Source organism: Paenibacillus sp. J31R120 (genome assembly GCF_056269225.1).
Genome location: NZ_JBWDNN010000004.1, coordinates 403,701 through 461,371, shown reverse-complemented (window position 1 = coordinate 461,371; position 57,671 = coordinate 403,701). Strand labels below are relative to the sequence as shown.

Here is a 57,671-nt window from a genome sequence, read left to right as displayed (position 1 = left end):
CCTTGCCGATCCAGCCGGACCGCTCCATCATCCAGTTCAGCGTCCAGCCGTGGATAGGAGGCTTACAGCAATTCCATAGCGCATACTTGTCATTGATAAAGTCAGGCAGCGCTCCGCTTTCATCCTGCGCATCAAAGAAAATCATAAATTGATCCCAGGCCAGCTCAGGCTGATGACGGATTAGCGCCATGGCGTTGAAGCAGTGATCCCAGCTCCATATATTCGTCATCCAGTTCTTCGACATATACATAGCTGGTCTCGTCAACATGCCACGCTTCGGCACGACGCAGGACCAGGTAATGTAAGCTGCCAGCTTGCGTGCCTCGCTCCACTTGCCGTCTGACGGCAGCGTGCGGCTAAGCCATTCCCGGTACTCGTTCCCCACTTCCCGCTTGCAAGCCTCCAGCATCCGAGTTACCCGGATCGGCGGACGCACTGTCCAGAATTGCTCCAGCTTCACTTCAGCCAGTCCGCTCTCCGCATCCCTGCGAAGCTCGACAATGACATGGCTGCACTTCGTCCCCGACCATGGCGCGTCCACCGCCAGTTCGCCCGAGACGCTCTCCAGCATGAAGCGCGACTCTGTCGAGAAATGATTCACTTCCCAGCGTCCGTCCTTCATCGGCGAAGCGTAATCATAGCCTCCGCATACAAGCGTCAACCGGATGTTGACCCCGCAAGAGAAAAGCTGCATCGTTAGCTCGCCCGTCACACAGCATTCCGCATACCCATCCGCTGCCAGCAGCCGCACGCTTTCTGGCGATGCAATCACCTGACTGATGACTGCTTCACCCTCATGGATAAGCTCCAGCTTAAATACCGCTCCATGGCTGTTATCCCCGCCATGCACCGTGCGAATATAGATACCTTCCTCCAAGTCTCCCTGCTTCTTCAATGGAGATACAACAAGAAACGACCCGTAGCGGCTATAAGGCACTTGATGAAGATCATAAGTAAACATGGTCGGCAATTCCCCCTCGCATCAATGCAAATCTACTTTAAGTGTAGAGGAATTCGGTTCGTTAGCAGACTTGCATCAGTCGCTTATTGCTCTTCATTTTGTTCGGCCTGAGCTCCAAAAGCGCTTACATTCGTTCTTTTGTTGGTCAGGATTCTTCTTTTTGTCTTGAACAAATGGTTTATGTTAGATCATCCTTCTGCGTATAATAAAGGAGAATTGAAGTATAAATGGGTAAATTAGGATATGAGAGGGAGAGTTGTACAATGTTAATCAAAAAGAAAAGGACATTGTTTTCACTGGCCTTGGTTTTGATCCTTGCAGCAGCAGCTTACTATTATTTTACCATTTATCATTCTGTTCGTGACATATCTACAGCAGCCACTTATAAAGGCTATCCAACGGCAGAAGCATTGTTCTCAGGTGCTGATTTAGTTGTTATTGGAAGTCCGATTAAAAACTTTGATAATCGTGAAGTGCTTATGAAAGAAGGAGCTCCGGGTATTCTTATGTATATTCTCACTTCTACAGAAATTAATGTTGAAAAGGTATTGAAAGGGCCGAAAGAGGATGCTGTTGATCTTAAGGTGATTGAGCCAATCGGTCAAAGACAGACTATTAGAGGTAAAGAAAGAATAGCAATTGAAGGATATACGGCCATGAAAAAAGGCAGTCAATACTTGATATTTTTAAGCAAAAACACTTTTGGTCAATACGGTGTCATTAATATGCAAGCTGGTAAATTCAATCTGGATGGAACAGATCCAAATGATCTTTCAGGAGAAGAATCACATAATAAACAAAGAATATTTACAGAAATAACAACAGAATTTTCTAATGAATTAAAATGAGACGGGGATAAATCTCCACTATTCCTTAACTAATCACGTAGAAAATAAATGTAGCCCGGTCCTATTCGACCGGGCTACATTTATTTTTCATTCTATATTTACACGATCACTTCAGTGTATCCCTCAATCAACTTGCTGCTTATTTAAACACTTTCACACGCTCTTCAAGCGAACCGAATTGCTTCTCGCCTGCCGGAGCAACCGGCTTGCCGAACGGCATCTGAGCAAGCAGCTTCCAGCCGGCAGGAATGTTCCATTCTGCTTTCACCGCTTCGTCAATCAGCGGGTTATAATGCTGAAGGGAAGCGCCGAAGCCTTCAAGCTCCAGCGATGTCCAGATCACGAACTGCAGCATGCCGCTCGATTGATTGGACCATACCGGGAAGTTATCCGCGTAAGCTGCGAATTGTTTTTGCAGGCCTTCCACAACGGTTTGATCCTCGAAGAACAGCACTGTTCCGTAGCCGGCACCAAACGCATTCATCTTCTCTTGCGTTGGAGCGAATTGATCAGCAGGCACGATCGCCTTCAATGTATTGGTAGTGATCTCCCACAGTTTTTTGTGTTGGTCGCCCAGCAGCACGACAACTCTTGCGCTTTGCGAGTTGAACGAAGACGGCGTATACTTCACCGCATGATTGATGACTTCATGGATGCGCTCGTCCGATACGACCCCTTCATTGCTGATGCCATATATAGAGCGTCTTCCCTCAACGGCCGCGTAGAAGTCCATTGCTGCCGCTTCCGAATTTTTATTTCCTGCTCCAAATAAAGTGTCCATAATTCCCATTTTAAGTTCCCTCCGATTGGTTGTTCTTGTTGGTGAGTGACATATTCCTTATCCAATAAAGCTTTATCTATGTGTAACGCACCGGCCCGCTTACGCTTCGCCGACAACGGTGTATCTTTGGTTGAGATGTTTCGGATTTTCGATTTCATCTACTACCGCAATAGCATAGTCGGCATAGCTGATATAGCTGTCGCCCTTGGAATTGACAAGCAGATGATCCTGGCCGGATTCATACGCGCCTGTTCTTCTGCCTTCCGCATGGAAGAACGCCGAGGGACTAAGGAATGTCCATGTCACATCTTGCTGGTTCTGGAGAATCTCCAGGTTTTTGCCCTGATTCTGCGCTGTCGCCAGATAAGCCGCAGGGAAATCCGGCGTCTCGAATACGCGGACCGACTTGGCTTCGTCAACAAACAAGCTGCCTGCTCCTCCTACGACGAACAGGCGCACCGAAGTGCCTTTCAGCGCATCGATAAGCGCATTCCCTGCATCCACATGAAGATGCTCTTGACCGGGCGCAGCGCCAAACGCATTTACGACTATATCGAAAGAAGCCAGATCAGCTTGCTTCAGATCAAATACATCCTTCTCCAGCACGGCTGCGCCCGTTACTTGCACGCTCGCCTTGTTGCGGACAATCGCTGTCACTTCATGGCCTCTGCTAAGAGCTTCCTGTGCGATCAGCTTGCCTGCTTTGCCGCTTGCTCCGACGATACCAATTTTCATTGCTTTATACGCTCCTTTATTCGTTGGATCAGATTGCTGCTACTAATTGTAATGCTATTCCATTCGGGTCCTTCGTCCACAACGATCCCTCTCGCAGCTCCAGTTCTACGCCTAGCCGCTTCGCCCGCTGAACCGTCTCTTCCAGCTCAGTTGCATTCGGCACGATTATCGTAAAATGCTCGATACCCGTACCGTTTGGCTTCACAGGCGGCGCACCGGCTCCAGCCCATACATTAAGTCCCATATGATGATGGTAGCGGCCAGCCCCGATAAAGAGAGCGCCCATCTGCCGCATCAAATCCGCCTCTACCTCGAAGCCGATCGCATCGCAATAAAATTGCTTGGACTTATGAAGATCGCCGACATGGAAGTGGACATGGCCGATGACGGTGCCGTCTGGCAGCCCGTTCCACTCGCTTCCCTTCGCTTCCGCAAGCAAACCTTCCCAATCAATGGGATCTGTCGCCATCTTCACAAAGCCTTGCGCATCATATTCCCATTGTTCCCTCGGACGGTCCCGGTAAATCTCAATACCATTCAAATCCGGGTCAGATATATACAGCGCCTCGCTGACCAAATGATCCGCTTGCCCGATCTTCACGCCTGCATCCATCAATCTGCGAAGCGACAGGCCAAGATCCTTTCGGGTCGGCAGCAAAATTGCAAAATGATACAACCCGCTCGATGAACGGAGCGGCGTAATCGACGCGTTCGGCACTTCTTCCAGCACCAGCAGCACGTTACGGCCGTCGGCAGTCAGCTCTGCTATGCTTTCGGTTCGCGACAACACGCGGAAGCCGACAATATCTTCATAAAACTTGAGCGAGCGCTCCAAATTGCTGACTCGCAATTTGACTTCGCCTAAGCGCGTATCGGCATGCAGCTTGTTAGCCACGCGATCACCACCTTGTTTTTCACTTGTTACTTACTATTTGTAATTAAGTATATAATCAATATATACTTCAGTCAAGTGTTATATTTTCCTCCAAAAGTAGAATGCCCTCTTGCCGTTATTTCAAGCCTGCACACGCAAAAAGGATCAGGGAAACCAACGTCCCCCTGATCCTGCATCTGGCATGATTTAGTTCTGGCTCTGTCCGGTCAGAGAAGCGATCTCGGACAGATTATCGGCAAACCCGATGAATACATGGCCGTCAATGACGATCGTCGGAACAACCTGCTTGCCTGTCAATTCCCATACTTCCCTGCGGTACGCCTCCTCTTCCTCGCACCTCAGCTCCGTATACGACAGCCCGCGCTCTCCAAAATACCGTTTTGCAAAGGCACAATCGCTGCAAGTGGGAATCGTATAGATTTTTATGGAATGGTCCATTGAATATCCCTGCCTTCTGAGTTATATCTTCATACGCTGCAGACGGAGCGCATTCAGTACAACGGATACCGAGCTCAGCGCCATGGCCGCGCCCGCCACCCATGGGGCCAGTAAGCCAATCGCCGCGATCGGGATGCCCAGCGTATTGTAGCCAAGCGCCCAGAACAGATTCTGCTTAATGTTCGACATTGTCTTGCGGCTCATCATGATGGCATCCGGAATGCTTGACAGATCGCCCCTCATCAGCGTCACATCTGCCGCTTCCATCGCCACGTCAGTTCCAGTGCCAACCGCCATGCCGACATCTGCCGTAGCCAGCGCCGGTGCATCATTGATTCCATCGCCGACCATCGCTACCTTTTTGCCCTGTGCCTGCAGCTTCTTCACTTCCTCGGCTTTGCCCTCCGGCAGAACCTCAGCAAGTACATGATCGATGCCGACTTCGGACGCTATCGCTTTGGCGGTCCGTTCATTATCCCCTGTAATCATGACAACCTCAATGCCCATGCTTTTCAGTCTCGCTATTGCAGCTGGCGAGGAATCCTTGATCGTGTCCGCTACTGCAACCATGCCTGCATACTCGCCGTCCACCGCTGCCAGCATCGCAGTTTTGCCTTCCATCTCAAGTGCCGTCATAGCCTTCAATGCGTCTTTCGCTTCTATTTGATAGCGTTCCATCAGCCTTCTTGTACCTACGAGCACGTCCCGGCCATCGATTGTCGCACTTATGCCGAAACCAGGGATGGCTTGGAAGGATTGTGCATCTACAAGCTTGATACCGCGAGCTTCAGCGCCTGCTACAATGGCTTCCGCAAGCGGATGCTCCGAGCCTTTCTCTGCCGATCCTACCAAACGCAGAAGCTCTTCTTCATTCCATGCCGTTACGACATCTGTCAGCTCAGGCTTGCCTTTGGTTACCGTACCTGTCTTATCCAGAACAACCGTATCGATGCGATGAGTACCTTCCAAATGCTCGCCGCCCTTGAAGAGAACGCCCAGCTCTGCCGCACGGCCGGAGCCCGCCATGATCGAGGTTGGAGTCGCCAGTCCAAGCGCACAAGGACATGCGATAACCAGAATCGCAATCGCCTTCTCCAGCGAGCCGCCGAAGTCGCCCGGCGTTACGATAAAGTACCATACCAGAAATGCCACAACAGCTATCGCTACTACAATAGGTACAAAGATGCCGGAGATGACATCCGCAACCCGCTGAATCGGCGCTTTCGAGCCTTGCGCATCTTCCACAACTTTAATAATTTGTGCCAATGCGGTATCTTTGCCGACCTTCGTCGCTGTAATGCGCAGCAAGCCGTTTTTGTTAATGGTGGCGCCAATGACATGGTCGCCTGTATTTTTCGTCACGGGGATACTCTCGCCCGTCAGCATGGATTCATCTACAGCCGAGCTTCCTTCAAGCACCTGGCCGTCTACCGGAATTTTTTCGCCCGGCTTCACAATAACAATGTCGCCTTTTAGTACTTCTTCAATCGCAACGGCGCGTTCTTCACCATCGCGAATGACGAGCGCTGTCTTCGCCTGTAAACCCATCAGCGACTTGATGGCTTCCGAGGTCCGGCCTTTGGCCAGCGTCTCAAACAGCTTGCCAAGTACCACGAGCGTGATCAGAACGGCGCTAGTCTCGAAGTACAGGGACGGGCCGTGTTGCACAGAATGGCCGTGATGCGCGGACGCTCCGTCCGCCCACCACTGAAGCGTCAGGTAGATGCTGTAGAAATAAGCCGCCGATGTTCCCAATGAAATCAGCACATCCATATTCGCGCTTCGGTTGCGAAGCGCCTTATAGGCTCCCCTGTAGAACGGCGCGCCTACATAGAATTGTACTGGCGTAGCCAATACTAACTGGAACCACGGATTCATGAACAAATCCGGTACGTACATCCATGTAGTAAATGAGAAGTGGCCGACCATACTCCAGAGCAGTGGAAGCGAGAGTAGCGCAGACAGGATAAGCGTCAGCTTATGCTTTCTCGTCTCACGGGAACGATGCTCCTGCGTCTCTTTCTCTTCTGCCTTCAGCGCCGCGGCATAACCCAGCTGCTTCACCTTGCTCTGCATATCTTCTACGGAAATCTCCGAAGACGAGAAGCTGACGCTGGCGGTCTCCATTGCGAAGTTGACGCTGGCCTGAGACACGCCCGGCATTTTGTTAAGTCCCTTCTCAATGCGGTTAGCACAAGCCGCGCAGGTCATGCCGGATATATCAAATGTCACTTGATCGTTGCTTGCCGTTAAAGCTTCCTGTTTCATATTGAACACTCCTATGCTTCTTGATCAATTTATAAGTTCATCTATTCCTCACTTCTTCACTCCGCATCAGCTTTCGCTCTCTTATCGGGATGGATGAGGAACCTTTCATTTCCTGTCGACATCATCAGTATACCCCGTACCCCTATATTCGTCAACGAAAAATTACAATACCCCCGTACCGTATTTTATTGTTATTAAAAAACCGACATGCTACTTCGTTTTTAGAATCGTCTTATTTCGCTAAAACTAAAAAACAACCTGGCATACGTGCTAGGCGCAGATTACGTCAATCCTTTTATAGCATGCATAAAAAAGCCTTGAAGTACCTATTTGATCATAGGGCTCAAGGCTTTCACTATAACAAGAGATCGTATTTCGTTTCTATTCCACCGATCGAACCGGCACCCAGCGCCGTTCCTCTGCTGCCTGCATGACAGCCTCCATAACAGACTGTGCGTAATATCCGTCGGCAAAGGTAGGCGCGTCGGCTGATGCTTCCGCTGTACCTTCCTTTCGGTCGATGATGCGGTCGATCCACTTCCATACCTCATTGCGGTCCGTCAGCCGCCAAGGCCTGAAGCTCGTCTCCGAGGACGGTTCGTCTTCATTCCACGCAGGGAGACCATCCTCCTGAAGATCCACTACCGTCTTACCGCCTTCATGCAGCGTATAAGACAAAGCGGAACCTAGATGGCTGACGGCAAATTCGATAATGCCGAGTTGTCCATTCAGATGAATACGAATCGTCTGCCCCTTCGTCCCCTGATGCTCGATCCAGCTCGTACGGAACGTATGCTGCGCACCCTGCAAAGAACGGGCTAAGAAGATGACGGCGTCCGCCGCCGCATCCGGGTTCATATCCCGATGCGCGAACGTGGCATCCGCGCTAACTTCCGATAAGCCGTCTCCGGTTACATATTGTGCCAAATCGATCAAATGAGATCCCAGATCCGCAAGTACGCCGCCTATGCCGCCCTTCGCAATGGAGCCTCTCCAGCCCGGAGGCCCGGCGACGCCATAGTCTCCTGTATATTCAAAATGCCCGGATTGCAGCCGGCCGATTAGACCTTCCTCTACCATTGCCTTTATTCGGCGCACTCCGGGATGTTCCCTGTACGTAAAATTAACGCCATGGATCATTCCGCTTCTCTCCGCGAAACGCATCATCTGCTCCGCTTCCTTCAAGTTAAGCGCCAATGGCTTCTCGCTCATCACGTGGACGGCCCGATTCATGGCCGCTTCCGCGATCGTCACATGCACATCGTTGGGCGTAATGATACATATGCCGTCAAGACCCGCTTGCTCCAGCATCTCCTCATAAGAGCCGAATACATGCGGAATGCCGTATTTGTCCGCCATCCGTCTCGCGCTTCCGCCGCCTTCGCTGCATATGGCATGCAGCTGCGCATTCGGATGCATCTGAACGACCGGCAAATACCACAGGTCTGCAAACCAGCTTGCTCCGACTAATCCTATTTTCACTTGCTCCTGCTCAGCCAACCGCAATCCCTCCTCGATTGATGTTGTCTTGCCGTCAATTCCCGCGCAAGCGCCAGGCCTATCCTGCAACAGTCTATTGCTCAGGTCCCGACTCGCGTCTTGTCTCTATTGTAGTATAGGCTGCGCCTTGTTGCACGGAAATGCCTGTTCCGGATACTTTTTGTACAATAATGACTTTGCGCCAAAGCAGCCCCCCTAAGACAAGACTCAATAAAGCCATAACGATGACACCGGCGATGACAGCCTCTTGAAGCGATCCCCACTCCGCCCATAATCCGAGTACAATCGACGTCAGCATAATGAGAATGGCTTCGATAAAGCCGTTCATACTGCCGAATCGGCCCATCATCCCCACCGGAATGTTATTTTGATAGAATGTCGCAAATCCCGCATTGGCGAAGGCGATAAAAAACGCAAGAATAAAAAATCCGGCTGCCGCCATTCCAAAAGCAGAGGAGGTCGCATACAGCAAATATCCTCCGCTTACGCCAAGCACGCCGAGTCCAATTAATGCCGCTGTCGGCACTCTTCCTGCCACCAACGTATTGACCAAAGCGCCTGCGATAATGCCCGCTCCGGAGACGCTTACCAGCATGCCGTAGCTGCTCTCCGACAGACCCAGCACCGTCAGGGCAAATACCGCCTCCAGCGAATCGACGGCCGAAGCCATGACCATCATAATAGCGCCGAACAGCAGGCATACAGCCGTAATGTATACATGCGAACGATAGAATCTCAGCACCGTTCCCCAGTCCGCCTTAATCACGGACCATTCCAGCTTGCTGCTATCCTCTTGGGCAAATACGCCCTTCTCCAAATTCGGCATGAGCAGCGTAATCAGCCCGGACAAGAACATGGCGGCGGCGTTGATATAGATCGCCATAACCGGAGAGCCTGCAAGAAACAGCAGTCCGGCAATAGCCGGACCGATCAGGAAGGCGCCGGAGCCGATCAGCGCATTCAGCGAGTTGAAGCGCGGTCTTTGGTCTGGCGGAATCAGCATCGTAATATACGTGCCGGAGGCCGGTCCAAATACGGAACCTGCCATTTGGATAAAGAATACCAAAACGTATATATACCAGATGGACGAGTAGAGAGGCAATAAAACGATAAGACCTGCTCTTAGCACATCCAACAGGACCATCAGGCTGCGCTTGTTCGTCCGGTCTATGAGACTGCCCGCCCACAAACTACTGGCCAGCGTAGCTAATGGACGAATCAAATAGAGCACGGACACCGCCAACGCGGACTGCGTCATATCATACACAATCAGATTCAGCGCGATAAAATAGATCCATTCCCCGACATTGGATATGCCGATGCCGAATAATAGAATGAACGGATACTTCCACTTTTCCAACCAAACATTCCTCTTCATAGATGTGGCTCCCTTCACCTCATGATGATCAACAACAAAAAAATCCCACCCCCAAGACTTTTGGTCTTGGGGGCGAGATTGATCATCGCGGTGCCACCCCATATTCGCCAGCCTGTCGCCAAGCCGGCCTCTTCAAGTACGGCATGAAACATGCTTATACTCTAGCCCTGTAACGGGAGCACCCGTCACACCATCCCGGGGCTGGTCGCACCCGTTCCAATGTGCCGCTCGGAGGCTTGGTTCGGCCGTATGTCCGATGACTCCTTCGCAGCTGGCGGAGCTCTCTGTACAGGGACATGGAGGCTTACTCTTCTCGTCATTGCATTTGTGATACTCTACCAGATCGCCCCGCCGGTTGTAAACCACCCATTCACAAAAAATGATCGCAACGCTAACGGACACGCAATCTCGTAGCTTGAATCATGCCTCTCGCCGCCCGCGGGGCCAGCCTTGCAAGCGCAGGCAGCGCACGGGACAGAAAAGCGGAGCTGAGCAGAAATTCTGCGAACCGTCCCCAGCGCAGCGGCCTGCTGAATTCCCGCATAATGGCCTCCTTATATTCACGTTCCCAGCCGTCTAGCGAAAGTTCACCGCGCAAATATCGGTCTGCATAATCCGAGCAAAGCTCAGCGGAGCGCAGCGCCATCGACATGCCGTCCCCGCACAGCGGCGGAATGCGGCAGATGGCATCGCCGATTAGCGGAATGCCGCTCCATGCCACTGGACGCATGCTGATTCGAACAGGCGATACGGCGGCGGCTGTATCAGGCAGCGGAATTAGCGCCTCAATCCTTTCACGTAGAGACGGATGGCGGCGGGCCGCCTCCTCCAGCATCGCGGATACGGAGCGGTGCTTCGAGGGAATGTCGTCTCGATCAAGCAAGGCCGCGATATTCACCTTTCCATCCTCCACCCCGTTAATCCCTGCGTACCCTCCCTGGAAGAAATACAGTTCTACTGCGCTATTCTCCTGTACGCTTAGCGGAGTGGGATCTGCCATCCGGTAATGCATTTTTACACCGACGAGGCCGGATACTTGGGCCGAAAGGCCTGAGCCCCTGTCACGGCTGGTCAGATTGCCCTTGCGTGAACGAGACGGCTGGCTCCCGTCCGGCCGCTCGCTTGCCTGTCCTGCCCCGCCCCAAGCCGCGATAACCGCACGCGCCCGCAGCACTTCTGTCTGGCCTCCGCTTCGCAACGTCAGCGAATAGTGCCCATCCTGCAGCCCCGCCGACAGGACGGTTGCGCCTTCCCGAATCCTTGCGCCCGCCGCCTCAGCCTCCTGATGAAAGGAGGCATCCAGCCTATAGCGGCTTATGCCAAGTGCTGCACCCGGCAGCGGAAGCCGAATGACGCCTCCATTCTCCAGATACAAGCTCGTACGGGTAATCAGACTAGGCGACAACCCTTGTACGGCCTCCAGCAATCCAAGCCGGGCAAGCGTCTCCTGGGATTCCGGCGACAAAAATTCTCCGCATACCTTATGCCGAGGGAATCGCTGCCGGTCCAGCAGGACAGTGTTCCACCCCTTCGAAGCAAGCGACTTCGCTGCCGCGCTGCCTGCCACCCCGGCGCCGAGCACCGCGACATCATAGATCGTTGTCATGGGTCACCACCTCCCATGATGCTTGCCGCCATCCTTTCTAATCATGACCGAATACCGGAACAACGGCCGCCAGACATATTTGAATGCCGATGGACCAAGCGATAACGCCTTTCGCAGCCTCCCCCAGTCTTCTCCCCGGAAGCCTTTGGCAACGGAGAGGGGTCCGTCATGCCGGATATAAGGATTGCGTGAAATAAGCCGGGTCGTCAGCCATACGGACAGCCACGATACGGGATGACGATGGATATCATTAATAACAACGCCAATGCGCGATGCCCGCATCATCTGCCTGACCGCCCGTTCCAGCTCATGTCCGGTGAAATGATGCAGAAATTGAGTGCCCGTCACCACATCCGCCGAATCGGCCTCCAGCTCGAACAGATCGCCTTGGCATACACGCACCCGCGACTCGTTCCAAAAGTACAGGCTTGCCTCCTTCACTGCTTCCTCGGTCGTATCGACAAGCGTCACATTAAGGCGTACCCCCTCCTCCAGCGCCCATTGGAGAAGCTTCCTGTTCACATCTCCCGAGCCGGCCCCGATATCCAGAATCGACAGCTCCTTGGGTGAACCCGCCGCCTTCCACAATCGCTTCACGCCGTATAGGGTCGGGGAAGCTGCGCCGAACAGGCGGTTCAGCCGGCGCAGATGAACCAGCGCTTCTTGCAGCTCCGGTCCGCCCTGTGTCCTATCGTCCATGTATTCGGGCTTCAATTCCCGATTCTGAAGAGCTTTAAGCATAAGCATCAGCCTCTGGAACGCCTTCTAACGAACCTCCCGCCTTGCGAGCTTGCGGAGTTGGCGAATAAGCGATGCGGATCATCTCGGCGGTGACGCCGGGGCCGAAGGCAAGCGCCACGCCCGCCTTGTAGCCGGCCTTCTCTTCGCGGAGCGTTCGCTTCATCTCGCTCAGCACAAACAGAATCGTAGCCGAGGACATATTGCCGTAATTCCGCAGTATCGTTCGGCTGGCGGAGGTCTGGCCATCGCTCAGCGCAAACGTCTCCTGCAAGGTATCGACAATGCCTCTGCCGCCGGGATGGATAGCCCACAGTTCCGGCTTTGGCACACCATCCAGCAGTCGGTCAACTTCGGCCGGAACATGCTCACCGATCAGCCGGGGGATCGATGGCGACAGGTACAGGTCGAACCCATGGTTGCCCACCTCCCAGATCATCTCCCCCGCGCTGCCGGGCAGCAATACTGATCTCTCGTCTCCCAGCAGGAATACGTCCCGGTGATGTACCTCCGGTCTCCCCACTACGCAAGCGGAAGCGCCGTCCCCGAAGAAGGATGCTCCATATAGCGCCTCCCGATCGCTAGAGGGCTGGATATGAAGCGTGCATAGCTCCACGCATACGACCAGCGCCTTCGCACCGCTCTGATTCTCAACAAGCCCTTTGGACAAACAGACCGCCTTCAAGCCCGCCGCGCAGCCGAGGAACGTAAGCGGTATCCGCGCAACGGTCGGACGGAGCCCAAGCTCTCCCATTAACGCGGCGTCGAGTCCCGGCAGAAACTGTCCCGTACAGCTCACGGTAATTAAATGCGTAATGTCCTCTGGATGTGTCCCGCTATCCGCCAGCGCCTTCAATGCCGCCTCTGCCGCAAGCGGAACAGATGACCGCTTGTACACTGCCATGCGCCCGCTTGTCGAAGGCACTTCCGCTTGCCCGTCCGCACTCGGAAAGTACCTGCAGCTTGATGCGGGCTCAAGCAGATTCGGCTCGCAGGTATAGCGGCTCTCGACGCCACATTGTCGGAATATTCGCTTCGCCCACCGGCTGGAATCCGAATGTCCGGCACCTGTCAGCGCCTCCGTCAGCCTGCGAGACGTATCCTCTTGATCCATTCGATAGGGCGGCACCGCCGTCCCCAGTCCCAATATTGCCGTATCCGATTGCTCTATGCTCATTATCGCATCCCTCTTTCCCTCAATATTCAGACTTGTCCCCCTATCTGACCGTCAGACAAGCCGCCTGTTAAGGAAAGTGTATTCGAGCTTGTACGGGATTATGAAGAAAGACGGCAGCCATATAAAGCAGAACCCCTTTCTGAATAAGATTTGGAGCCAAGGAAACGCAAAAAAGTCCCGTCCCTTGCAATTGGCAAGAGGCGGGATCGGACGCGATCTTATGCGAGTTAAGAATGATCTCCCGTGGAGTGGCGGAGCTTCAGCTCATGCGGCACCCAAATCTTGACGGGTATCGTATATCGCCGGTTCAAATAGTCGAGCAGCGTACCCGTCTCGCACATTTATGCGTTTCTGGCACCGCTAAACTCCTCAAACACCCCGTTTCGCGTTCCTCACATCACTATTCCCCTCCAATCAAACTTCTCTCGCAAATAAGCGTTTATTACTCTGCCAGTTTCCTCTAACTCCCCCGATGCGCCAGTCGGCCTAGTGTGCTTCATTCCTAGCGAGCCGATAACGTTGCACAAACACACACAATAAAAAGCGGTTAACCGGAGGCTTAGCTCCCCATTAACCGCTTTTTCACCATACCTTTGGCTCTTACGATGAGCCAAGCAACGCGTCCATCTTCCGCGCAGTATCATCTAACGTCTCTTCGACATCCTTGCCCCGCATGAACATATCCTCCATAGCCGCATTGTACAGCTTCTCGATCTCATTCCACTGCGGGATTGGCGGGCGGTAGAAGGCATCTTCGATCCCTTCCATATACGGTGCCAAATAGCGGATTACAGGGTTATCCGAATGGCGTCCCGCTTCAAAAGCTTCCGTATTGGCCGGAATCAGCCCCGCATCCATCAGCTTCAGCTGCGTTTCCTTGTTCGCCATCCAGCTCATGAAGGTCCAAGCCTCTTCCTTGTTGCGCGCCCCCTTCGTCATGACCAAGCTCTCTCCGCCCATGATGGAACGGTATTCTCCATCGCTTGGGAACGGCACCGGCTTCGTACGCTGCAGCAAATCGACCTCCGTATTGGCGATATTAAGGAGGATGCTGTAATACCATGGACCTTCGTCTATCATCAGAAAACGGCCAGGCGCATAGACCTCCCGCCATAAGTCAGCATTCCCTTTCAACAGCCAAGGATTAATAATTCCCTCCTTGTGCAGCTGGAGCAGCTCCTTCATCGCGCTTATGCTGGCCGGGCTATTCAGATACCCTTCCGTCCGCGAGAACGAAGGGTCAGCCAGATTGCCCCCAAGTGCAAAGAAATAAGGCAGGCTGTTCCATAGATCAATATCTGACATCCCGAGCGAATAACCGTGCTCACGGGCCAGCTTCACCGTCTCAGCGAAGGAAGTCGGAGGCTCGGAGATGTCCAGCTTCTCTAGCAATTGAACATTGTACAGCGCAGCCTTCGTGGTCATGTTAAGCGGAAGCCCGTATACATGGCCGGCGTAACGGTTCGTATCCATCATGCGGCCCTGCAATTGGTCGGACACCTCCGCATAACCCGGAAAAGACTCGATCGGATATAGCAATTCCCGCTGCGCGAATACCGGAATCCAGGTATAATCCATCCGGATAATATCCGGCGTCTTCCCCGCTGAAGCCCGGGCTTGCAGGGCGGAATGATACTCCTGGTTATGCGTCTGCCTAACAGACTCAATGACGATACCCGGATGCTCCGCTTCGAATGCCGGAATCACTTCCTTCTCGAACAATATCGTCTCCTCATCGCTGTACGTATGCCAGATGACAATCGTTTTCTGAGGCTCGTCGCCCAGCTTCTTGACCGTACCGGGATCGTCGATAATCGAATTGCCCAGACAGCCAGACAGCAATACGGCAAGCACCGCCATAAGCGCCAACGACCGCATCATCCGAAGCGTCACTCTCCCCCTCCTCCCCTCTCGCAGCAACCCTCTGCCTTATGCAGCTTCTGTTCCCGGTAATCAACCGGCGATTGTCCCGTCATCTTCTTGAACAGCTTACTGAAATATTTCACGTCATTGAAGCCCGATAGCTCGGCAACTTCATAGACCTTCAGCTCCGAGCCGGCCAGCAGCTCCTTCGCCCTCTGGATACGCAGCGTAATGACGTAATCGATGAAATTATGGCCTGTAACCTTCTTGAACAGGATGGAAAAATAGTTTTTGCTCACGTGAACAATATCCGCCACTTGCTGCAGCGTCATCGTCTCCAGGTAGTGGGTCCGAATGTACTCCAGCGCCTTGTCGATGGGGTGGCTGAAGCCTGGAGCGTCGAAGTCTGAGCGGGTTTTGCGCAGCTCACCCGCGACAAGAAGGAGTGTGTCGCATAATTCCGCCAGCGTCTCCGTCTTGAACAACCGATCGAATGATTCTACGAGCGCATACGGATCAACTTGATGCTTGAACATAATAGAGAGGACACGGCTCGCTTCTTCCTTGAGCGCAAGCGGAGGACAACCGCCCTGCGACCAATCTTCCTTCCACTCCGCCACGAGAGTCTGAAGCTTCTCGTCAACCAGCCCCTCCGCCTCCTGATACATGGCGGGCAGCCGCATGCCTTCCCTGTCGCGGGAACTTGCGGACTCGCTCGAATAGATGCCGCTCCCTTCGAAGAACCCTCTGTCGGAGGCTTCCTTGCTGCCGAGGAAGACGGAGCGGATATCTCCGGCTCCCCAGCCCTCGGCATAACCGATTGTGAGGCCGGCGCCGCCTTCGCTCTCCAGCTTATCTCGAAGCCGCAGCAGCCTTTCCCGCAGCTCAGCAGCACGCTCTGCTGACGCAGCGTCAGGCGCCGGCATGAGATAAAACAGCTCATGCTCCCCCGACTGAACCGCCAGCCCTTCCGGCTCGGCTCCGTACAACACTTCGGTCAATTGCTCCATTAATACGGATTTGTACAAATAACCTTGCTGCTCTTCAATATAGTAGACACGGTTGGGATGAATAAGGAGACCGGCATATTCCTCATTAAGCCACTCCGGGTAAGCTCCCACAGGCAGGCTCCCGCTTCGCTGCAGCAAGTGCTGCTTAAGGTCGCTCTCATAGCTTTTGCGAAGCTTCACCCGCTCCTCTCTGCCGGACAGACTCATTCCGCCGTCTCCCCCGCCTTCTCTCTGCAGCATGCCGATACATCTGCGGACGACCTGCACCAGCTCCTCCGGCTCCAGCGTATGCTTCAGAATATAATCCGCTACGCCCAGCTTCAGTCCCTCGCGCACATATTCAAAGTCATTATGGCTGCTTACCAGAATCACCTTCATGCCGGGGTTCAGCGACAGCGCCTGCTGCGTCAGGGCCAGCCCGTCGAGCACCGGCATCTTGATATCCGTGATCAAAAGGTCGATCCGGCGAGTCTCCATCAGCTGCAGCGCTTCGGCTCCGTTCGCGCAGTCCGCCGCGATCTCGACGCCTTCGCGCTCCCAATCCACGGATGCTTTGATGCCGTATCGAATAATCGGTTCATCATCCACAATCATCGCTTGCCACATTAAGCCTCACCCTTCCTGCCGCGATGTTCTCTTCGGATGCAGCACGACTTTCGCTAGCGTGCCGCCTTGTTCACGGGCTTGGATTTCCACCCCTGAGCCCCTGTCAAAATAAAGCCGCGTACACTCGTACACATGCTGCAGACCAATGCCGGATTGTCCGTCCCTTACGGCTTTTTCAACCGACTCCAGCATCTTCTCTTTGCCCGGCAGCAGACCAATGCCGTCATCCTCCACCTCGATGATCGTTGCGCTTCCTTCCCGCCTTACCGTTATAACAATCTCGCCGTCGCTGTCCTTCGGCACAATACCGTGGAAGATCGCATTCTCTACGAGCGGCTGAATGAGCATTCTCGGCACAAGCAGCTCTGCTGCTGCATTATCCTTGTGGATCGTCAGCGCGAATCTGCGGTTATAGCGCATCTCCAGAATAACCAGATACTTTTCGATAATGTCCAGTTCTTCAGCGATTGTAACGAAGTTGCCCTTCCGCCCCATGTTCGCCTCCAGCAGCCGGGTCAAGGCGGAGATGCCTTCATAAGCCTTGTCGGATTGTCCATACTTAATCAGCCATCTGATCGTGCCGAGCGTATTGAACAGGAAATGCGGATTAATCCGGTGCACCGCCGCCCGCAGCTCCGCCTCCTGCTTCAGCTTCTGTTCCTCCGACACTTGTTCCATCAAGAGGTTGATGTCGCTGATCATTTTGTTGAACTGATGACTCATCAGGCCGAATTCGTCATTCGTGTCCACATCCGTCCGCACCGTCAGATCGCCTTTCTGTACGAGCCTCATACCCCGGGTCAGCTTCTGGACAGGCCGCGTAACACGGCTGGCAATGACAAGTCCCATGCCGATGCCGAGCAAGGTGAATACGCCGAAGGACAATAGAATGGTACGATGCAGCGCGCTCAGCCGGTCCGTTATTTCATGTACAGGCACGGTGCCAACAAGCAACCAGCCGTTGCTCAGCGTCTGCTTAACGCCGTAATAAGGCACGTCCCCGTTCTGGAATTCAAACTCGATATACGGATCGCGAATATGCGCAAGCAACTCCCCGTTCTCCACCACCCCGCCAATCTGCGACGTGTCGGAGGCGACCATAATGCGGCCTCCCTCATCCACCACAAGGAAGCTTCCCGTCTGGCCCAGCTTCATCTCCTCAATCTTGTCGATGACCTTGCGGCCGTTCAGATTAACCACAATGTAGCCGAGTGTCTCCTCATTCGCATCGCTATGAATCGCCCGCCCGATCGGCAGCACCATCTCGGTATTGTCACCGCCGCTGCTAAGCTGATCCGCCCGAATCTCATGCCAGACGAGCCCGCCGTCCAGCGCTCTGGCTTCCTTCGCCCATGACTGGGCCTCCACGTCATAACGCGCGAGCTTCACCTTGGAGAATGTGCCGCTTCCCCAGCCTGTCGCCGGGTCCTTCAACACATACACAATGCCGACGAACGAGCTGGAATAGACAATATTGTTCAGGAAGCTCTCCATATACTTTTCGTTCTCGCGCCATAACAGCAGGTCCTCTTCACTTGTCGGGTTATTCACAAGCACATGCTGCACGCGGGAGTCGATATAGATCATGTCCGAGACATCACTGCCCGCGTTGAAGATGAAGGACAGGGAATCCGCGCCTTGCTTCGCAATCTGGACGGACGCCTCGCGGACGTTCTGCTTGACCGTGGAATTGGATACGACGTAAAAGGAGACGCTTGTGAATAGCGTCGGAATGAGAATAACGAGCACAAAAGCTGCAATCATTTTCGTTGTAAAAGACATTCGCATCCTCATACGCAATAATTCCCGCATACTGCCCCTCCTCCCTAACGGCTTGTTCCCTCATTGTAGTACATTCTGAATACGATTAGACATGCGATATCTCAAGTTCTCCGGACAACGACGCAAAGACGCCCCCTCCGGGCGTCTTGCGCTTCATTAGTATTCCAGCACAACCATATTCCAGTATTTCAGATGCGGCAGTGCAAGCTCCACAGCCCCGTTCTTCTCGGTGAACTCCAGCGGCAGGGCCGATCCGTTGTAATAATCAGGTGAAGCCAGCCACGCTTTCTTCACTTTGCCGTCCGCCTTCACGGTCAGCTTCAGATCGGCAATCTCCTTCGGCTCCGCTTGCGAAGCCTTATTGTCCTGCCATTCCATCACGGTCGCATCGTTGAAATTGATCAGATGCAGGATCGTCTTGTCCTGCGCCTCCTTCGCGAAGCTCCATACCTTGCCTCGCTCCGGCATCGCCGACAGCTCTGCTCCCTCTGCCGCCGCAACGTCCAGCTTCTTGTCGACCGTTCCGTCACGCAGCAGATTCTGATATGCGGTCATGAAGTCGTAATACGACACCAGCGCCTCTTCCAGCTCCGCCGGAATGGACAGATTGCGGTTCGGGAAATATTCCTTCGCCAGCATGTTCTCGCCCAGCTCCAGATGGGAGCCGCCGGAGGCGAAGATAACGGCGTCGGTCAGCAGCACGCCCGGCGTATTGAATTCCCCTCGGGAGTCCGCATGATCATAGTTCATATAGGCTGCAAATACCGTATTCAGCTCCCCCGCACTGAACTTCAGATTTTGGTCCACGATCTCCTTCAGATTGCGGTATTGCGGATGCGCGTCCCATACCTCCGTATACAGAAACTTCACAGGCGTCTTGGCAATGTAGCTCTGTCCGAACTGTCCGACAGCATTCATTACATAATCGACATCAACGGCTTTCTTCGCCGCATTCATGAACGGAACATAAGTCTCCGGCAGATTGACCTTATCGGCATTGCCGTCATACAGGATGCCCCGGTCGCCAAGCTGATCGACATGCCAGCCATCGAAAGGCAGATGCTTGAACACTTCCTGCTCCGCCTGGAACAGATAGTTCTGCCATAGCTCATTCGCCGGGTTCATCAGCATAATGTCGCTGACCCAGCTGTCCGGCAGCGGATGGCGGTCCTGAGTGGCAAGCAGCGGATCTCGGAACAAGCCCCATTCCCGCTTCACGCCATCCTTCTCCGCGTCCTCGAACGCGCCGAAAAGCAGATTGTAGTTCATCGCCTTCATATTTTTGCTATGCGCGAGGTCGATATAGCCCTTCACCGTATCGTACGAGACTAGCCGGCCCGCAATCTCCGGCCACTCGCTCGCCGGCTGGCCGTTATCCAGCTTCATCGGTATATGGTGCTTCCACTGCCAATCGTAGAACTGAATGCCATTAATACGGAAACGGTTCAGCCGATCGACCGTTTTCTCCTGCTCGCCCGCGTCCATCGCCATAAAGTCGGCCAAGTAGCCGTAACGCGGGAATTTGCCCCAATCGGACGAGACATCCACTGCAATGTTCGTATGGTCAACGATCTCTTTGCCCTGCTTCAAAAAAATTTCCGCCATATACCCCTTATAATCATCGGAGGAAGGCTTCCACTCCCATTGCACCTCCGCCGCCGATCCGTCCCACTTGATCGTCGACTCGCCCATGGTCCGGTCGAGATGCTTGTAGCGAACGATCAGATCGCCGCCCTCCTCCGATGGCTTCATGGTCAGCGTGTAATGAACCGGGTCTCCGGGGTTATATCTCGCCTTGTCTGTCGTGACATACGCCAGCAGACCGGCATCACCAGCTTTCTGCGGATCGACGACTGCTTGCTTGCCGCCCAGGCAGCCAGCCAGCAATCCAGTAATGACGAGTACGCTGGCGCATACCGCTGCTGTTTTTTTGCGAAAAACATATCCTGGCATCGTAGTCTCCTTGTATTGGGATTCGTTATCGTTCGGTATGTCCCTTATCGCCAAGCCGCTCCATGCGCAGCGCCTGACGACCTTGGCTAGGACTTGACCTCTGAATGCAATCTGCACTCTGGCGCTTGATCAGCCCGATGGCTGAGCGCAATCTGCATTCTGCCGTTTGACCAGCCGATGGCTTTTAGCCCTTCACGCCGCCCTCGTTGTAGCCGGACTGAACAAATTTTTTCTGGAATATGATGTACAGCAAAATAACCGGCAATAACGCAATCATCGAAGCCGCGAATACTTGGCCATAGTTGGTCGAATATTTGTCATTGAACATAAGTATGGCAATTGGCAGCGTGCGCATAGCTTCGCTCTTGATCAAGGTCAGCGCCAGGAAGTATTCCTCCCATGTGCCCTGGAAGATGAAGATCGCCAGCGTGCCAAGCGCAGGCAGCGATTGGGGCAGGTAGATGTTCCAGAAGATGCGCCAGTTGCCCCCGCCGTCGATCAGAACGGATTCCTCCAGCTCCTTCGGTATGCTCTCGAAGAATCCGCGCAGGAAGAAGACGTTCCCAATGACGCCGCCTGCTATATAGACAAGCCATAAGCCGCTGTACGTATTGACGAGCCCCATATCCTTAATAATGACAAACTGCGGAATAATGTTGATGACACCCGGGATGAACATGGTCAACAGGAAGATCCGGAAGACCAGCTCCTTGCCAGGAAATGTGAATCTCGCAAAACCGTATGCGGTCAGCGCCCCGAGAAACAGCGAGCCTACCATCGCAACCGAAGTGACGATAACACTGTTCATGAAGTAGTTCACAAAGTTGTTTTTGTTCCATACAGTCACGTAGTTGGCGAAGTTGATTTTGACCGAAAAAACTTGTTCCGGCTTAGGCAGTGTATTGGTGCCCTGAAAGAAGGTCGTCAGAATCATATAGATGAACGGGAAGACAAAGAGAAGAGCGCCCGTTATGATGATCGCGTAGACGACGATCTTGTTGATAAGTGATGTTTGCATAGGCGATCCTCCTTAGAACATTCTCTGTCTTCCGATTTTTTTCATCTGCGTATACGTTAATATAAAGACGAGCACACCCATCATGACGCCCATAGCCGACGCCGGGCCAAACTTCAAATTCTGGAACGCTTCGATATAGATCAAGCTCGGAATAACATGCGTCTGGTTCATCGGCCCGCCTTGCGTAATAAAGTACACTTGCGGGAAGAAGCCGAATGCACCGTTAATTAAATTGATTACGATGAATAAGGTAATCGGCTTGAGCAGCGGTATCGTAATCTTCCAAAACTTCTGGCCTGCATTCGCCCCGTCGATCTCAGCTGCCTCATACAGATCCTTCGGTATCCCTTGCAGTGCGGCAAGATAGATCACGACGCCCCAGCCGACTGTCTTCCAAATATGGAACAGCCAAATCATGACCATAGCGGACCAATAGTTGTTGCGCCAGGAGATCGGCTCGGCGATCAGGCCCAATTGCTTGTGAAGAATGAAATTGATAAAGCCTCCGTCACCGTCCGCGAACAAATATTTGAACAGCAGCGCGATGATAATCCATGAGGTGACGATCGGCAAGTAGTAGATGGTGCGGAAAGCAAGTTTGAATTTGACGAATCGGGCGTTGATCATGACGGCAAAGAACACCGCCAAAAACCAGTTGACCGGCACCGTCGCTGCCACGTTCAGGAATGTGTTGCGCAGCGCGATCAGGAAGCGGTCGTTCGGGTCCTGGAACACCCGTGTGTAGTTATCGAAGCCGACCCACGGATTCGCCGCATTCGGCATAATGCTGTAATCCTGAAAGCTGATCATAATGTTGCGGATCATAGGATAAATGACGAATACGGCGATGCCGATAAAGCCGATCGCGACAAAAGGCAGCACGGTCATCCATTGCTTCAGGCCCAGCTTGAACTTGCGTTTGCGCATCATAGGCAGTTGCTTCGTATCCGGTGTTAATGCGGAATCGGGCATAGGCGGAAGCCCTCCTTTCACTGGTTGAAATCATGTCTGGTTGTTGCAAGGAGGAAAGGGCGGCTTCGCCGAAGCAGCCGCCCCGCAAAGTTACCCTTCCCGTTGATGTTGCTTATTTCAAAATCGCTTCGATCTGCTTCACCGCTTCATCCAGCGCAGGCTTCGGCTCTTGCTCACCTCGAATCGCTTTCTCGAACGCCAGGTTGAAGATCGCTTCCACTTCGCCCCATTGCGGGATCGGTGTGCGTGGCAATGCCGTCTCCAGCTGCTCCACGAACGTATCGACGAATGGGATATCCATCGACTTCATCGCATCGGCTGCCGTTTTGTTGGAAGGAATCAGACCTGTCTCCGCCATAATTTTTTGCGGCTCTTCTGTCAGCATCCACTTCGCGAACGTCCATGCTTCCTCCGGATGCTTCGAATTCGCGAACATGACCAGATTCTCGCCGCCGATGACCGAACGGCTGCCGCCGTCTCCCGCAGGCATAAGCGCTCTAACCGTCCCCTCCAGCGGATCGAAGCCCGTCGCTTCCTTCTCTGCAATCTTCGTGCTGTAGAACCAAGGGCCGTCATCGCTCATCAAGTATTCGCCGCTGATGATGCCATCCCAAGTGCCTGGCTCGCCGCCCAGCATAACTGGAAGCACCAGACCTTTGTTGTTCCAATCCATAATCGTTTGCAGCGCCTTCACGCTTGCCTCGCTGTTCAGATAACCGTCAGCTTTGGTGTAATCGTCGTTCGTGATGGAGCCGCCGAGGCTCCAGAACCACGGAGCGAGACCCCAGGCATGAATGCCGGATACGCCCATGCCGTATTTGCCCTTTGCCTTCAGCGTTTCTGCCGCAGCGACCAGCTCATCTATCGTTTTCGGAGCTTCTGTCAAGCCCGCTTCAGCAAGAGTAGCCTTGTTGTAAATCGCAACCTTCGTATTCGTGTTGACCGGTACGCCGTAGTAGCCGTTGTTGAAATAGTTCGTCGCCATCGGCGCATCGAATACGCTAGCTTTCAACTCATCGAAGCCATCCAGCTTGCTAACCTCCATCAGCGCGTTCTGAGCTGCGAACTCCGGCACCCATACGATATCCATGCGCATCAGGTCTGGAGCGGCATCACCGGCTACACCGGCAATGACTTGCTGCTTCAGCCCTTCATAAGGCATGCGCGTGAGCTTCAGCTCGATGTTCGGATACGCTTCCTCGAAGGCAGGCTTGATTTTATCGGTCAGTACCACCTCTTCGGCGTCGCTGTACGTGTGCCAATATTCAATCGTTACTTTTTTGCCTGCGGGCTTGTCAGTTCCGCCGTTCCCCGTTCCTGTACCGCCATTGCCCGAAGACCCGATATTGCCTCCGTTGCCACCTGAGCACGCGGCCATTACAAATACGAGAACAAGCGCCATAACGGCGATTGCCGCTTTTCTTGTCTTTTTCATTCTCTATTGCTCCCCTCACGATTGGTGTGTGATCCATAGGTCTATTATCACCCACGGGGCCGCGCGGAAGTAACCGCTTACGTTCTCATTATCGTGTCGTATATTCTCTAGTTCTCTTACGGAAAAATGACCATCTGACGTTAAGTTGAAGGGTTTGGTGTTCGATATTATGCGGAAGTGTTCGATGTACTCTTGAGCGCGGGGTTAAGCGAATGGTTGAGTGGGGGACTTGCGGGAAGGGCTGTTGGGGCAAAGCGCAAGGGCTTGCACAAGGGGGATTAAAATACGATGGGGTGTTGATTTAACACCCCATCGTAAGAAACGAGCTTATTTCGTTAACGAGTAGACACGAGCTTCATAAGGACGAAGCGTGAATCGGTTGATGTCAGCGGCCGGGTCAATATCGTCATAATTGGCGATCATCAGCTCTCTGGCGCTATGAGCCAGTTCGCCCGGGAGGATAAATTCAGTCTGCTCTCTGAAGAAATTAAGGATGACTAGCCACCGCTCTCCGTTCAGCTCTCGTGTGTAAGCGTAGATGCGTTCATCCTCCGGCAGAATCAGCTCGTAACTGCCGTATACCATAATGTCATGTCGCTTGCGAAGCTGGATCAGCCTTTTGTAATAGTGGAAGATGGCGTCCGGGTCAATGAGCGCCTGCTTCGCATTGATCCGGCCATAATTAGGATTGGACGCCAGCCACGGAATGCCAGTCGTGAAGCCGCCATTCGGCGAATCGTCCCACTGCATCGGCGTGCGCGCGTTGTCCCTTCCTTTCGCATAGATCGAGGCCATGACCTCCTCTTCCGTCATGCCATGCTCATGCCGATGCTCCCGGTACATGTTGAGCGTCTCGATGTCACGGTAATCATCGATAGACGGGAAGCGAACGTTGGTCATGCCGAGCTCCTCGCCCTGATAAATGTACGGCGTGCCTTTGAGCGTATGCAGCAGCGTGGCCAGCATCTTGGCGGATTGCTTATGATACGCGCCTGTGTCTCCGAACCGGGAGACCATGCGCGGCTGATCATGATTGTTCAGATAGAGGCTGTTCCAGCCATCCTCGGCCAATCCCACCTGCCACTTGTGCAAAATATCTCTCAGACCTTTCAGCGTCCAAGGCTTCAGGTCCCATTTGCCATGTGGCCCGGAATCTACGTCCATATGCTCGAATTGGAACACCATGTTCAGCTCCCCGCGATACTCGCCCGTATAGAGCTTGGCCTGCTCAACGGTTGCGCCCGGCATCTCGCCAACCGTCATAATATTGTACCTCGACAGCACCTCGCGGTTCATTTCCTGCAAGTATGGATGGATGTTCGGCCCGTTCATAAAGTGCTCGCCGCCCCATGCATACCGATCCTCGCCGACACTTGGCAAGTCCGGCGTCTTCGAGATGCAGTTGATGACATCCATCCGGAAGCCGTCGATTCCTTTGTCGAGCCAGAACGTCATCATGTCGTACACTTCCCGGCGAAGAACGGGATTCTCCCAGTTCAGGTCCGGCTGCTTCTTCGAGAACAGATGCAGGAAATATTCGCCCGTCGCCTCGTCATACTGCCATGCCGAGCCGCCGAAAAACGAAACCCAGTTGTTCGGCTCCTGGCCCTGCGGGCTTGCAGGCCGCCACATATAGTAGTCGCGGTAAGGACTATCTTTGGAGGACCGCGACTCCATGAACCAGGCATGCTCGTCCGAGGAGTGGTTCACGACGAGATCCATCATCAGCTTCATGCCGCATCCGTGGATGCCCTCCAGCAGCTCCTCCCAATCCGCCATCGTGCCGAATTCGTCCATAATATCGCTGTAGTCGCTAATGTCGTAGCCGTTGTCATCGTTAGGAGACTTGAAGACGGGGCTTAGCCAGATGACGTCTACGCCTAGCTCCTTCAAGTAATTCAGCTTGGAGATGATACCCTGCAAGTCCCCGATTCCATCACCATTGGAGTCCATAAAGCTCCTTGGGTAAATCTGGTATACAACCGCTTCCTTCCAAAATGCTCGCTTCAGCTCGCTCATTCCTCAATCACTCCTGTTCGCTCTCTTCGTCGTATCTGCTTCCTAGTATGAAGATGTCGCCCGCGCGCGAAAACGTACATCCTTCACACGTTGCGGAATATAATGCACCCTCGGGTGCGTGGCGCAGCTACTGCTGCGTGACTTTCGCAGGCTGCAAGCCGAGTTTCTCGGCTTAGAGCGCGCGGCGCGGCACTTTCGCAGGCTGCAAGCCGAGTTTTGCGGCTTGGAGCGCGCTTGCGCGGGCCTTTCGCATGCTGCAAGCCGAGTTTTGCGGCTTGCAGCGCGCGGCGCGCCCCGCTCCAGCTCGCCGCCGGGGCGTAGCCCCTCGTGCTGCGTTGCAAAGCAAATAGGCCCTGTCTCTTATGCTGGACCAAAAGAGAACAGAACCTATTGTTCAGCGTATGCCAGCTGCTTCAACTTTAGCCGGCCCGCTTTATACCCCAACCGTACAAACTAAAAACCAAAATCAAACTGCTTACTTTTCTTTGCCAATTGGCTCGATCGGCTCCATCCGTCCGGAACGGGTTGCGGCACCTGCGATAGGCGCGGCCCAGCGAACGGCGTTGCCGATGACCTTCAGCACTTCCGGCTGATGGTAGATCGGGAATGTCTCATGGCCCGGACGGAAGTAGAACAGCTTGCCCTTGCCGCGACGGTAGCAGCAGCCGCTGCGGAACACTTCGCCGCCCTCGAACCACGAGATGAAGACAAGCTCGTCCGGCGCCGGAATCTCAAAGCGCTCGCCATACATTTCTTCCTTCGGAATTTCAAAGTAATCTCCCAAGCCCTCCGCAATCGGGTGACCGTGCTCGATAACCCATACTCTCTCTCGCTCACCGTCATCACGCCATTTCAGCGTACCCGTCTTCGTGCCAAGCAGACGCTCGAACAGCTTAGAGCCATGGCCGGAGTGAAGTACGATGAGCCCCATGCCATCCGTCACAACGCGGTCGCGCACCTTCTCCACAATGTCGTCGCGCACTTCGCCATGCGCCAGATGTCCCCACCAAATCAACACATCTGTATTCGCCAGCACTTCATCGGTCAAGCCATGCTCCGGCTCATCCAGCGTCGCTGTGCGAACCTCAACCGGCTCATTGGTCTTCAAATAGTTGCCGATGGCATTGTGGATGCCCTCTGGATAGATGCTAGCTACATGCTCATTTTCTCTCTCATGCCGATATTCGTTCCATACCGTTACACGGATTGTCATGATATCTCCATCTCCTATTCCTGCTGCAATTTGTTTTCACTTCCCGCAATGCCCCAGCCTTACCTACATCGCTTCCAGCTTGGCCACACCGTCGCCCTCAACTGTCGACACCCAGCGCTCCTCCGCAAACGATTCAATAATAGCGTCCAGCGTCAGCTGATTGATATAGCCATCCTCGATCGTTGCATCCAGCCCGTCTCCTTTGCCCTGCAGCAAGTTGAAGAAGGACTGCATTTGCTCCGCTGCGCAGCTCTCTGGCACGGCCGCGTCCCTGAAGCCGCCCTCTTCATCCGCAACGTTCACCTGCAGCGAGTCCGATTCCTCCAGGTTGTACACTAGCGACCCTTTGGAGCCGTAAACCTCGATGCGCTGGTAGTTCCCGCGGCCAAACGCAAACCGAGAAATCTGCATGGAAGACGAAACTCCGCCCTCCATCCGGCCCAGCACATGGCAGAAGTCGTCAACATCTACCTCGCCAGTACCATTGCCGCCGATCAGCTCACGCTCCCGAACAATCGTGTCAGCATGCGCGATGACCTTCTCCGTCTCACCCACCAGGAATCGATGCAGGTCCAAAATATGCGACCCCAGATCACCAAGCGCGCCAGAGCCGGATAGCGTCTTGCTAAAACGCCATACGAGCGGAAGCTTCTCATCAATGGCCCACCCTTGCAAATATTGGCTATATATATGATGGATGCGTCCAAGCTTGCCCTCGGCAATCAGCTGCTTTGCATAACGTGCAGCGGACTTGTAGCGGTATGAGAAGCACACCATATGAGGAATCGGAGACTTCCGCAGCTCTTCGCGCAGCACAAGCGCTTCCCCCGTGTTCATCGCTATAGGCTTCTCCAGCGCAAACGGTTTTCCGAATCGAATCGCATCCCGTGCCACTGCAAAATGATTGAAGTTCGGCGTGCCGATCATGACCGCGTCAATCTCTCCGTTCTGAAGCATATCCTCATGGCGCGCATAACGTCTTTCCGCCGGAATGCCCAGCGACTCGCCCCGCTCCGCAAGCGCAATCTCATTGACGTCACAAATGGCCCACAACTCGGCATCCGGACTTTGCTCAATGCCCCAGATGTGATAATTCGCAATTCCGCCAAGCCCAATGACCCCGATTTTCAGCTTCCCCATATCCACCATCCATTTCACATTCGAGTTGGCCGTTCACCAACAGTATAGAGTGTGCTAGAATAATCGAAAATGAGCAATGGTGACGCTTTTTGTACAATACCGACTTTTCCAAATAGAGGGTGTGAACCTGTATGTTAAAAATGAACGTCGACAAAGTCCCCAAAATCATGCTGATGGGCTTCGTTTCCTATACTGCGCCATGGATTCATTTCGACCGCAATACCGACGAGCATATTCTGTATATCGTTAAAAACGGCGAACTTCATATGAGGGAGAATGGCCGCGACTACGTGTTGAAGCGCGGGGACTCGCTGCTGCTAGAGCCTGGACTTGATCACGAGGGCACCAAAAAGGCTACATGCGACTATTATTACTTTCACTTCAAGCACCCGGGCTTGTCATCCGCTGAGGACCTGAATCCTGTTGAGCTTGCTAAAAGCATTTTTTTGGAGGAACAAGTCGATACGGAGGAGGAAACGACTTACTACTTTCCCAAGCTGCATTCGCTCTCGGACAAAAACAGCTTCAGCCAAATGATGCATGCTCTTAATGAGCTGCTTATTCTCTATAGACGCAAGCATTACAACCGCGGATTAACCGCGCTGCGCTTCTCTGAGCTGCTTATCGAGCTGTCACGGGACTACTTCCTGCACAAGCTGCGGCATGAGGGCGGCAAAGGCTCCAAAGCCGTAGCCAAAGTCCATGCCCTCCTTGACTATATCCACCAGCATTACACGGAGAAAATCGGCAGCGCCATGATTGAGAGAGAGTTCGAATCCAATTACGATTATTTGAACCGGATTTTCAAGGAGACGACGGGCTACACCATTACAAGGTACGTTAACAAGGTGCGCATCCAGCATGCGCAGGAGCTTATTCAGGCGACACATATGAGCTTTGGGGAAATCGGATATTTGACAGGACTTGAGGACCCCTACTACTTCAGCAAAGTGTTCAAGCAGTTCACGGGCGTAGCGCCGGGGCAATATTATAAGCAGGTGAGAGAGCTATAGCCCCGCCCAATAACAAACGGCCATCCAATGGGGATGGCCGTCAAATCGTCAGTATGGTGTGAAGATTATCGTTTCAGCCGACGGCTGATTGAGGTTTAGGTTTAGGTTTATGTGTACGGTAGTCAATGTTTCTTCGCCTTCTATCACCTGACATGTTGGCAGCCCTGCATGCTGCGCGTCCTTCGATGCTCCATCATAGTTACAAAACAATCTAATTGGATGCTTAAGCGCTGAGTTAGCAGTTAAAACAAGCCCGCGCACCTTCCCATTAGTACAACAACCGCCACAAATAAAACGTGGCATATGCTTCCCAGCCGCGCCAGCCTTCGGACAAAGCAACCAGCTCCGGCTTGGTCGGCTTCCGGTCCATGCCAAGCTGCAGCTTGATCGCATTATGCAAGCCAACATCGTCGATGGGGAACGCATCCGGCAGCCTCAGGCAACGCATGATCGCATAATGGGCTGTCCACGGCCCGATCCCCCGCATGCCGGTCAGCAGCTTCTCCGCTTCCTTCAAGCTGCCTGCGGCAAGGAGCCGCTCCTTGCTCAGCGCGCCTGAAGTGACAGCTTCGGCAGCTCCAATCAAATACTCGCATTTCTTCACCGTCATGCGCAGCGGCTCCAGATCGGACACCGACAGCGAGGCGATCAGCTCCGGCTTAGGGAAGAGCCAATGCGAGACGCCTTCGGCTTCCACCGACTCGCCGTAGGACTCAACAAGCCTTCTCTTCAGCGTATAAGCAAAAGCCAAGTTAATCTGCTGTCCGATAATTCCCCAGCACAGCGCCTCGAACAAATCCGGTATGCCCATCAGTCTTAGGCCATGGAATTGCTCAACTGGCTCCTGCAAGAGCCTATCGCCTGACGCAAGCTCATAAAACGGAGACAAATCCCGGTCCAGGTCAAACCATTCCCTCACATATATCTGTGCAGCAGCTATAAGCCTATCACGAGCCTCCACACTTGCAGGAACTCCTATTAACTCCAACCTTAGTCCACCGCCAGGAGACGGACCAACCTTCATCACGGCCTTATCTTCACCATGCGCTATCGCTTTATAGACAAATCCATCCTCGATCCGATACATGCATTCATTCGCCGATCTCTGCAAATAAGCAATGTTTTTCTCAAAACTGAACGCCTTCGGCACCTGCAGTTCCATAACTATAGGGTTCAAAAGTACTCCTCCGCTTCCCTCACGCCTTCTCTTATATCTAGTTGTAGCATAGAACAGAGAGAAATAAACTACGGAATCTTGCTCTTTTAATCTGCGGATGACGGTTATTCTAAAACAGAAAGGAAGTCAGACTGCGTCAAGCAGCAAAGCTTCGCACATCGAAGGGGCTCGTTGCGAGGAATCCAACCGTCATGCAAAAAGCGCAGCCCCTGTAAAGGAACTGCGCCATAACCCGTCACGAATATGAATCTATTAGTCCGCTAAAAAATCATATTATAAGCAGCGCCATGCTTGATGGTGTCGCCTTCCTCCGCCGGCAGAGACGTGCGGTCTACGCCCTCCTCCACGCAGGAGATGAGGCAGAAGAAGTTGCCCGCTCCGAAGCCGCCGTCGTCCGCTGCATATTTGCCGCCCTTGAAGTGCGCGCCGATCGAATGAAGCCGGTTGCCCGTGCCCTCGATATGAAAGTGGGCGGTATCCGCATCGGCAGCTGCGCTGACGATCTGACCGATGTTGAAGGTAACGGCGTTGCCCGATTCAGTGCTTTTGAAAAAAGCTTTTTCCCCGTTGGTGCCGCTGAAATGAGCCCCGCCGCCCAAGGTGACACTTTGCGCCGCGTTGCCGCTTGTCGTCTTGTCCCAAGCTCCGGTCAGTACGAAGCCGCAATTGATGAAGCCGCCGCCTTGAATGACGATTTCCTTGGTGCCTACCCGGACCTTGCCGGTCGTCGGCGAAGCGCCCTTGAACCAGGTGTTGATCAGCGTCAGCTTGTTCAGACTGCCGATATTGACGTCCTCTACATTGAAAAATTCGCAGTTCGATATATGCAGGTCGCCGTTAATTGGCGTGTAGCCGACGGTATTCGCCCGAATCGGCCGAGCAATCTCGTAGCCGTTCAGCATGCCGAAGGAGCTGCTGTCGATGATGTTTTTTCGCTTGGAGAGGGATGAGCCTTTTGAAAGCGTAATCATATTTTCCGCCGTACAGCCGCGCATATGCAGCCCATCGACGTTAGCCCAGATTGAGCCCGAGTTGGCGAGTCCCTCCTTCACGATCGCGTAACAATCCTCCAAGGTCAGATCTGTCAGCCGTTTGTTGGCGACGATGCGCGTGGCAATATGCTTTTTCACCGTAATCCGCTTGGCGCTGTCTCCCCATGTCGTGCCGCTGTTCGCGAACGAGAGCAGGCCCGAATTCCCGATGTAGACCAAATCATGCTCATACTGGCCGTGCGTCACGAACGGACCGTAGTCGTCGCCGTCTCCATGGCAATTCTCCACCATGCTGTAAGCCGCGCATGTGAAGTCATTCAAGTGGCGGGCGTTGCTCGTATTGCAATCCCGGACATGCCCGTAGAGCACATTAAGCTGCTGGGTCAAATACCCCGTGCCGCCCCAGTCCCGCTCCTCCGGGTTGATCAGCTCGCATTGCTCAGTTATGTAGTGGGAGCAATAACGGCGCTGGATAACCGGCCAAAACACTTTGGTCGCACGAATGCCCGACACATTGCACTCTACTGCAAATTCGTAAGCTACGGGATTGGACCCAATCTGATCCCATGTCTCGAATGGACGTACGCTAGCCGATGGATTGTGAGGCACAGGCACTCCGACAAACTGCATGTTGCGTACATGGCAATGAAAGACCGGATTCATCTTCGTATAGGTAATCGTTCTGCCTGCCGCGAGCGGCCAGCCCAGCTTATAATTGACACGAATGCTTTTGGAAGAGAGAATCTCCGTCACTTTGACCAAATAATCCAGCTCGCGCTGCGCGCCGCCGCCGGAATTATTGCTGATTCTAGCAATCCACCAATCGTCGACCTGGAACGCGGAAGCATTCGATACCTCCAGCACATCGCTGCCCTCCGGAATTGTGGCACTAATCGCAACCGACTGGCTGCCGCCCGCCTGCGTGCCCTGGAAAAACAGCACCGCGCCAAACGGATTGTCTCTCGTATTGAGCTCTATTCCCTCGGTGGTGACCGTATGACCCCCAAAGTCCAGCTCAATATGGCTGCGATGGAAGACATGCCTTCGGGCAAAGTTCAAGTCGGTATGCGCTTCAATCCGATGAATGGAAGGATCGTTCACCATCGCATCCAGCGCGCCATCGGCATTCTGGCTCGGCCCGAATATGCCAAACCAGCGGAAGTCCGCCACTCCGTTATGAATCGTCAGCCAGCGGCCGCCGCTCATGCCCGAAGATTGATGCACGGTTCCCCCGTTAGCCTGCGCCGTGCTGCTTTGCGACCAACGAACAACTTGACTGCCTCCGTCGCCAGCCGAATAGTATCCGCTTACATAAACAAGCGTGCCTTCTTTCAATTGGCCTTTGGGTATGGATGAGAGAGCTTGTACATTGGCCACTTGGAGCATGCTGGACGGAGCGCCCTTGTCGATCTTCTGATCATCCTTGCTCTGCACTTCGCTATCGGCGAAGGCCAGCTTGGGAAATAAAGCGCTGCCTGCAAGCATGACACTGCCGATGCCTATCGCTTGAAGCATCTTCCTTCGGCTGATTACTCCTTCTTCCTTGCGTTCAACCGAATTGCCCGCTTCCATCTCGGCTAATGGCATATCCCCAGCGAGATTATTGATGTCTTTCTGATTCACGAAGATTCCTCCATTCAATCAGTTAGATTGCAGAATTTCACAGTTAAGATTCTTTTTTCTTTTCTTCGGCTTGTTCTACTGACTTCCCTGGCTCATCCTCCGCCACGAGCGCTCTTGTACCGCTTCGAAATTCGCGAATCGTTGTCCCCACAGCTTTCCCCAGTTCAGGAAGCTTCTTCGGTCCAAATAGCAGCAACGCCAAAATCCCAACGAGAATAATTCCGGTAATCCCGATATTAGGCATATACAACCTCCTCATCCCGCATTTGATTTCCATCTAATGTACATTATTTGTGATAATCAAAATATTAAATTAGTTAATGTACATCTGATATACAGATTATACAAGCCACTATTTTTGGATGTCAATCTAATATTTTGAATGGTGTGAATTGAAAGATAATTATCCGTGGTATCGCAATTGCGCTGAGTACGACGATAGTCAGAAAGCATAACAAAAGACGACCTCATAAGAGGTCGCCTTTCTACTTCACGCCGCGGCCATCGGCCATGACGAATGAACACCATTGCGTCTAAGCGACGTCGACCCGATCGATATTCCGGATGCTCAGAAGCGTTAGCAGGATACCCAGCGCCCCCAGCGACAGCGGTATTGCAATGATCGAGCCAAGGCTGAAGCCCATATTGTTGGAGCATACGACCATAACAAGCAGCACGGCTGTCACGATCGTAGACGGAACGGACTTCTTCCTCATCCCGATCGTCAAAGGAAGCAAGCTCATGCCTGCTGCTGCTATCGCATTGGTTATGATAGAAATCCCATGATTGATCAGCAGCTCAGACGTAATCGTATCCGGCACATAGCCCAAGTTGGCATTGACCGTCAGAAATATCGTGCCGATAAGAAAATTCGCAATGATAACGTTAGCCAAGGTCCATACAAATACCATCGACAGCTTGGCCGTCAGCAGCTTCTTGCGGCTCACCGGATAGGCGAATAGAAGAGCCATCGTCTTGTTCTGGAATTCTCCGATCACGAGTTTGGACAACAGAACCGATGCATAAATAATAAACGTAGCACGTATAAGCGTGTCAATCAGGCCAAGCATCTCTGCATTGCTTTGGAAGATAGGCTCTTGTTGTGTAGGACCCTCTACCATATAGATGAGGAGCAGGAACCCGAGAATCACACCATACGTAATGAGCGATCCCCATAGATATCCCGTCATCCTGCCTTTCTTAAACTCCAGCTTAATTAATTGCATCATGTCCGCCACCTCCTCGTGTCAATTCCAAGAAATACTCTTCCAGCGAGTGATGGCGCCGATTGATGGCGGTCACCGGAACATCGTTCAAGATTAGTCCCTTGAACAGCTCCTCCTGCGTAGTCGACATCTCGTAGATGCGTACCGCCGTGTTGCCTACAATCTTGTAATTGCGAATGCCCAAACGGTCATCCAGCACAAAGGCGCACAGCTTCACATCTGTCGTTGAAATTTCCACGTAATCGGTCTTGGATTTACGGATACTCTCCATGGACACTTCCTCCAGCAGGCGTCCGCGATCCAATACGCCGATTGTATCCGCAATTTGTTCAATCTCCGCAAGCATATGGCTCGAGATCAGGAGCGTCATGCCGTATTCATCGCATAGTCTTCTGAACAGCGAACGCGTCTCCTGAATACCTTCGGGGTCCAAGCCGTTGATCGGTTCGTCCAGCAGCAACAGCTCCGGGCGGGTACAGATCGCTCTGGCAATGCCGAGCCTCTGTCTCATGCCAAGCGAAAATTGCTTGACCGGCTTGCCCTCGATGCCGCGCAGTTGAACCAGCTCCAAGGCTTCCTTGATGGCTCCTGGGCGGTGATAGCCCATATATTCACAGTGCAGCTCAAGATTCTGCTCCGCGGTCAGCTTCTCGTAAAAGACCGGCGCCTCAATCATATGGCCGATCCGCTTAAGCGGCTCAATCGTACCCGGCAGTAGCCGCTCGCCGAACAGCTCAATTTCGCCTCCCGTCGGCTTGACCAGATTCAGCAGCATCTTCATTAGCGTGGACTTGCCCGCTCCATTCGGCCCAAGGAAACCGTAAATTTCCCCTCTGCGAACTTTCATACTGACATTTGTAACGACGTCTGCCATGCCGTATGTTTTGCTTAGCAGCCTCGTTCGGATTAATTCCGCCATGTGTTCACTCTCCCGCTTGTTTTCGTTATGAGCTAATCTTATCGCGGGACTCTCACTTTTTTCTGTCTGAAATCTTACTTATTTCTTACTTCCCGCTCTTGCTGCCGCTAGGTGTTCTGCCGCCTTCAGCGTTACGGTAAAGCTTGTGCGGATATCCGGTACGCTCTGAACCGCTATGCTGCCGCCGATTCGCTCAATCAAGCGCTTCGTAATCGTAAGGCCAAGACCGCTCCCCTGTACGTTCTTATTCCGTGAATCCTCCAGCGTATACAGCCGCTCGAATATTCGTTTCTGCTCGCGCGAAGGTATACCGGGTCCCCGATCCGCGACCTCAATGACGATCTGCTCGTCCCGCCGCTTGATGGACAGCCCCAAATATTTGCCGATCGCTCCATAGCGGACAGCATTCGAGAGCAGATTGTCCAGAATACGCCTCAGAGCCTCTTCATTCGCGTATACCTGAAGCGGCTCTTCCCTAATATCAATATCGACCTCATAGCCCTCGGAAGCGAGCAGATCGTAATAAGCCAAGATACGGTGGCGGGCCAGCTCCCCAATATCGAGCACCGCCATTTCCATCTCCGAATCGTTCGCCTCAAGCTTGGCCAGATCAAAAAACGCATTCATAAGCGCAAGCACCTCCTGCGTCTTCTTGTAAATCTGGCCGAGCAGGCGCCGCCGCTCCTCCGGCTCCAGATTCGGGCTTCGATCCAGCATCTCGGCATATCCAAGAACGACCGTAAGCGGCGTCTTCAAATCATGCGATACATTAGACAGCATGCGGCGCATCGCTTGCTCCGTCATCGCATAATCGTAGGCGGATTGGCGGGCGCGATCCAGCAAATCATTGATGGCGCGCAGCAGCTCCCGCAGCTCGCTCAGCTCCGTCATGACCTGCACTCGTTCTACAGAAGAAGCCGGACGAGCGGCAATCTCGTCCAGCTTCGACTGGATATAACGAAGATGATTCCGGGTTTCCCGGTTTTTAGAGCGCTCACGGATATACAAGATGGCGAATAAAAGCGCAAGGCCAAGCGCCAGCCACAGCATCTAGACTTCCCCCAATCGGTATCCGATTCCCCACAGCGTACGGATGTAACGAGGGGTTGAGGGATCGTCTTCAATCTTCTCCCGCAGCCGTCTCATATGGACGTTAATCACGTTCTCGTCGCCGTAATAGTCATCATTCCAGACCAACTGATAAAGCAGTGCTTTCGTATAGACACGTGTCGGATGCTGGACGAACAGCTTCAAGATCTGAAATTCCTTGGCTGTCAGCTTCACATCCTCGCCCCGCTTCGTCACTGTGAAGTTATCCGGGTCGATACATAGATCGCCGCACACCAGCAGCGCCTGGCCTGCCTCTTCAGCAGTCGGGACGGAATCGGGCGCCGACACATATTGTGTCGCTCTGCGAATCGACGCGCTTACTCTAGCTGCCAGCTCCAGCAGAGAGAAAGGCTTTGCAATATAATCATCTGCGCCGAACCGCAGACCAAGTGCCTTATCCACTTCACCATCCTTTGCAGAGATGATTAGAATCGGCACTTTGCTTCGCTCACGGATGCGCTGCAGCAGATCAAGACCGTTCACATTCGGCAGCATCAAATCCAGCAGCACCAGATCGTAGCTCCCTCCATCGAACGCCTGCAGCGCGGAGCCGCCATCATTAACGGTCGTCACGTGGTAGCCTTCTTTGGATAGATAGTCGACGACCATCTCGCTAATAGACGGATCGTCTTCGATGAGCAGCAAGCTGCCGGTCATGCAGAGCGCCCCCTTCTTACTTCTTTCTAAATACGATCAGCAGCACTGTAATAAGCGTGAATGCGATCAGTGCGAGGAACGGAATTGTAACGAATCCAAACCAGTTAATATATTGCGCGCTGCAAGGAACCCCTTGCGTGCACGGCTTGATAGCCGCAAAGCCCGGAATCTTCTGCTCCATGTAGTGGAAGGAAGAGACCAGCATGCCCAGGATGGACAGCGGCAGCACATACTTCTTAATGGAATGCTCGTCATAAAAAGCGGCGATGCCCAGCAGCAAGCTTAACGGATACATCAAGATACGCTGATACCAGCAAAGCTCGCAAGGGATAAATCCTCTAATCTCACTGAAGTACAGGCTGCCCAGCGTCGCCACAACGGCAACCAGCCAAGCAAAATATAAGACGTTGCGTCTCATCAGCTCCATGATTGACCTCCTATTTCAGCTGTTGCTCGATAACGGCCTTAATCGCCTCGTAATCGAGAGGATTTGAAAGTTTCACATCATTGACCATAATGGTCGGTGTCGCTCTTACTCCGAACTGCTTCACAAGAATTTCGTCAAGCGCAACAAGCTGCGCCGCTTCCTCCGTTGCCATCGTTGCTTTCAACGCTTCTTCATCCAGATCCGGTACAGCCGCTTTGGCTGTCTCCATCACCTTCTCCTCTGTCAGCCACAGGCTGTCATGGTCTGCGCCCGGCTGTGCGTCAAATAGCTTCTTGTGGAAATCCCAGAATTGATCCGGGTGCAGCTTCAGCATCGACTCACTTGCAAGTGCGCCCAGCTTGGACTCTTCGCCATGGAACAATACGTTGATGTAGGAGAATGTTGCTTTGCCTGTGTCGATATAATCGGCTTTCAACTGCGGCCAGATGATCTCTCCCCAAGCTTTGCATGTCGGACATTTGTAATCGCCGAACTCCACAATGGACACCTTGGCTGCGGCATCGCCCATCACAGGCTGTGCTACAATCGAAGGTGCACTGCCGATCGATTCATTGGCGTCTCCGCTCTTGGTCTGCTGGTTGATGACAAACAACGCAACGACAACAACAATAATGACAGCCGTATACACCACAAAATAACGCGATCCGCCCGGCTTGGTTCCTTTTTTGGAAGCCATATTTTTAAAACCACCTTTTTCAACATATTAGATTGGCATGCTATCTCACCAAACAATATCATATCAAGGACTCTTCCACTATAGAGCAGAGCGGGCGAAAACGCACAATTTTGAAAACGCTGATGGCTTCAGGCAAGCGCGTGTATGCGGTCTGAAGGCTTCTGCGATGGCTTTATTAGAATAACGCGTTCTGGTAGTAGATCAGATGATCTGCCCACTCGCCGTGTTCGTACAGGAACGCTTTCCTGGTGCATTCCAATTGCATGCCGGCACTCTCCGCCAGCTTGACGGACAGTTCATTGTCCAGGTTAATATGAGCCTCAATGCGGTGAAAGTTCAAGTCGCTGAACGCGAGATGGATTGCTTCGATTACAGCTTCTCTTCCATACCCCTTCCGCCAATATTGATTGTGAATAGAATATCCGATTCTCCCCCATTGAAATTCGTCCCGCGCCAATGTCGAAAAATCGATCATGCCCAGGTGCGCACCGTCCGCTTTACGAAATAGCCCGAAGATGTACGCTTTGTCATCCAGCGCCAGCTCCTGGTGCCTGTCCACGAGCCGCTCGAACCATCCCTCCGTACATTCGCTCATATCCCTCCTCCCCTGGTCATGCTTGGATTGGGAAGGATGTCGCGCTTCAAATGCGTGAAGCCAATTGCTGTAATCCTGTTTGGCCAGTGGCCGTATAACTAACCGTTCTGTCTCCGAACGGGAATGAAATCCGTTCAACCTGTTAACTCCTCTGCAGCATCATGTATGCCTACTCTCAGTTATATCATGGCTCCCCGCATCCGACTATAAGAGCGAACAAAAAAGCACAAGAGAGAAGCTTGCCTCGTCCTGTGCTTATGCTGTGCATTCGTTACATTAGCTATGAAAATCCGTACCGGAGAGAACAGGCTTCACATAACCCGTGCGAATAACGAAATCGCCGAAATGCTCGTTATGATCACGCTCCGCCGCATAGCGATGAAGAATCGGCTTCAGCGTATCAAGAATTTCGTTCTCGTCCACATTCTCGCGGTACAGCTTGCTAAGGCGGTCACCTGAGAAGCCGGCGCCCATGTACATATTGTATTTGCCTGGCGACTTGCCGATGAAAGCAATCTCGCCAAGCGCAGGACGCGCGCAGCCGTTCGGGCAGCCGGTCATACGGATGTTGATCTCGTTGTCACGCAGGCCGACCTCTTCCAGAATCGGCTCCAGCTTATCAACCAGAGTCGGCAGGTAGCGCTCGGCCTCCGCCATCGCCAGTCCACACGTAGGGAAAGCTACGCAAGATAGGGAGCTGCGGCGAATCGCGGAATGATGTCCGCCATCCGTAATGCCATGTTGACCAAGCAGCTCCATAATTTTGGCTTTCTTCGCTGTAGTGATGCCTGCAATCATCAGGTTCTGGTTCGCCGTCAGACGGAAGTCGCCCGTATGGATTTTCGCAATCTCGCGAAGTCCCGTCTTGAGCTGATAGCCCTCTTGATCGGCGATACGTCCGCTCTGGACATACAGCGTCAGATTCCAGCGGCCATTCTTGTCCTTCTGCCAGCCATAGCGGTCGCCACTGTTCTCAAAGTGGAACGGACGAGCCGGTTCCAGCTCCCAGCCGAGACGCTCGTGCAGCTCCGCTACGAACCAGTCCAGACCGTGGCGGTCGATCGTATATTTGAAGCGTGCGTATTTCCGAACGGAACGGTTGCCATAATCGCGCTGGATCGTCACCGTCTTCTCCGCGATATCATTGACTTGCTCCGGCCTGATAAAGCCGATCACGCGGCCAAGCTGCGGATACGTATTGGTGTCGCCATGCGTCATGCCCATGCCGCCGCCGACCGTAACGTTGAATCCAACAAGCTTGCCCTTCTCGACGATGGCGATATAGCCCAAATCCTGCGAATAGACGTCTACGTCGTTGGAAGGCGGCACTGCGATGCCGATCTTGAACTTACGCGGCAGATAGACCGGCCCGTAGATTGGCTCTACCGGGTCTGCTCCTTCCACCTTCAGCAGCTCCGTGCTGTCAATCAGCTTCTCGCCTTCGAGCCAAATCTCATGGTAAGCCGGTGTGCGAGGCGCCAGATGCGTCGTTATCTGCTGCGCCCAGTAGAAAACGTCGGAATGCACCTGGGATTGCTCCGGGTTCGGGTTGCACATGACGTTGCGGTTGACGTCGCCGCATGCGGCAAGTGTCGTCAGCAGCGTATCGTTAATGCTTTTGATCGTATCCTTCAGGTTCCACTTCAATACGCCATGAAGCTGGAATGCTTGTCTGGTCGTCAGTTTGATACTGCCGCTGCCGTACTTCTCGGCAAGCTCGTCAATGACGAGCCATTGCTCCGGCGTCGAGACGCCGCCCGGTGTTACGACACGAAGCATGAATTGGAACGAAGGCTCCAGCTTCTGCTTCTGGCGCTCATTGCGCACATCGCGGTCATCCTGCATGTAGCTGCCGTGGAATTTCAGCAGGCGGTTATCCAGTTCGGAAAGCCCGCCTGTAATCCGGTTTTGCAGCGATTCCACAAGTGAACCGCGCAAATAGTTGCTTTCCTTCTTCAAATGTTCAACGTCGCTCGGCGGTCCGCCGACCGGCTCTACTTTATGTCCCTTTGTCATTGCTGCAGGCTCCTTTCACCGTTGCGCTTCAAGCGCACGCGCTAGCTCTATCGATTCGATTAATATACGTCACGTTGGTAGCGCTGCTGCGCCTGCAATTCGGCCAGATAGGCTTTCGCCGCCTCGGCGTCCAGTCCGCCTTGCTGCTCAAGAATGGTCAGAAGCGCGTTATGCACATCATGCGCCATATGCTTCTCATCGCCGCACACATACACATGTGCGCCTTCTTGCAGCCAAGCGTACAGCTCTGCCGCCTGCTGCAGCATCCGGTGCTGTACGTACACTTTCTCCTTGGAGTCGCGGGAGAACGCCACATCCAGCTTCGTCAGCACGCCGTCATTCAGCATGCGCTGCCAGTCAGTCTGATACAGGAAGTCCGTCACGAAATGGCGATCGCCATAGAACAGCCATGTCTTGCCTTCCGAGCCAAGCTCTTCTCTCTCTTCCATAAATGCGCGGAAAGGAGCGACGCCCGTACCCGGACCGACCATAATAATAGGAGTCTCTGGATTAACAGGAAGCTTGAAGTTCGGGTTGTGCTGAATAAAGATCGGCAGCGAATCGCCTTCTGCCAGACGCTCCGACACCTGCACGGAGCATACGCCTCCGCGAGCGCGCCCATGAGATTCGTATTCCACCTTGCGAATCGTCAGATGCACTTCGTCTTCATTCGCTTTGTTGCTGCTCGCGATGGAATAGAGACGCGGCGGCATTTTGCGAAGGATGGAAACTAAATTCGCGGCTGTCAGCCTCCAAGGACCGAAATCCTGGAGCAGATCGAGCAAGTCGCGTCCGTTCGTATAAGCTTTCAGCTCCGCTTTTTTCTCGGGAGCAAGCAGCTCGGCTAATTGTCCATTGTCCGTAAAAGCTGCAGCCTTCTCCAGCAGCGGCTTCGTCAGCACCGTAATCTCGAACTGGCGAAGAAGCGCGGAACGAAGAGTGCCTTCGTCGCCGTCTTTCGCTGGCACGACAACCTCGGAAGGTGACCAGTTCATCGCTGCAATAATCGCATCGACAAGAGCCGGATCATTTTCCGGGTAGATGCCTACGCAATCGCCCGGCTCATAAGAGAGGCCTGAGCCTTCCAGCGACAGCTCCAGATGGCGTGTCTCCCGGTCCGAGCCGCGTCCATTCAGGTTAATGGTCGTCAGCACCTCAGACTTGAACGGATTGGATCGCGAATACTCGGATTCTGCTGATGCTGTTGCAGAGGCTACAGCCAGAGCCCCAGTTGTTGCTGCCGCAGCTCCCGTTCCGGTTGCAGCGTCAAGCGCGCCGATGACGCTTGCCATCCACTCGGAAGCAGGCGCTTCAAAGTCGAGGTCGCAATCGACGCGAGCGGTCAGACGTTCTGCGCCAAGCTCGGCCAGGCGCTCGTCAAAATCAATGCCCGTTTTGCAGAAGAATTCATACGATGTATCGCCTAGTGCCAGCACGGAGAACTTCAGTCCGTCCAGCTTCGGCGCGCGCTTGGAATATAGGAATTCGTGGAATGTCAGAGCATTATCCGGCGGATCGCCTTCCCCATGCGTGCTTGCCACGATAAACAAATGCGCCGTCTTCTTCAGACCGTTCGTTTTGTAGGTACTCATGGCAGACAGAGTCACTTCAAAACCTTGCCCCTTCAGCTTATCCGCCAGCTTGCCGGCCAGACGCTGCGAGTTCCCCGTCTGCGAACCGAACAAAATCGTCGCTTCGCGCGGAGCTGCCAGTACGCTTGCAACAGCTTGCACTGCTTGCGCCGCTTGCTCCAATGCTGGCGCAATGAGTTGCGCGCTAGCTGCGGTTTCGGCCGATGCCGCACCCGCCCGATAAAATGTCAAAAAACCGCCGAGCCATTGTGTTTGCGCCTCCGTCAACGTCGGCAGGAGCTTGTTAAGCAGTTCGGCCTGCTCTTCCGTAAACGGACTGTTCGTCACCTTCAGTTGCAACAACATCCACCTCGCATCAAATCTCATTCATCATCAATTCATGGTTCACGTTCGTTCATTTTCAGGCTAATCCCAAGTATAGCACTATGATTTTATTTTCTGCTCTAAACCTACCACAGACTTACATATATGGTCAACGAAATCCGTCGCTTTCCCTCTATAAGAAGTTTTGAATTTAAAGTGAGGGTTTGCTTATAGGTTAAAAATGGTTGTATTTAGGCACTCAGAAAAATAAAGTACTTTAATCCTGTTCTTACATCGAAAATTATTCTTGTGATCAGACGCACAAAGGTTCGTTAGACAAATGCGCTAACGAACCCTGTGCTTAGTAATAATATAAAACACCATACGGTAGAGGAGGCTAGTAACTACGAAAATACTTCTGCAACACTTCTTTCTTTCTCAAATAGAGCTGCATACAACCCGCCTTTTGAGAGAATTTCGTCATGCTTGCCAGCTTCCACAACCGTTCCTTCATTCAAAACATAAATAATATCCGCATTTTGTATCGTCGTTAGGCGATGCGCAATCACAATCGTAGTTAATCCTTCTCGCGCCTCATCTACCGCAAGCTGGAGCTTTCTTTCCGTTTCCAAATCCAAAGCACTAGTCGCCTCGTCCAGAATCAGAATTTCCGGTGTTCCCAACAATGCGCGAGCGATAGCAAGCCTCTGCCGCTGTCCGCCTGACAAAGTAACTCCTCTTTCCCCGATTTCAGTGTCCAGTCCATTAGGCAAACTATCAATTAATGACTTGATTTGCGCAGTTTCGCAGGCTGCATAAATCTGCGCCTCGCTCAAATGCTCCCTTCCCATTAACAAATTCATTCTGATGGAATCCGGGAAAAAATAAGGCTCCTGAAATACGATATTTACGCGATCGGACCAGTCCTGGCGGCGAATATCTTGAAGCGGCGTGCCATCTATTAAAATTTCACCATATTGCGGCTGATAAAAACGCGCCAATAATTGAGCGATCGTCGATTTCCCGCCGCCGCTTGACCCTACAAAGGCAATTTTTTGGCCCATAGGTATACGAATGGATAAATCCTTAAGCACCAAAGGCGAATCTTCCGCATATTTAAATCCTACATGATTCAGTGAAATCGCTTGAATCGGCTGTTGCAGCTGTTCATTTCCTTCCTCCCACGTCTCATGTTCCAGAACTCTTTTTAGCCGCTCAACTGAGGCCATCCTACCCGATATTTGCAAAGCAAAGTTAAATAAACCTTGAGCGGCAACCATCAATTGTACCGCAAATTGAAAGAGTACGACAAATGATCCAAGTGACATAGAGTTGTTTATAACGAGCAAACCGCCAATACATAAAGTAGATAATGTTACAAACCAACGAAGCGGATCGCTAAACAATAATTGTTTATTGAGTAATTTCCCTTCCCGCATAACCGCCTGAAAGTACTTTTTATAGAAGGTTGCAAACTTTTTTTCTTCCCACTCCAAACGATGAAATGCAATCACTTCCCGGGTAGAAGAAACCCCTTCTTCAATATGTACTTGCAAATCAGAACCTCGTTCCCGGACCTCCATAGCCGCCTTCTGAACTTTAGGGCCAAAATACAGGGCTAACCATATATATAGGATACTTATAACAATAATTGAAATTAGAATAATCGGGCTGATCCACCCTATAAATCCGCCTATTACAACTAAGCTGACTGCATGCTGAATACCCAGAGGTATAAAACCTGGAATAATAGCCGAAACGACCTCAACATCCCCCGAAAAATGATTGACTAATTTTCCTGTACGCTCCTTCTGCAAGGCGTTTGTCGGCCATTTATGGAGCTTCTGCATAAGCTGATCGGTTAACTTGCGGAATAATTGAAAAGAGCTGTCGTCCAAATATTTTGCAGCAATAGCATGGAAGGAGTTGTAGACAATTAAACATACCGTGAATATAGAGAGATATAAAACAGCCCGATTATAATTTCCAGCTATAAAAATATCATCAATAATCCACTTCTGCACACCTGTCATCGCAATTTGGGCTACAATTTTTATCGTAAAAAGAAACAATCCTACAAATATGCCCCATCGTACCCAGGAAACCATCACCAACAACCATTTAAAGTTACTCATGAGTTGCCTCCATCCCACTCCCCTGAACCAGTCGATAAAACGCTTTTCGACTTGCCATCAGTTCCTCGTAACTTCCTTGCTCAACGTTAGAACCTTCATGAATAAATACAATTCTATTGAAATCTTTGACGGTAGATAACCGATGTGCCACCGCTATCGTTGTTCTACCGGCGAGCAAGGAATCAAGCGCCTTTTGCACTTCGCTTTCACTTATATTATCCAAAGCGCTGGTAGCCTCGTCCAACAATACGATAGCCGGGTTTTTAATAAACATTCGTGCAATGGCAATTCTTTGTTTTTGCCCTCCTGATAACATAACGCCCCGTTCTCCAACTACAGTGTCGTATCCATCCGAAAGCTGTAAAATAAATTCATGTGCATACGCAGCTGTGGCCGCAGCGATTACATCGTCTTCTGATGCTTCAGGATTTCCGAACAATATATTTTCGCGAACCGTTCCTCCAAATAAATATGTTTCTTGGAAAACATATCCGATTCCTGAACGTAGCTGTGCAAATGAATATTTATGAAGCGGAATATTATCCAAACATATCTCGCCCTCGTCGGGATCGTAAAATCTACAAAGCAGTTTTAAAAGGGTTGACTTGCCGCCGCCGCTCGTGCCTACAAGCGCAACCTTTTCTCCCTGCTTGATTTTCAATGAAAAGTTTTGAACGACATTAGGTTGAGCATGATAACCGAAACTTACGTTTTTAAATTCAAACTCGCCTTTTAAGTCGGAATGATGATGAGACTGATCCGTCTCTTGCACTGCCGGTTTTTTATGCATAAATTGATAAACGGTATCCAGTTGCTGCAACAATAGACGCTGCTCCGTTGTTAAGGTAACCACAACAGTTAATACACTTATGACTTGAAAATACAATATGGAATAGGCTACAAATTCCCCAACTGTAAGAAGATTATGTTTCACTAGCCAAATGCCATTGGCAAAAATGGCCACAGCCCCTAATCCAATTGTGATTCTTCTTACTGTTCCGCGCGAATAAGCATAAAAATTCCGTTTCAGCTGGGTAGTATGCAATACTAAATATTGGTGAATCAGCCTGCCAATACTCCATTTACTGGCTCCAAATGCGCGCACTTCATGCAGTCCCGCAATTGTGTCGTAAGTTTGCTTATTAGCCAATTGCCGTTCCTTATTCGCTTCTTTGCTCCAGATTGTAGCCTTTTTTTCGAAATAGGGACCGATCAAATAATACATGAGGAAAAAAGGCAAAATCCAAACGCTGAGTCTCCACGACAAGCTGATCACAAATGCTAGCATAATAAAGAGCGAAATCGAATACCGCACTAGTTCCGGCGTATAATTTCGGTAAATACGATGGGCTGCCGCCAATTCTGTATGAAATAAACCTATCGTTTCGCCAACAGGCCGCTCCTCAAAAAAAGCAAAACCCAATTTGCGGAGCTGACGAAACATCCCCAACATTAAATCCTTTGAGGCGTTCTCTACAATTTCACGCGACAATATGTTGCTCCACGCTTGAGAAAGCAACATTAGAACCACAAGTGCCCCCAGAAAAACGAGGCTCCATACAAACGTTTCTACCATCTTGCCCGGAACTATAGTGTCTACAAAATACTGTATGTATTTAGTAAATGACAACTCTACTAAGGTAATGACCAGTCCACACCCAATGAAAAAAATCATTTTTTTCCAATAAGGTTTTAAATATGATAGAACCCAGCGGTAAATAGACATAGAATTCCCCTTTTTAACTTAATCCCTCGAAAATCAAACTCTATGACAGGCTCGGGCTTTAATGGGCTCTCTCACCACTTTCCCGTCTGATCCATGAAGGAATCCGCCATTCTGTGTATTTTGTTGAATTCGTTTCCGTAAAATAATACAAATATACGATAGATCACTTTAGATTCTTTACTAACAGGGTGTCGGGCAAACGTATACACTAAAAAACCATTTGAATCATCCGGCATGATTTTTTCTTTTAAGGTTTGTAGAATCGAGTTAAAATCCCTTATTTCTTCCGTTTCAATACGAATAAACCTGCTGAAAATATATTTATATGTATGTTGTAGTCTTGAAACTAGAGGAAGCACATACGTCACTTGTGTAAATCTTGCATTTATCTCAATAATCGGATACAGAACTCCATTGTCGCCCAATATAGAGTCTATCCCACATATTCCCTTGTATCCTCTTTTCAAGAGTATCTGGCCTAAACGAATCATCTCTGTTTCATATGCTTTGCGCGCATCAGCAGTATGATTAGGAGTGAAATCAGTACCTAAATATACCGCCTCCTGATCGATCTTCTGTTCAGTGATCGCCAGTATTTGAGGGCCATTATCATCAATCCATAATTGGCAATTCATACTTTGTTGCACCGGATACCAGCCTTCAATTAATAAAGTGAAACTTTTGCTTCTTCGTTCAATAAACTTTAACAGTAAATTAAAGGAGTTTTCATTATCAATTATTCTTAATCCTTTTCCAGATGATCCATATGGTATTTTAAAAACACATTTCTCAAAACCTAGTTCTCTTAATGTAGCGTAAGCCTCTCTCAATTCAGAAGAGCTTGTGCAAAAATAACCTTTTGTAACTTGAAATCCATTTTCCTCTGCAAACTTTCTTGTATAAAATTTACTATTTATTTTTTTTACCAGCTCATAATCAGCTCCAAAAACTTTAAGATCGGAGTCTCCGGAAAATTGTTCAGCTAATTCCTGGGTCACAATATATGGAATTAATAACGAATGTGAAGCATCTCCCAATATGTTACCCATGTCACTAACTGCAATAATTTGAGGCAAGCTAACTCCTTCTTCAATTAAATAATTTAAAAAACCATCATCGGGATGATGGCGAAATAATAAAGTATCCTCGTCATTTGCAATAAACAACATCTGCTGTTCCATCTGCTTAATTAACTCCAACTGCTGCGTATCTTGTACGGACGGGAACACTGAAGCCTCATTCCAAACCTGTTCTTGGTTTATGTTATAGTACCAATATTTTTTTTGATAGTTTGTTGGAATTACGTTTTGGGGATTAATAATCATGACCCTACCACCATTTTATCCTGAATACGATCGGTCATCTTTTGGATCGTAGAGAAATTTTCGAACATCAGTTCTTCATCATCAAATGCGATATCAAAAATCTCTTCCAGTTCAACAATTAATTGAACTGATTTCATTGAATCAAGTCCCATGGAACCCAAATCGTCCTCTAAATGAATGTCTCTCTCATGAAGTTCTAAAAGTTCCTTGAGCTTAGTTTTGATTTTTATCTCAATTTCTTCTTTGCTCATTTCTTTCACCTCAATTAATTTTATCGATCAATTTTTTTAAATGATATTCTTTTCTGTATTGAGATGGTGTTGAATTAAAATATCTTTTGAAAACCTCAGTGAATTGTGAACAAGATATATATCCGATGCTTTTTGAAATTTCATTTATTGAAATATCTGCACTAATTAACAATGCAATCGCTTTATTCATTCTTAAGTTTTGTAAAAACCTCATAGGAGAAATACGAAATACCTTTGAGTAAGTATTACTTAAATAGATCGGGTTACACTGTATCATATCTGCGAGTAATTGCAGGGTGATCGGTTGACTATAATTACTTCTAATGTATCTATTAATTAAAATCAATCGGCTATCAATTTTTCCAAACAACTCTTTGTTATCGGTGGATCTTGTAAGTTCACACTTTTGATTCATCTTTAATAATAAGGAAGGCATTACTTCTGCAACTTTATTATAAAGTTCCTTCCCATCCGTTATTTGATTAAATGAATTTGATAATTTGAGAAGTTCTTTATATTTATATTCACTTGCTTGAAAGAAAACCGGTTCATTTAGTACCGGAAGAGAATCTGCTTGAATCTCAACCCCTCGTGTTACCGCAAGTTCAGATCCACAATTGTATAACGCAAACTTTCTCCCCATAAGAAATTGACCTGTTTGAATCCGCTCGTATTTTTTTCTCCACCTTACATCCAATGTCCCTAATACTTCAACAAATACCACCCCTCCTGATTCAATATCTTCTTGCAGCTTTTTTCCAGGAGCGATTATTTCATGTTTGATGCTTCTAATTGAAAACTTCACTATATCACCTCAAACCTTATCAACATCCGGTAATACCAATGACAGCCCTTTTATGTTTGCTTTAAACTTATTATTTACCATCGATTTTTAAGAGGAATAAAACCAAGTGCTTTTTTGGCAAGCAGCTCTTTCAATAAATCATCATTGGGTTGATGAAAAGTCGCCGCCCTAACATCTCTATATAATTTTTCCAATGGACTTTTGTTAAACATTGATCCCATACCTTCTATTTGCATAGCTTCCCAAATGATCTTATTACAAGTATGTGATATAAAATATTTCGTGATTAGCGATTTTTGATGTAATCTGTCTGAGAAGGCGCCCTTTTCCCTTTCTTCATCCGCAAGTTTCGAGAACATCATTAATTGACTCTCTGCCGCATCATAATTAATCATCATGTCTGACAATGAAAATTGGGCTCCAGGCATTGTAGCCATTTTCTTATTTGTTAACCTATCTCTTTTTTCCTTTAAAAGAGTTGTGATGTAAGAAATTGCATGTTTAGCTAACCCCAAATAAACAGAAGAAATAGCCATGCGCGACCAGTAAACCAACTCTGCTGTATCTTCAATACCTTTCCCTTCTCTGCCAACAACTCTCTTCTCTTCAATGAATACGTTGTTAAAAATCACATCATAGCTGCATGTAGACTTCATTCCTGAGCATCCCCAAGTATCGCCAATTTGAACTCCATGGTCATTTACAGTTGCAAGTAATGCAGTAATTGCATATCCTTTTTTATCCTTTACGACTTGATTTACATAAATAGGGATGTATTTAAATCTCAATATACCTGAAACAAATTTTTTAACTCCATTTACTATATAGCCGCCGTCAACTTTAGAAATAGATATACCAGTACTGTTGGACAGATCCTGATTCGCCACTACTATGTTCACATTCGGTTGATTAAACGAAGAGGTAAAATGACCATTTTGAACAATATCATTAAAAACAATCTCTTTCTGTTCACTGTTAAAAGCACCATCTAGGCCACCTACTGTGTAGTAATGCATCGCCATACATAGTCCAGTAGATGGACAGCCCGAGGATAGTTCCGTTAACACCCTGCTTATCTGTTCGAAACCAAACCCCATTCCCCCGTAAGATTGAGGAATTGTTAATTTATGGATCCCTTCTTTAACAATCAGGTCAAAGTTATCATGTGGAAAGGTCTCCGTTTCCTCGTAATGATTAGATCTGTTTCGTAAAAGAGAAACGATTTCCTCTAATTGCTCTTTACAATCTATATTCTTAGTATCTTCCACTGTAAACAATAATTACTTCTCCCTTATATAATTTTTATAAATGCTCATAAACCTTTATCAACTCACTAATTGTAATAAGCTTATATCCCATCCCCAGTAATATGGGTATGACTTTTCTTGTAGCTTCAACCGTTTGATCCCTATTGCCGCCAGCATCATGCAAGAGTACAATTGAACCATTTTGGGCTTTGTTCAATATCTCTTCAACCATTTTTTCTGTGCCAGGCAACTTCCAGTCATCAACTTGCATTTCTCTGGACCATAAAACAAATTTATAATTTAGAGAGTTTACTTTTTCTACAATCTCGTTAGCAAAGATACCATAGGGTGGTCTAAACAAGTTACAACGATAATTTACACTTTTTTGAATTGCTACTTCCCCTGTTAGGATCTCCTCTTCGATTTCAGTTAAATCAAGTGTAGTTAATGTAGGATGTGAATATGTATGGTTTCCGATTTCGTGATTCTCACCTAAAATCCTTTGGACGATTGAGGGATATTGCTCTGCGAATTTTCCGAAAAGAAAAAATGTAGCTCTCGCCTGGTTTTCCTTTAATATGTCGAGTATTTGTGGAGTATATTCTGGATGAGGACCATCATCAAAAGTAAGGCAGATGTACTTATCTTGTGTATTTGAGAGAGGTATGTCTTGGATAATTCTTTGGTCTTGAAAACCTGTGAAATTCTTAGTCTTACATAGTTCAATATAATCATGTATCAAAGTATACATGTACTCCCCCTAAATTTTTTATTAAACGTAAACAGATAGATTCCAAATAGAATAACCAAATGCCGTAGCTTTTTCTTCACAAAGTACCCTGATGTATCTGGTGTGGCCTTCTATCCCTGAAATTTTTTCTATCCCGCCTTTTCCATGTTCATTATCATATATATTTGTCCACATATCAGTGTCGGCAGACACTTGAATCTTGTATCTTTTGGCAAACGCACACTCCCAATTAATAATAACAGTGGAAAAACTCACTTTTTTTCCGAGATCAATATATAACCAGGATACTTCTTCAGAGTGGTGACTCCCCCATCTTGTATCGTTTTTTCCATCTACTACATTATCACCTGAATGTAATATCGCTTCATCCGAAGAAGTAAATACCCCTTTATATAAGGCAATGTCGCTATGATTTATCACAGTATCAGTATCAATAAAAACATGATTTACCAGACTCATCTTACTGTAGTTCCCAAATACATCCATCGCTTTGAGGGAAATTGCATATGAACGATTCGGTTCAATATCAGCTATATTAAACTGCGGTTGGTGACTCGTTCCTATTGCCTCACCATCTTTATAAATCTCATAAGAAGTAACCCAAACGTTGTCAGGTATCTCATCCCATATAATTTTCATATTAGTGCTATTAAACTTATGCAAGACTGGTTTATTAGGTCGTTGAATCTTCAAGTTTGAAGTTGTTCGAAATAATTCTTCATCACTTTTTCCCAAGTTGTTTTTCAATAAAAATATCGCCTCATGCTCCATTTTCTTTAGTTTATCTATAACTATAACTATTTTCTTATAGTCGTATTTCTTCTTAATTAAACCAATTGAGATCATTAACTTTAGTTTCTCAACATTTTCAGAAATTATCATAAATAATCTATAATAAACTTCGTTCCATTTGAATTCCTTCAATGCATTGGCAAATAAAAATCTTGAACCTGCGATGATACTTAATGCGTCATCAATGTAATGGAAGTCTTCCTTAAGATTCCTGTACTTCTTTTCACACAACAAAAAAACTTCCTTCATATATTCGAAAAACTCTAAACTATCTTTATAATCGTGGATATATGATTTAAGTTTACTTTCTAATCTCTTAGTTTCCAAAGGTTCATCGGAAAACTCAAAATACAATATGGCCCTTCTTTCCTCGGGAATACCGTTGCACATTTTTTCCATATCATTGAATTTATAGAACACCTCTGAGAAAAAAGGAATGTCTCGAATTTGGTATACGTCAACTTTTTCCGAATATTCCGTTAACACGACCGAATGTTTAGACTCACGGTCGAGGTTTGGATTATGTTTCACTTCTGAAGCTTGAACCCATAAAAAAACGGGTAATTTCCTTTCTAGAAGTTCATGAACAATATTTTTAATATCACTAAGTTTTTCAAACGGAATTCTTATCGGTTTAATGCCTAACTCATTCATTTCCGAATCTAATAGTACATTAGATTGATATTTCCATTTACGTTTTCTCATTTTAATGGTCTCAACAAGTACCTTATCAGTGTTTTCTAAAGCCACATAATAAAAAAACTTGTAAGAGAGACCTATACTGTGAAAATAATTTGCTACTTGAATTTTCCTACAATTCAAGTAGTTTAAGGAGGAATTTTTAAAAACCATTTCCATATTCACCACTCCTTTCTCTTTAGCAGCTAAACACTCATCGTGGGTGGTTTATGGTTGTTATTTCATCAATCAATATTTTATTCAACTCGACATCATCGTTTGATTGTGTCCATAAATAAACTGCTCTCGTCGGATACTTTCGGTACAAGTATTCTTTTTTCTCATCAACATGACGATCCGCTATATCACTTTCATTCGCAAAATCAAATTCTTTTTTATGAGGGTAGTGAATACTCATTGCATTTCTAGCTAACACAAATTTCGCACCGTATTGTTGTAATGCTATTCCTATATCTATGTCTTCTCCCCCCCAGGTCGTGAAGCTTTCATCAAACATTCCAATATCAATCAATGATTTTCTGCTCATAGACACATGGCATGTCCAAAACAGCACAAATGGCGCAGGCATTTGATCGATGTCATCTGAAAATTCCATATAAAATTTTTCTCTTACATCTCCGATGCCCTTTTCACTTAATATGTGAATGGCATTCTCAATACTCGTGTTTTCTACGACTTTTTTGATTTCATCTTCATTACTTTCAAAAACATCAAATCCATACACATAACCCACAACAGCACAGGCACGACTTGATTCATTATGAATTCTGATATGTTCGTTCAAAGCATTGTTATGAAGAATTATTCCGTTATCAATAAAAAGACATACATCGCCCTTGGCCTTCCTGATCCCCATGTTTCTGGCAGCCGCCGCTCGAAATCCTTTGTCTTCTTGATATTGATAATAAATATTTAAGTCGTCCTCAAATTTTTTCACAATGAAGTAAGTATCCTCTTTCGAACCGTCATCACATACAAGCACTTCATAACTTTCTTTATCTAATTCTTGGTTTACTAATGATTTCAATGTATGTTCCAATCCAACAAGTCTGTTATAAGTAGGAATGATAACCGAAATAGCAGGCTTCACATTTATCCCTCCATGAATGTATGAGTATATGGAATGCTATGAACTAGAGGTTTTACTTATTGAGAATTCTACTATTTGACTAAACGTGGTTAGATCAGCAGAAAACAGATCTGAATCATCAATTCTAAACCCGAAATCTCTTGCAATATGATTTAATATTTGAATATATGAAATCGAATCAATGCCCATCACATCATCAATTAGCGTCTCTTCATCAGACTCTTTAATGCCTACTCCATAATTCAGAAATATACTTCTGATTTTCTCACGTATTTCGTTCATACTCGCACTCCCTTATTTTCTTCCTCTAATAAGACTGACCACATTTCTATCTCTATGCCCAACATTTCATTAGCTTTGCTTCTTATTAAATCTACATTAATTTCTTTCGAGTTTGATACCATGCAATTAATGAACACTTGTTTAATCGCTTTCCACCCTCTTTGCAATTTCAGCAATTTTGCTTTCATGTTTTCAAATGTCGTACTGTCGATCAATTCCAACTCTACTAGCCTTTTTATCAAAAACTCGTTGCCAGTATGCCTGTTTTCTATAATGTTAATCCCTATTAGAGAGATATTAATGTACTCATTAAAATCGTCCTTATTGTTTTCTTTGAAATTCCACAAATTTTTGAATGAAAATACAGATAGTTCCCCTGCTAGTCTTTTGGCATGGCCTATTACCTCAGTTATATTTATAGTGTAAGGAGCGATGCTGTCACGGATACAATAAACATACGCATGCGGAGTTGTCGGGTTAGGATTAATCATTGCATTTGAATTGTGAAAAGCCTTAACTAATCTTTCCTCGGGGATTACATGCACTCCATATCCATCTATATCATCATCCAAAATAAAATACTCCCGTTTCTCTGCATCGTAGCCATTTATTATTGCGTAATGGCTCATATGGAAGCGATTCCAAGCAATGTTTTTTGGTAACCAATAGAAAAGATCTACATGGAGTTTAATTATTTTTTGTTCTGAAATGATCTTATGTAGTTCTGTTGTAAAGTTCTGCGTATCCTCAAAGAAAATCGGCAGTTCCGATTCAATAACTTCACTCAGCACAAATTTGTCCCAGTTATCAGCATAATTCAACACTTCAATCGTCGGGCTGATAAACTCCGAATCAATAGCAGCCTCCCAACTACTGTATGAATAATTATTGATGTAAGCGGCATCAGTGTAACTATTATGTCTGGTAACGGCGATCGAATAGGCGGAATTTAAAATGCAATTCATCCAGAATTCGTTGAAAGGTACTATTTTATTTATGTAATTCAAGTTAGAACCGCCTTTCGCTTAGCGAATATAATTAACCCCAGATTAAACGGAAAAAGCAACAATAACAAAAAGTGATTTACGTTTGATTATATAAAAAATATGCTTTTATTATAAAAATAGTTTATTTTTATCATTACATACATTATACATCACTAACTGGAAATTATTCAATAATTTTTTTGTGAGGCTTAAACAGCATCTGCATTCGTGACGCCAGCGATTACTTTATCCATCCCCAACTTCATTTTGCTTTGAGTTTTCGCTTTCAATCTGAAAACGAAATGCCCCAAGCGGAAACATGTCGTTCATGCTTTCGCCATCAAATCCCCAATAGGTTCGCGAGACGCCTTCTTTCTTTGTAGCGGAGATGTCAGAAGGAAAACGTCCAGATTGAGCGGCATCTAAGAGGAAGTATTGCCATCAACAGCTTATCGGACAAGGGGGTAAGCGGAGCTTGAAAATGAAGCAACTGGTGAACCGACTCTTCAAGAAGGATCTTTTGCCACTCCCCGCCTGGAACAGCGCGTTTAAATGCTAGTGCATCGTCGTCGCGGATTTCATCTTTCTTTTCCCGAGCACTTACGGGAAAAAGCGATCATTGCGGTAAGGTTCGATATGATCGATGTCACTCATGCCCTGACAAAGCAACCCGATCTAGGCACGGACTTTGTCCGAATTGAAATGAGCGGAACTTTCACATGATCGAGCACGGTCTGGTTCAGTCGTTTATTTTATTGCGTAAGATCGCATCTAACCGGCAATAACGAGACCGGCGCGTGATGTCAGATAGTCGCTGGAAGTTTCAAGCGTAAATTTAGAACCATTGTCATTCACCTCAGTGATGCAAATTGGAGTAGGAGCAAAACACATTATTATCTCCATTTACGCTTAATATATCTATAAATCTATGGCTTTTGTTAGAAGCTCGTCACGGATTCAGGTAATAACAAAACGATTTACTATTCATTCAATAGAAGTGTCGAAAGAGTTTCAATCTGCATCTCTAAATATTCTTTGTCTTTTGAATTATTAATTTCAAAATAATAATTTGATTCTTCATAGTCATCATATCGGTTTATTGTTGTTAAATCACTTCTTATTTCCAAACGTACCTGCCTAATTACTAACGGACACCAAACTTTAACAAATAAAAACTTCTCTTTGCTTAATCTTCTGTATGCTTCTCCAATATTCCTTACATCATCATTAATAATAAAATCCGCTTCGCTTTTTGCTACATTATTTATGAATCTATCAACAAGAAAGTGTTCATTGTTGCTTAACCTAACAAATTCTTCAGAAATATTCCGTAGTAATTGATTGTCTCGAAAATTATTCACCTTGGCAATTTTAAAGAATACTTCTTGTACCTCTAACACCGGTTGCGCTACTTTAATAATTTCAGCATTCTTACCTTTAGAATTCAGTAGTTTCTTCAATAATATAGCAGACGTAGATTTGCCAGAACCACTTGGACCACAAAATACTACTTTTTTATTATTCTTCATATAGTGATGTACTAGTACTTTTAATTAGACTTATAGCAGAAGTGCTTGTTCTTTTTTTGAATATAATTACACTCATATTAATTACCTCTCCGTTTCATTCTAGGCAATAGACTAATTTACATATGTTAATAGCGGCAAATTACCTTTTAGACTCTCAATGCTATCTAAACCTAATCCAAATAAAGACATTCTAAGTTCAAGTTCAAATTGTTCAAAAGTTAATTCTAATACCTCTGTGGACTTTGCTGCACTCTCAAGGATAACCTTCCCAAAACCAACTATATCCGCGCCTAAGCATAGGGCTTTTGCAGCATCAAGACCATTTCTAACCCCTCCACTTGCTATTAGAGTAAAATCAAACCCAGAATTTTTCAGTGCTCCTCTTATATCCAATAAACACCTTGCTGTAGGTATCCCCCACTCAGCAAATGTCTGAGACACTTTTTCTTTAATTAAATTTTTTGTCCGTTTGCCTTCAACTAATGACCATGATGTCCCGCCAGCACCTGCAACGTCAATAAAACTGACACCTACTTCAAGCAACTTTTTGGCCACAGTTGAACTAATACCCCAACCAACCTCTTTGACTCCAATCGGAAAAGGAAGACGACTACAAAGTGTTTCAATCTTCAATAATAAATTTTTGAAATTTGTATCTCCATGTTCCTGTAAGACTTCTTGCAAACCATTTAAATGAAGTACGAGAGCATCTGCTTCAACACATTTCACTGAATTTATAATTTCATCTATACCGTAACCTGTATTTAATTGGACAGCGCCAATATTTGAAATTATTGAAACAGACGGTGCATATTTTCTGACTTGATATGAACTTAATAGTTCTTTATTTTCCAAGGCGGCTCTTAAAGAGCCAAGACAAAAGGGAATGTTCTTTCTTTCAGCTATTATTGCTAAGTTTTTATTTATCCTTTCTGCAAATTGCATTCCACCAGTCATTGAACTAATTAAAAAGGGCATATTAATCGTCTTGTTCAAAAATTCAGTTTTCAATACTATATCTTTATAATCTATTTCTGGAAGTGCATTATGACTGAATATATAGTCATCAAATCCATTTGTCAGTTTACTTTTAGTATTCTCTTGAAGACATATCATTACATGATCATATTTTCGCTTTTCAATTTCTTTCACCAACTTCACCTCATTAAAAGTCATTCCATCGAATGTTTTTTTCGAAATTTTTAGATAGGTGATTTAACTGTTCCTCGGAACTAAGGTTTTGAATCTTTAACCAAATATGAGGAAATCTACCTAAAGATTTGATCCCTAATGTTTTTTCTAAAAACAATTCCATTTCCAAAACTTTTTCTTCCGCTCCTATTACATCATTCAAAATAAACCCTGTAACA

Annotated in this window: 50 protein-coding genes (2 of these 50 cut by a window edge); 2 read left to right on the top strand and 48 right to left on the bottom strand. The window is 49.0% G+C overall.

The genetic code is table 11. The features are described from left to right. A protein-coding gene (locus AC0YNW_RS17585) for an amylo-alpha-1,6-glucosidase (protein ID WP_475833034.1) crosses the window boundary here: on the bottom strand, window positions 1-961 show its 5' portion. 761 nt of this gene lie to the left of the window's left edge; the window shows 961 of its 1,722 coding nt (coding positions 1-961); the start codon lies at window positions 959-961; its stop codon lies beyond the left edge, outside the window. A 227-nt stretch (window positions 962-1,188) separates the two neighbouring features. Here AC0YNW_RS17585 and AC0YNW_RS17580 point away from each other — a divergent pair, with 227 nt between their 5' ends. Beyond that, window positions 1,189-1,809 carry a hypothetical protein gene (locus AC0YNW_RS17580; RefSeq protein WP_475833033.1) on the top strand — a complete coding sequence of 207 codons (621 nt, stop codon included), beginning with the start codon at window positions 1,189-1,191 and terminating at the stop codon, window positions 1,807-1,809. 139 nt (window positions 1,810-1,948) lie between these two features. Here the strand turns inward: AC0YNW_RS17580 and AC0YNW_RS17575 are convergent, their stop codons facing one another. The 21 genes from AC0YNW_RS17575 to AC0YNW_RS17475 all read right to left on the bottom strand — a co-directional run bounded on the left by AC0YNW_RS17575 (window position 1,949) and on the right by AC0YNW_RS17475 (window position 28,336). Further along, a complete protein-coding gene (locus tag AC0YNW_RS17575) occupies window positions 1,949-2,599 on the bottom strand; it encodes a nitroreductase family protein (RefSeq protein WP_475833032.1) in 651 nt (216 codons plus the stop codon). Between the two features lie 90 nt (window positions 2,600-2,689). After that, window positions 2,690-3,325, bottom strand: coding sequence for an NAD(P)-dependent oxidoreductase (locus tag AC0YNW_RS17570; RefSeq protein WP_475833031.1), 636 nt, complete (start codon window positions 3,323-3,325; stop codon window positions 2,690-2,692). Window positions 3,326-3,353: 28 nt separating this feature from the next. Further along, a complete protein-coding gene (locus AC0YNW_RS17565) occupies window positions 3,354-4,220 on the bottom strand; it encodes a VOC family protein (RefSeq protein WP_475833030.1) in 867 nt (288 codons plus the stop codon). Window positions 4,221-4,406: 186 nt separating this feature from the next. Further along, the gene (locus tag AC0YNW_RS17560; protein WP_475833029.1) at window positions 4,407-4,658 is read right to left on the bottom strand and encodes a glutaredoxin family protein; all 252 of its coding nucleotides are present in this window, start codon (window positions 4,656-4,658) and stop codon (window positions 4,407-4,409) included. Between the two features lie 21 nt (window positions 4,659-4,679). After that, a complete protein-coding gene (locus AC0YNW_RS17555) occupies window positions 4,680-6,926 on the bottom strand; it encodes a heavy metal translocating P-type ATPase (protein WP_475833028.1) in 2,247 nt (748 codons plus the stop codon). 381 nt (window positions 6,927-7,307) lie between these two features. Next, the gene (locus tag AC0YNW_RS17550; RefSeq protein ID WP_475833027.1) at window positions 7,308-8,426 is read right to left on the bottom strand and encodes a Gfo/Idh/MocA family protein; all 1,119 of its coding nucleotides are present in this window, start codon (window positions 8,424-8,426) and stop codon (window positions 7,308-7,310) included. Between the two features lie 73 nt (window positions 8,427-8,499). Next, window positions 8,500-9,804 carry an MFS transporter gene (locus AC0YNW_RS17545; RefSeq protein ID WP_475833026.1) on the bottom strand — a complete coding sequence of 435 codons (1,305 nt, stop codon included), beginning with the start codon at window positions 9,802-9,804 and terminating at the stop codon, window positions 8,500-8,502. A gap of 391 nt (window positions 9,805-10,195) precedes the next feature. After that, complete coding sequence (locus AC0YNW_RS17540) at window positions 10,196-11,410, bottom strand: NAD(P)/FAD-dependent oxidoreductase (RefSeq protein ID WP_475833025.1); 1,215 nt, start codon at window positions 11,408-11,410, stop codon at window positions 10,196-10,198. 3 nt (window positions 11,411-11,413) lie between these two features. Further along, on the bottom strand, window positions 11,414-12,151 hold the full coding sequence (locus tag AC0YNW_RS17535; RefSeq protein ID WP_475833024.1) for a methyltransferase domain-containing protein: 738 nt from the start codon (window positions 12,149-12,151) through the stop codon (window positions 11,414-11,416). Continuing rightward, window positions 12,144-13,325, bottom strand: coding sequence for a type III polyketide synthase (locus AC0YNW_RS17530; RefSeq protein WP_475833023.1), 1,182 nt, complete (start codon window positions 13,323-13,325; stop codon window positions 12,144-12,146). The genes AC0YNW_RS17535 and AC0YNW_RS17530 overlap by 8 nt, the downstream gene beginning before the upstream one ends. Window positions 13,326-13,925: 600 nt before the next feature. After that, the gene (locus tag AC0YNW_RS17525; RefSeq protein ID WP_475833022.1) at window positions 13,926-15,218 is read right to left on the bottom strand and encodes an extracellular solute-binding protein; all 1,293 of its coding nucleotides are present in this window, start codon (window positions 15,216-15,218) and stop codon (window positions 13,926-13,928) included. Beyond that, window positions 15,215-16,804 carry a response regulator transcription factor gene (locus tag AC0YNW_RS17520; RefSeq protein WP_475833021.1) on the bottom strand — a complete coding sequence of 530 codons (1,590 nt, stop codon included), beginning with the start codon at window positions 16,802-16,804 and terminating at the stop codon, window positions 15,215-15,217. Before AC0YNW_RS17520 ends, AC0YNW_RS17525 begins: the two co-directional genes overlap by 4 nt. A gap of 6 nt (window positions 16,805-16,810) precedes the next feature. Then, the gene (locus AC0YNW_RS17515; protein ID WP_475833020.1) at window positions 16,811-18,616 is read right to left on the bottom strand and encodes a cache domain-containing sensor histidine kinase; all 1,806 of its coding nucleotides are present in this window, start codon (window positions 18,614-18,616) and stop codon (window positions 16,811-16,813) included. Window positions 18,617-18,742: 126 nt separating this feature from the next. Continuing rightward, window positions 18,743-20,539 (bottom strand): glycoside hydrolase family 66 protein, encoded by a 1,797-nt coding sequence (locus tag AC0YNW_RS17510; protein ID WP_475833019.1) that lies wholly within the window; start codon window positions 20,537-20,539, stop codon window positions 18,743-18,745. Window positions 20,540-20,723: 184 nt separating this feature from the next. Further along, window positions 20,724-21,557 carry a carbohydrate ABC transporter permease gene (locus AC0YNW_RS17505; RefSeq protein WP_387471293.1) on the bottom strand — a complete coding sequence of 278 codons (834 nt, stop codon included), beginning with the start codon at window positions 21,555-21,557 and terminating at the stop codon, window positions 20,724-20,726. Between the two features lie 12 nt (window positions 21,558-21,569). Further along, complete coding sequence (locus AC0YNW_RS17500) at window positions 21,570-22,529, bottom strand: carbohydrate ABC transporter permease (RefSeq protein ID WP_475833018.1); 960 nt, start codon at window positions 22,527-22,529, stop codon at window positions 21,570-21,572. Between the two features lie 112 nt (window positions 22,530-22,641). Next, the gene (locus tag AC0YNW_RS17495) at window positions 22,642-23,964 is read right to left on the bottom strand and encodes an extracellular solute-binding protein (RefSeq protein WP_475833017.1); all 1,323 of its coding nucleotides are present in this window, start codon (window positions 23,962-23,964) and stop codon (window positions 22,642-22,644) included. A 327-nt stretch (window positions 23,965-24,291) separates the two neighbouring features. After that, complete coding sequence (locus AC0YNW_RS17490; protein ID WP_475833172.1) at window positions 24,292-25,974, bottom strand: glycoside hydrolase family 13 protein; 1,683 nt, start codon at window positions 25,972-25,974, stop codon at window positions 24,292-24,294. A gap of 92 nt (window positions 25,975-26,066) precedes the next feature. Beyond that, window positions 26,067-26,324 carry a hypothetical protein gene (locus AC0YNW_RS17485; protein WP_475833016.1) on the bottom strand — a complete coding sequence of 86 codons (258 nt, stop codon included), beginning with the start codon at window positions 26,322-26,324 and terminating at the stop codon, window positions 26,067-26,069. Window positions 26,325-26,458: 134 nt separating this feature from the next. Next, window positions 26,459-27,199: a ThuA domain-containing protein gene (locus AC0YNW_RS17480; RefSeq protein WP_475833171.1), complete on the bottom strand. Its 741-nt coding sequence runs from the start codon at window positions 27,197-27,199 to the stop codon at window positions 26,459-26,461. Window positions 27,200-27,259: 60 nt separating this feature from the next. Next, window positions 27,260-28,336: a Gfo/Idh/MocA family protein gene (locus AC0YNW_RS17475; RefSeq protein ID WP_475833015.1), complete on the bottom strand. Its 1,077-nt coding sequence runs from the start codon at window positions 28,334-28,336 to the stop codon at window positions 27,260-27,262. A 131-nt stretch (window positions 28,337-28,467) separates the two neighbouring features. Between AC0YNW_RS17475 and AC0YNW_RS17470 the strand changes: the two genes are divergently transcribed. After that, window positions 28,468-29,349 (top strand): helix-turn-helix domain-containing protein, encoded by an 882-nt coding sequence (locus AC0YNW_RS17470; protein WP_387471285.1) that lies wholly within the window; start codon window positions 28,468-28,470, stop codon window positions 29,347-29,349. Between the two features lie 268 nt (window positions 29,350-29,617). On the opposite strand, the gene AC0YNW_RS17465 is transcribed toward AC0YNW_RS17470, so the two are convergent. The 26 genes from AC0YNW_RS17465 to AC0YNW_RS17340 all read right to left on the bottom strand — a co-directional run. After that, the gene (locus AC0YNW_RS17465; protein WP_475833170.1) at window positions 29,618-30,511 is read right to left on the bottom strand and encodes a DNA-3-methyladenine glycosylase family protein; all 894 of its coding nucleotides are present in this window, start codon (window positions 30,509-30,511) and stop codon (window positions 29,618-29,620) included. Between the two features lie 275 nt (window positions 30,512-30,786). Next, window positions 30,787-33,141, bottom strand: a complete 2,355-nt coding sequence (locus AC0YNW_RS17460) for a hypothetical protein (protein ID WP_475833014.1) — start codon at window positions 33,139-33,141, stop codon at window positions 30,787-30,789. A gap of 43 nt (window positions 33,142-33,184) precedes the next feature. After that, window positions 33,185-33,385 carry a twin-arginine translocase TatA/TatE family subunit gene (locus tag AC0YNW_RS17455; RefSeq protein ID WP_475833013.1) on the bottom strand — a complete coding sequence of 67 codons (201 nt, stop codon included), beginning with the start codon at window positions 33,383-33,385 and terminating at the stop codon, window positions 33,185-33,187. Between the two features lie 289 nt (window positions 33,386-33,674). After that, a complete protein-coding gene (locus AC0YNW_RS17450) occupies window positions 33,675-34,370 on the bottom strand; it encodes an ABC transporter permease (protein WP_475833012.1) in 696 nt (231 codons plus the stop codon). Continuing rightward, window positions 34,354-35,286, bottom strand: coding sequence for an ATP-binding cassette domain-containing protein (locus AC0YNW_RS17445; protein WP_475833011.1), 933 nt, complete (start codon window positions 35,284-35,286; stop codon window positions 34,354-34,356). The genes AC0YNW_RS17450 and AC0YNW_RS17445 overlap by 17 nt, the downstream gene beginning before the upstream one ends. A 78-nt stretch (window positions 35,287-35,364) precedes the next feature. Next, window positions 35,365-36,336: a sensor histidine kinase gene (locus tag AC0YNW_RS17440; RefSeq protein ID WP_475833010.1), complete on the bottom strand. Its 972-nt coding sequence runs from the start codon at window positions 36,334-36,336 to the stop codon at window positions 35,365-35,367. After that, the gene (locus tag AC0YNW_RS17435; protein WP_475833009.1) at window positions 36,337-37,053 is read right to left on the bottom strand and encodes a response regulator transcription factor; all 717 of its coding nucleotides are present in this window, start codon (window positions 37,051-37,053) and stop codon (window positions 36,337-36,339) included. 16 nt (window positions 37,054-37,069) lie between these two features. Next, window positions 37,070-37,480 (bottom strand): disulfide oxidoreductase, encoded by a 411-nt coding sequence (locus tag AC0YNW_RS17430; RefSeq protein WP_475833008.1) that lies wholly within the window; start codon window positions 37,478-37,480, stop codon window positions 37,070-37,072. Between the two features lie 10 nt (window positions 37,481-37,490). Further along, window positions 37,491-38,177 (bottom strand): DsbA family protein, encoded by a 687-nt coding sequence (locus AC0YNW_RS17425; protein ID WP_475833007.1) that lies wholly within the window; start codon window positions 38,175-38,177, stop codon window positions 37,491-37,493. 175 nt (window positions 38,178-38,352) lie between these two features. Further along, the gene (locus AC0YNW_RS17420; protein WP_475833006.1) at window positions 38,353-38,910 is read right to left on the bottom strand and encodes a GNAT family N-acetyltransferase; all 558 of its coding nucleotides are present in this window, start codon (window positions 38,908-38,910) and stop codon (window positions 38,353-38,355) included. A 138-nt stretch (window positions 38,911-39,048) separates the two neighbouring features. Further along, window positions 39,049-40,788: an assimilatory sulfite reductase (NADPH) hemoprotein subunit gene (gene cysI / locus AC0YNW_RS17415; RefSeq protein ID WP_475833005.1), complete on the bottom strand. Its 1,740-nt coding sequence runs from the start codon at window positions 40,786-40,788 to the stop codon at window positions 39,049-39,051. Between the two features lie 59 nt (window positions 40,789-40,847). Continuing rightward, window positions 40,848-42,719 (bottom strand): assimilatory sulfite reductase (NADPH) flavoprotein subunit, encoded by a 1,872-nt coding sequence (locus AC0YNW_RS17410; protein ID WP_475833169.1) that lies wholly within the window; start codon window positions 42,717-42,719, stop codon window positions 40,848-40,850. 368 nt (window positions 42,720-43,087) lie between these two features. After that, on the bottom strand, window positions 43,088-44,818 hold the full coding sequence (locus tag AC0YNW_RS17405) for an ABC transporter ATP-binding protein (RefSeq protein WP_475833004.1): 1,731 nt from the start codon (window positions 44,816-44,818) through the stop codon (window positions 43,088-43,090). After that, window positions 44,811-46,544, bottom strand: a complete 1,734-nt coding sequence (locus AC0YNW_RS17400) for an ABC transporter ATP-binding protein (RefSeq protein WP_475833003.1) — start codon at window positions 46,542-46,544, stop codon at window positions 44,811-44,813. Before AC0YNW_RS17400 ends, AC0YNW_RS17405 begins: the two co-directional genes overlap by 8 nt. 71 nt (window positions 46,545-46,615) lie before the next feature. Next, the gene (locus AC0YNW_RS17395) at window positions 46,616-47,869 is read right to left on the bottom strand and encodes an ATP-grasp domain-containing protein (RefSeq protein ID WP_475833002.1); all 1,254 of its coding nucleotides are present in this window, start codon (window positions 47,867-47,869) and stop codon (window positions 46,616-46,618) included. After that, window positions 47,866-48,120 carry an acyl carrier protein gene (locus AC0YNW_RS17390; RefSeq protein ID WP_475833001.1) on the bottom strand — a complete coding sequence of 85 codons (255 nt, stop codon included), beginning with the start codon at window positions 48,118-48,120 and terminating at the stop codon, window positions 47,866-47,868. The genes AC0YNW_RS17395 and AC0YNW_RS17390 overlap by 4 nt, the downstream gene beginning before the upstream one ends. Before the next feature lie 10 nt (window positions 48,121-48,130). After that, a complete protein-coding gene (locus tag AC0YNW_RS17385; RefSeq protein ID WP_475833000.1) occupies window positions 48,131-48,925 on the bottom strand; it encodes a helix-turn-helix domain-containing protein in 795 nt (264 codons plus the stop codon). A 74-nt stretch (window positions 48,926-48,999) separates the two neighbouring features. Then, on the bottom strand, window positions 49,000-50,193 hold the full coding sequence (locus AC0YNW_RS17380; RefSeq protein WP_475833168.1) for an acyl-CoA dehydrogenase family protein: 1,194 nt from the start codon (window positions 50,191-50,193) through the stop codon (window positions 49,000-49,002). A 34-nt stretch (window positions 50,194-50,227) separates the two neighbouring features. Beyond that, window positions 50,228-50,923: a polysaccharide deacetylase family protein gene (locus AC0YNW_RS17375; RefSeq protein ID WP_475832999.1), complete on the bottom strand. Its 696-nt coding sequence runs from the start codon at window positions 50,921-50,923 to the stop codon at window positions 50,228-50,230. Between the two features lie 21 nt (window positions 50,924-50,944). Continuing rightward, window positions 50,945-52,573, bottom strand: a complete 1,629-nt coding sequence (locus tag AC0YNW_RS17370; protein WP_475832998.1) for a discoidin domain-containing protein — start codon at window positions 52,571-52,573, stop codon at window positions 50,945-50,947. 34 nt (window positions 52,574-52,607) lie between these two features. Next, the gene (locus AC0YNW_RS17365; RefSeq protein ID WP_475832997.1) at window positions 52,608-53,504 is read right to left on the bottom strand and encodes a glycosyltransferase; all 897 of its coding nucleotides are present in this window, start codon (window positions 53,502-53,504) and stop codon (window positions 52,608-52,610) included. 36 nt (window positions 53,505-53,540) lie between these two features. Next, window positions 53,541-53,786, bottom strand: coding sequence for an acyl carrier protein (locus AC0YNW_RS17360; RefSeq protein WP_475832996.1), 246 nt, complete (start codon window positions 53,784-53,786; stop codon window positions 53,541-53,543). Beyond that, on the bottom strand, window positions 53,783-54,793 hold the full coding sequence (locus AC0YNW_RS17355; protein WP_475832995.1) for a hypothetical protein: 1,011 nt from the start codon (window positions 54,791-54,793) through the stop codon (window positions 53,783-53,785). Before AC0YNW_RS17355 ends, AC0YNW_RS17360 begins: the two co-directional genes overlap by 4 nt. Before the next feature lie 959 nt (window positions 54,794-55,752). Then, complete coding sequence (locus tag AC0YNW_RS17350; RefSeq protein ID WP_475832994.1) at window positions 55,753-56,301, bottom strand: hypothetical protein; 549 nt, start codon at window positions 56,299-56,301, stop codon at window positions 55,753-55,755. A gap of 111 nt (window positions 56,302-56,412) precedes the next feature. Beyond that, window positions 56,413-57,453 (bottom strand): type 2 isopentenyl-diphosphate Delta-isomerase, encoded by a 1,041-nt coding sequence (gene fni, locus AC0YNW_RS17345; protein ID WP_475832993.1) that lies wholly within the window; start codon window positions 57,451-57,453, stop codon window positions 56,413-56,415. Between the two features lie 13 nt (window positions 57,454-57,466). Continuing rightward, window positions 57,467-57,671 carry the 3' end of an AAA family ATPase gene (locus tag AC0YNW_RS17340; RefSeq protein ID WP_475832992.1) on the bottom strand. 599 nt of this gene lie beyond the right edge of the window, so only the last 205 of its 804 coding nucleotides appear in the window; its start codon lies off the right edge, out of view; its stop codon occupies window positions 57,467-57,469.

Coding starts and splice junctions, on each gene's coding strand:
- AC0YNW_RS17450 (WP_475833012.1), bottom strand. CDS start 34,370: ATGATGCAATTAATTAAGCTGGAGTTTAAGAAAGGCAGGATGACGGGA.
- AC0YNW_RS17435 (WP_475833009.1), bottom strand. CDS start 37,053: ATGACCGGCAGCTTGCTGCTCATCGAAGACGATCCGTCTATTAGCGAG.
- AC0YNW_RS17510 (WP_475833019.1), bottom strand. CDS start 20,539: ATGCCAGGATATGTTTTTCGCAAAAAAACAGCAGCGGTATGCGCCAGC.
- AC0YNW_RS17465 (WP_475833170.1), bottom strand. CDS start 30,511: ATGGAACTGCAGGTGCCGAAGGCGTTCAGTTTTGAGAAAAACATTGCT.
- AC0YNW_RS17400 (WP_475833003.1), bottom strand. CDS start 46,544: ATGTCTATTTACCGCTGGGTTCTATCATATTTAAAACCTTATTGGAAA.
- AC0YNW_RS17495 (WP_475833017.1), bottom strand. CDS start 23,964: ATGAAAAAGACAAGAAAAGCGGCAATCGCCGTTATGGCGCTTGTTCTC.
- AC0YNW_RS17445 (WP_475833011.1), bottom strand. CDS start 35,286: ATGGCGGAATTAATCCGAACGAGGCTGCTAAGCAAAACATACGGCATG.
- AC0YNW_RS17470 (WP_387471285.1), top strand. CDS start 28,468: ATGTTAAAAATGAACGTCGACAAAGTCCCCAAAATCATGCTGATGGGC.
- AC0YNW_RS17375 (WP_475832999.1), bottom strand. CDS start 50,923: ATGTATACTTTGATACATGATTATATTGAACTATGTAAGACTAAGAAT.
- AC0YNW_RS17535 (WP_475833024.1), bottom strand. CDS start 12,151: ATGCTTAAAGCTCTTCAGAATCGGGAATTGAAGCCCGAATACATGGAC.
- AC0YNW_RS17440 (WP_475833010.1), bottom strand. CDS start 36,336: ATGCTGTGGCTGGCGCTTGGCCTTGCGCTTTTATTCGCCATCTTGTAT.
- AC0YNW_RS17555 (WP_475833028.1), bottom strand. CDS start 6,926: ATGAAACAGGAAGCTTTAACGGCAAGCAACGATCAAGTGACATTTGAT.
- AC0YNW_RS17430 (WP_475833008.1), bottom strand. CDS start 37,480: ATGGAGCTGATGAGACGCAACGTCTTATATTTTGCTTGGCTGGTTGCC.
- AC0YNW_RS17475 (WP_475833015.1), bottom strand. CDS start 28,336: ATGGGGAAGCTGAAAATCGGGGTCATTGGGCTTGGCGGAATTGCGAAT.
- AC0YNW_RS17455 (WP_475833013.1), bottom strand. CDS start 33,385: ATGCCTAATATCGGGATTACCGGAATTATTCTCGTTGGGATTTTGGCG.
- AC0YNW_RS17575 (WP_475833032.1), bottom strand. CDS start 2,599: ATGGGAATTATGGACACTTTATTTGGAGCAGGAAATAAAAATTCGGAA.
- AC0YNW_RS17540 (WP_475833025.1), bottom strand. CDS start 11,410: ATGACAACGATCTATGATGTCGCGGTGCTCGGCGCCGGGGTGGCAGGC.
- AC0YNW_RS17580 (WP_475833033.1), top strand. CDS start 1,189: ATGGGTAAATTAGGATATGAGAGGGAGAGTTGTACAATGTTAATCAAA.
- cysI (WP_475833005.1), bottom strand. CDS start 40,788: ATGACAAAGGGACATAAAGTAGAGCCGGTCGGCGGACCGCCGAGCGAC.
- AC0YNW_RS17500 (WP_475833018.1), bottom strand. CDS start 22,529: ATGCCCGATTCCGCATTAACACCGGATACGAAGCAACTGCCTATGATG.
- AC0YNW_RS17515 (WP_475833020.1), bottom strand. CDS start 18,616: ATGCGGGAATTATTGCGTATGAGGATGCGAATGTCTTTTACAACGAAA.
- AC0YNW_RS17505 (WP_387471293.1), bottom strand. CDS start 21,557: ATGCAAACATCACTTATCAACAAGATCGTCGTCTACGCGATCATCATA.
- AC0YNW_RS17405 (WP_475833004.1), bottom strand. CDS start 44,818: ATGAGTAACTTTAAATGGTTGTTGGTGATGGTTTCCTGGGTACGATGG.
- AC0YNW_RS17560 (WP_475833029.1), bottom strand. CDS start 4,658: ATGGACCATTCCATAAAAATCTATACGATTCCCACTTGCAGCGATTGT.
- AC0YNW_RS17350 (WP_475832994.1), bottom strand. CDS start 56,301: ATGAAGAATAATAAAAAAGTAGTATTTTGTGGTCCAAGTGGTTCTGGC.
- AC0YNW_RS17545 (WP_475833026.1), bottom strand. CDS start 9,804: ATGAAGAGGAATGTTTGGTTGGAAAAGTGGAAGTATCCGTTCATTCTA.
- AC0YNW_RS17360 (WP_475832996.1), bottom strand. CDS start 53,786: ATGAACGAAATACGTGAGAAAATCAGAAGTATATTTCTGAATTATGGA.
- AC0YNW_RS17570 (WP_475833031.1), bottom strand. CDS start 3,325: ATGAAAATTGGTATCGTCGGAGCAAGCGGCAAAGCAGGCAAGCTGATC.
- AC0YNW_RS17395 (WP_475833002.1), bottom strand. CDS start 47,869: ATGATTATTAATCCCCAAAACGTAATTCCAACAAACTATCAAAAAAAA.
- AC0YNW_RS17390 (WP_475833001.1), bottom strand. CDS start 48,120: ATGAGCAAAGAAGAAATTGAGATAAAAATCAAAACTAAGCTCAAGGAA.
- AC0YNW_RS17530 (WP_475833023.1), bottom strand. CDS start 13,325: ATGAGCATAGAGCAATCGGATACGGCAATATTGGGACTGGGGACGGCG.
- AC0YNW_RS17520 (WP_475833021.1), bottom strand. CDS start 16,804: ATGTGGCAAGCGATGATTGTGGATGATGAACCGATTATTCGATACGGC.
- AC0YNW_RS17425 (WP_475833007.1), bottom strand. CDS start 38,177: ATGGCTTCCAAAAAAGGAACCAAGCCGGGCGGATCGCGTTATTTTGTG.
- AC0YNW_RS17370 (WP_475832998.1), bottom strand. CDS start 52,573: ATGGAAATGGTTTTTAAAAATTCCTCCTTAAACTACTTGAATTGTAGG.